Below are 49434 nucleotides of genomic sequence, written 5' to 3' on the forward strand. Positions count from 1 at the left end.
GGATACGACACCCGCACCCCGGCCTCCCTGCCCCCGGCCAACCGCCGGGGAACCGAAGGCTATGTCAGCCTGTCCATGGAATTCTGATCCCGCCATGCCCGCAGCGGCTCACCTCCCAACCCCAGAACCCCGCGGGTGCCCACCGCGGCCCCCAAGGTCCCCTGTGCAGGAAGCGGTTTCCAGGGCATGATCGGCGGACACGGACCGCCCCTTCACCCACCCCGGGAAGCCCGACACGGATAGAGATGACGCAGACACGGAAAGCCTGGTTCGCCCTGTTCCTTACGGCGGCCTTCTGCCTCTTCAGCCCACCCACCCGGGCCGGGGAAGCCATTGCCCCCTGCGAGGCATTCCAGCGGATCCTCTTTTTGGCCAGCGACGACACGCGCCTGCACCAGGAGGTCTTCCAGGGACTGCGCAGCCGTCTGCCCCAGGACATCCCCCTGGTCTACACCGCCCTGGGCGGTCCCGATGCCGCCCCCTGGGTGCAGAGCACCGACTGCCCCTGCTGCCTGGTGGTGACCTCCGGCACCCGCGCCCTGCAACACGCCGCGGAACGGGTCTCCCGGGCCCGGGTCCTGAGCATCACCATCCCCCGGGAGGCCTACGACCGGATCATGGCGCAGGTCCCGGACCCCCAGCGTTACGCCGCCGTCTACATGGACATCCCCCTGGAGCAGCGCATCGCCCTCACCCGTCGCCACCTGGCCGGCATGGAGCGCTTCGCCATCGTGCAAAGCGCCCAGGGCCCCTTCGCCGCACAGGGGGCGGATGATCCCGCCGAGGTGGTGCGCCTGGTCAGCCACGGGGAGGCCGATCTGGTGGACACCTTCACCCGCGCCGCACGCCAGGCCGATGCCATCCTCACCCTCCCCGACCGCCACATCTACAACCCGCGCACCATCGTCAGCATCATGATGACCACCTACCGACAGGGGACCCCCCTCATCGGCCATTCCGAGGCCCTGCTGCGGGCCGGTGCCCTTTTGTCCATCCACGCCCCGCCGCAGCGCCTGGGGACCGAGGCCGCGCACCTCATCCGCCACCCCCCGGCGGACTGGGGCGGCACCCGCCAACACACCCAAGAGCAGGTGGTGGCCGTCAACGAGCAGGTGGCCCGGGCCCTGCGCATCCACGTGGAGCGGCCCTGATGCAGGGGCGCATCCGCTATCGCATCCTGGCCCTGGCCCTCCTGCCCACCCTGGCGGTGGCGATGGCCCTGACGATCTACTGGACGGGGGTCAAGGTGCGGGAACTGGAGGCACAGATGATGGAGCGGGGCCACATGCTCGTGGCCTTCCTCGCCCCGGCCGCCGAATACGGCGTCATCTCCGGCAACCGCCAGTATCTGGAGGCGGTCACCTCCAAGGCTCGGGCCCAGCCCGATGTGGTGGAGGTGATCATCCGCGACCGGGGTGGGCGCCCCGTCTATACCCACCGCCAGGAGCTGCAGGAGCCGGATGGGGAAAACGCGCTCCTGCCCTGGGTGGCGACCCATCTGTTCGATGCCGAGGTACGCCATTTCCGGGAGCGCATCACCCTGACGGCCCTGGACGAATACGACCTGCCCCTGCCCGAGCCCATGGAAGGGGTCCTGGCGGAAGACCCCAGGCTGCTGGGCAGCGTGTCCGTGAGCCTCACCAGCCAGCCCACCCTGGTGCATCAGATCCGCTGGGTGCTGCAGAGCCTGGCCCTGATCCTGGTCATCGTGCTGCTGACCTGGCTGCTGGTGCTGCGTTGGAGCCTGCACCTGTCCCGGCCCCTGGAGGGGATCGCCGCCACCGTACGCCATATCGGCCGCGGCGACCTGTCGGCCCGCAGCCGGGTGCGGGTCAGCGGGGAACTGGGCCTGCTGCAGCGGGGCATCAACGCCATGGCCGAGAGCATCGAACGCTCCCAGCGCTCCATGGCGGAGCGGGTGAACCAGGCCACCCGCAGCCTGCAGGAGAAACTGGCGGAGATCGACGAGAAGAACCGCGCCCTCACCCGGGCCCGGGCCGAGGCGGACCTGGCCAACCGGCGCAAGTCCCAGTTCCTGGCCAGCATCAGCCACGAACTGCGCACCCCCCTGACGGCGATCCGAGGCTATATCGAACTGCTGCGGCAGCGCAGCGATCTGGACGAACAGGTCCGCACCTGGATCGCGGTCATCGATGAATCCAGCCAGGACACCCTCAAGCTGGTGAACGACCTGCTGGACATCTCCCGCATCGAATCCGGCAATCTGCCCCTGGAGAAGGCCGCATTCGACCTGGAACAACTGGTGGCGGAAGTGGCTCGCCTGTGCCGCCAGGGGGGGGCGCATCAGGCCGTGGACGTGATCGTGTACATGGATCCGGACATCCCGCAGCGATTGGTCTCCGATGCCATGCGCATCAAGCAGGTGCTCACCAACCTGCTCAGCAACGCGGTCAAGTTCACCCGCAATGGCCGGGTGATCGTACGCATCGGCATCCGGCCCTTCGCCCCCGCCCTGCTGCTGGAGATGGAGGTGCAGGACTTCGGCCCCGGCATCCCCGAGGATCAGCGGGAATCCATCTTCGAACCCTTCTATCAGGTGAACCGGGAAGGCAGCCGCAGCGGCTCGGGCGCCGGCCTGGGTCTGAGCATCACCCGCGGACTGCTGCAGGCACTGCAGGGGGAGATCCATGTGGAAAGCCGGCCGGAGGAAGGCAGCACCTTCCACCTCAACCTGCCGGTGGCCCCCGACGACACCCCGCCCCGCCCGGTGTCGCCCCCCGCCGTGGCGATGGTGTACCTGCTGATGGACGATGCCGAGGCCCTGGAGGTCTGCAGCACCTGTCTGCGCTCCCTGGGCATACCCCACCGCGCCTGCGATTCCCTGGAGGGCCTGTTCCAGGCCCTGGATCAGGGCCCGGAGGGCGCCCTGGCCCTGCTATGGCCATGCCACAGCGCCCCGGGCCTGGAGACGCTGCTGCGCACCCAGGGCCACCGCATCCCGCGGCTCATGCTCGCCGCCTTCTCCCATCTGCCGGAGGACCTGACCACGGCCCTGCGCCGCCAGGGGGCCGTGCTCATGCCCCCCATGATCTCGTCGCGGACCCTGGAGGCGCAGCTGCACCAGACCCAGCAGCGCCTGGCAGGGACCCCCCCGGCAGTCGCGGAGGCACCCGCAGACGACCCGCCGGGCATCGACGGCTGGCGCATCCTCATCGCCGATGACAACGCGGTCAACCGCCACCTGCTCAAGACCTTCGTGCGCCGCGCCGGAGGCGTCGTGGAGGAGGCGGAGAACGGGCGCGAGGCGGTGATGCGCTACCTGGAGGAACCCTGCGACGCCGTGCTCATGGACGTGCACATGCCGGTGCAGAACGGACCCCAGGCCCTGCAGGCCATCCGGGAGGAGGATCCGGGGGCCTTCGTCATCGCCCTCACCGCCGATGCCCGGCCCGAATTCCGGGAATCCCTGCTGGCCATGGGGTTCGACCAGGTCCTGGCCAAGCCCATCACCCAGGTGCAGCTGCGATCGGCCATCCGCAGCACCCCCCACGCCAATGGGCCCGGGGCCCCCAAGGACGCGGCGGGAGGGCCCCTGCACGAGCCGCAGCAGGCGGTACAGGCCGCCGGGGGATGTCCTGAGCTGGCCGAGGAACTGCGCCGGCTGCTGCTGAAGGATCTGCGCGCGGCCCATGACCAGCTCCAGCGGCAGGACCTGCCGTTAGAGGAGCTGGTGGAATGGGCCCACCGCCTCAAGGGGGCGGCGCGCTATTGCGCCGTGCCGTCTCTGGAGCGCTCCGCTGCTGCCCTGGAACAGAGCCTGCGGGCGGGTGAGGAGGACGTGGAGGGGCTGCGGGCGGATCTGCACACCCAGGTGCAACGGCTGCTCCGGGCCTGGGATACCGAGGTCAGCCGCTCATGACCACGAAGGCCAGGGCGAATTCCCGCTCGTCCGAGAGGCTGAGCTCCATCTGCACCACCCCCAGGCGCCGGGCCGTTTCCTGACCCTTTCCAGACAAGCGCAGCAGGGGCTTGCCCCGGGGGTCGCTGCACACCCGGGCATCCTGCAGCCCCATATCCGCCCCCAGGCCCACCCCCAGGGCCTTGGCCGCCGCCTCCTTGGCGGCGAAGCGCCGCGCCAGGAGGGCCGCCGGGGCACTGCTGGCACAAAAGGCATCCCACTCCTCGGGATGCAGGATGCGGCGGGCGAAGGCCTCCCCCCGCCGTGCCAGGGCCGCCTCCACCCGGGGGATGGAGACGAGGTCCGTGCCCACCCCGATCAGCCGCATGCCCGGGCCGCATCCATGCGGGCGCGCATCTCGGCCACTGCCGCACCGATGCCGTCGAACAGGGCCCGGGCCACGATGGCGTGGCCGATATTGAGCTCATGCAGCTCCGGGATGGCCGCCACCGGCCCCACATTGTCGTAATCCAGGCCGTGACCGGCGTTGACCACCAGGCCCTGGGCCCGGCCATAACGGGCGGCGTCCCGGATCTTCTCCAGCAGGGCGTGGCGCGTCTTTGCATCGGTGGCGTTGGCGTAGGCCCCGGTATGCAGCTCCACCACCGGCGCCCCGATGCGCCGGGCGGCGTCCAGATGGGCGTGCTCCGGTTCCACGAACAGGGACACCTGGATCCCCGCCCGCACCAGTTCCGCGCAGAAGGCCTTGAGATGCGCCTCCTGACCCAGGACATCCAGGCCGCCCTCGGTGGTCAGTTCCTCGCGCCGCTCCGGCACCAGGCAGCAGGCCTCGGGCCGCACCTCCAGGGCGATGGCATGCATCTCCGCGGTGGGGGCCATCTCCAGGTTCATGCCGGTGCGCAGCAAAGGGCGCAGGCCATAGACATCGGCATCCTGGATATGGCGCCGATCCTCCCGCAGGTGCAGGGTGATCATGTCGGCCCCGGCGTCCTCCACCCGGCGTACCGCCTCGCGCAGGTCGGGATAGGGCGTGCCCCGGGCCTGGCGGATGGTGGCCAGATGGTCGATGTTGACCCCGAGTCGCAGTGGTGTCGATGCGGCATTCATGATGTTCGGTCCAATCGCCCGCGGGCGATGAGTTGGCGTGAGACGATGGGTTTTCCTTCCAGGTGGTATTCCAGCAGGCGGCGCAACAGGCGCTGCGCCTCCCGCCGCTGCCCGCGTCCCTCCAGGCGGTCCTGCAGCAGGGCGGCGAGGCTGTCGCCGCCGATGGCATAGGGGGATTCCTCGCCGGGGGCCGCCGGCCGCGGCAGGCCCTGGGGGGGCACCACGTAGGTGACCTGGGCCTCCAGGGCCGCCGGGTCGATGAAATCCAGCCCCTCCCCCAGCAGCCGCAGCAGGGCCAGCTCGTAGCGGCGCAGACCGGGCTCCGGGGGCATTGCGGGATCGGCCAGGCCGGCGAGGACCGCCTCGTAGGCGGCATAGAAACCGGGATCGGGCAGCTGCCGGGGCAGGAGCTTGATCGCCAGCTCGTTCACATAGAGTCCGCACACCGCCCGCGCCCCCGTCAGGCGCAGCACCGCGGCCTCGTCGCAGCGGTTCAGGGTATGCACCTCGCCCCGGCCGGACCAGGCCAGGTCCAGGCGCACGAAGGGACGGGCGGTGCTGCGGCCGCGGCCCCGCCCTCCCCGCAGCACCGCCGCGATGCGTCCCTCCCCCGGGGTGAGCAACTCCAGCAATTGGCTGCTCTCCCGGTAAGGGCGGGCGTGGAGTACATAGCCGGGGCTGCCCTGAATCCGGTTCACGGGTCCACGTCGATCCCCATGCGGCGGATACCCTCCAGGTCCCCCTGCCAGGACTCACGCACCTTCGTCCAGAGCCTGAGCATCACCCGGCGCTCCAGCAGGGCCTCCAGCTCGTGGCGCGCGCCCATGCCCACGGCCTTGATCATGCGCCCGCCCTTGCCCACCACGATGGCCTTCTGGTTCTCCCGCTCCACCCAGATGACGGCGTCGATGTGCACTACATCCCCCTTCTCCTCCCAGCGCTCCACGTCCACGGAGGTGGCATAGGGCACCTCCTGGCCCAGGCGCTCCAGGAGCTGTTCACGGATCACCTCGGCGACGCGGAAGCGCTGCGGCCGGTCGGTGATCTCATCCTCCGGGAACAGATGGGGCCCCGGCGGCAGCCGGGCCATGAGGGCCTCCACCAGCGGCTCCACGTTCATCCCCTTGAGGGCGGACAGGGGGACCACCTCGCTAAACTCCAGGCGCCGGCGCAGACGGTCGATGAAGGGCAGCAGGCGGCCCTTGTCCTTGAGCCGGTCCACCTTGTTCACCACCAGCACCAGGGGACGGCCGCAGTCCTCCAGGAGCTGCGCCATGGCCTCGTCCGCCGCCAGCCAGCGGTCCGCCTCCACCACGAAGATCACCGCATCCACATCGTGCAGCGCCGCCTCGGCGGTGCGGTTGAGCACCTTTCCCAACAGCTTCGGGGCGTCCGGGTCCATGCCGGGGGTGTCCACCAGCACCAGTTGGTCCGGACCGCGGGTGATCAGGCCGCGGATGCGGTGGCGGGTGGTCTGGGCCTTGCGGCTGGCAGCGGCGATCTTCTCCCCCACCAGGTGGTTGAGCAGGGTGGACTTGCCCACATTGGGGCGGCCGACGATGGCCACATAGCCGCAGCGGGTGCCCCCCTGCGGCTCGGGAGGGGTGCCTGCAGGCTGGTCCTGCATATTCATGCCTCCTCCTGATCTGCGGCCAGGGTCTCCAGGGCCTTCTGGGCGGCGGCCTGCTCCGCCCGGCGCCGGCTGCTGCCCTCGCCCACGCACTCCAGCCCGCGCCGGGGGATGCGGCAGGCCGAGCGGAAATGCTGATCATGGGGCTTGCCCGTCACCTCCAGGAGCCGGTATTCCGGCGTCTCCAGGCCCCGGCGCTGCAGCCATTCCTGCAGGCGGGTCTTGGGGTCCTTGAGGGATTCCGCGCTGGGCAGGTCCTGGAGGCGGCGGGCGTAGAGGTCCAGCACGAACCTTTGGGCCACCTCGAATCCCTCCTGGAGGTACACGGCGCCGATCACCGCCTCCAGGGCGTCCGCCAGGATGGAGTCGCGGCGGTGACCGCCGCTCTTGCGCTCCCCCTCCCCCAGGCTGAGGGCGGCCCCCATGTCCATCCCCCGGGCGATGGCCGCCAGACTGTCCTTGTTCACCAGGGCGGCCCGCAGACGGCTGAGTTCCCCCTCGGGGGCCTCGGGCCGCATCTCGTAGAGCCGCGCGGCGATGACGAAGTTGAGCACGCCGTCGCCCAGAAATTCCAGGCGCTCGTTGTGCCGCGGCGCCGCGCTGCGATGGGTCAGGGCCTGGCGCAGCTCGGTGGAATCCCGCACCGGGGCGGGGAGCAGATCAAACAACCGTCCTGCACTCATTGGGCAAGGTGATAGCTGCGGTCCACCACCACCACGGCATCCAGATTGCCCAACAGGTGGGTGCGCGTCTCGTACTGCAGGCGCAGGGTCTGGACACCCTCCTTCTCCTCCAGGGAGATGACCTCCGGCTCCAGCGAATCCACGGAGTTCACCTGGAAGCCCTTGGCCAGCTCGCTGCGCAACTGGCGGATGTTCTTGTCCCGGGCTCCGGGGCGTTCCACCAGGTCCTCGACGATGGAGACCACCGTCCAGTTCTCGGCATAGATGGGGATGAGCCGGAAGGCCACCGTCCCCACCAGGACGAGGACCGCGATGAGGAGAAACCATTGCGTGATGCCGCCGCCGCTCTGTCTGTGCATGACCGTCACCTCTTCAGGAAGGTTGCCACTGAATGCCGGAATCGATCCCGCCGCGCCTCATCGGATGCGATCCCCCAACCGCTCCAGGCGCACCTTATTCGCCACTGGATCCCAGTTCATCCAGATGAGCATGGCCCGGCCCACCAGGTTCTCTTCGGGGACGAATCCCCAGAACCGGCTGTCGTTGCTGTTGTCCCGGTTGTCTCCCAGGACGAAATACATCCCCTCGGGGACCTCCACCTCACCCTGGGGCGAGGGACGCTCGGGCCATTCCAGGATGCGATGATGCACCTCCCCGAGACGTTCCTCCAGCAACCGGGCCCCGGTCATGGCCGCTCCGGCACCATCGCCCTCGTAACGCCCCAGGATCTCCACGGGCACCTGCTTACCGTTGATGTACAGGCGCTTGTCGCGGAAGGCCACCCGATCCCCGGGGAGCCCCACGATGCGCTTGATGTAGTCCTCGCTGGGCCGGCGGGGGAAGCGGAACACCGCCACGTCGCCGCGTTCGGGCTGACCCGTGTCCAGGATCCGGGTGTGCACCACGGGCAGGCGCAGGCCGTAGGCGAACTTGTTCACCAGGATGAAATCCCCCACCAGAAGGGTGGGCATCATGGACCCGGAGGGGATGCGGAACGGTTCGGCCACGAAGCTGCGCAGCAGCAGCACCACCAGCAGCACCGGGAAGAAGGAGCGGGCATATTCCACGTACCAGGGCTCCTTCTTCCGCCCCGGTTCATCCACCCCATCCGCCCCCTGGGAGGGGGACCGCAGGCGGTGCCAAAGGGCATATGCCAGCCAGATGAGGCCGGTGACCGCCGTCCCCAGGACCAGTGCCAGTTCCAGATCCAATGTCTTCCCCTTCTCCAGACCGCCCGGGGCGGTGCTCAGTTCTTGTGATCCACCTGCAGCACCGCCAGGAAGGCCTCCTGGGGTACCTCCACGCGGCCGATGTTCTTCATGCGCTTCTTGCCGGCCTTCTGCTTCTCCAGCAGCTTGCGCTTGCGCGTGGCGTCGCCGCCGTAGCACTTGGCGGTGACGTTCTTGCGCAGGGCCTTGACCGTGGAGCGGGCGATGATCTTGGAACCGATGGCCGCCTGGATGGCCACCTCGAACATCTGCCGCGGAATCAGTTCCGCCATGCGCTCGATCAGATCCCGCCCCCGAGCCTGGGACTGGTCGCGGTGCACGATGATGGACAGGGCATCCACCCGGTCGCCGTTGATGAGGATGTCCACCTTCACCAGGGGCGAGGCCTCGAAGCGCTTGAATTCGTAATCGAAGGAGGCGTAGCCGCGGCTCACCGACTTGAGGCGGTCGAAGAAGTCCATCACCACCTCGGACATGGGCATGTCATACCCCAGGGCGATCTGCTGACCCACATAGTGCATCTTGGTCTGCACGCCACGCTTTTCCGTGCACAGACCGATCACCGCCCCCACGTACTCCTGGGGCACGAGGATGCTGGCACTGATGATGGGTTCGCGGATCTCCGCCACCTGGTTCACCGGCGGCAGCTGCGACGGGTTGTGGATGGAGATCACCTCGCCGTCGGTGGTCTCCACCTCGTAGATGACCGTGGGCGCCGTGGTGATCAGATCCAGGCCGTATTCCCGTTCCAGGCGTTCCTGGATGATCTCCATGTGGAGCATGCCGAGGAAGCCGCAGCGGAAACCGAAGCCCAGGGCCTGGGAGGTCTCCGGTTCGTACTGCAGGGAGGCATCGTTGAGCCGCAACTTGTCCAGGGCGTCGCGCAGGTCGTTGAAATCGTCGGCGCTCACCGGGAAGATGCCGGCAAAGACCCGGGGCTGCACCTCCTTGAACCCGGGGATGGGGGCATCGGCCGGGTGATCGGCGCTGGTGATGGTGTCCCCCACCTTGGCCCCGCTGATGTCCTTGATGGTGGCCACCACGAACCCCACCTGCCCCGTGGACAGCTCCTCGCAGGGGGTGGGCTTGGGGGTGAAGATGCCCACCTTGTCCACCAGGTGGGTGCGGCCGGTGGCCATGGCAACGATCTTCTGCTTGGGGCGCAGGCAGCCCTGCTTCACCCGCACCAGGGCCACCACCCCCAGGTAATTGTCGAACCAGGAGTCGATGATCAGCGCCTTCAGGGGTCCGTCGGGATCCCCCTCCGGGGGCGGGATGCGCTGCACCAGGGCCTCCAGCAGCTCCGGCACCCCCTCGCCGGTCTTGGCGCTCACCCGCAGGGCGTCATGGGCCTCGATGCCAATGATCTCCTCGATCTCCTGGCAGACCCGGTCGGGATCGGCGGCGGGCAGGTCGATCTTGTTCAGCACCGGCACCACCTCCAGGCCCTGGTCGATGGCGGTGTAGCAGTTGGCCACGCTCTGCGCCTCCACCCCCTGGGAGGCGTCCACCACCAGAAGGGCCCCCTCGCAGGCATAGAGGGAGCGGGAGACCTCGTAGGAGAAGTCCACGTGCCCGGGGGTGTCGATGAAATTGAGCTGATAGACCTGGCCGTCCGGCGCGGTGTAGGGGAGCGAGACGCTCTGGGCCTTGATGGTGATGCCCCGCTCCCGCTCCAGATCCATGGAATCCAGAACCTGCTCCGCCATCTCCCGGTCCGTGAGGCCGCCGCACACCTGGATGAAGCGATCCGCCAGGGTGGACTTGCCGTGGTCGATATGGGCGATGATCGAGAAGTTCCGGATGTGTTTCTGCTTGACGTCGGTCAGATCACTGCTCATGAAAGCGGCTCGCAATGACGCACCCCCGCCGCGGCCCGAATCGGACGGCACGCGGCGGGGGTGCGCGGTGGGTTGCGGGCATTGTACAGGGCCGGCGCAGGCAGGAACAGCGGCCCTCCGGGGCCAGGGGCCCAGGGGCCGGGTGCGTCCTTCGGGGCGGTGGCCTCCAGGGGCTCGCCGCGCAATGGCTCAAAGGAGATCCAAACGCCCCAACAGATGACGGGCGTGGTCCAGGGTGGCCTCCCGCTCCGACGCATCCATGCGGCGCCAGGCGCGGTAGGGCATGGCCATGCGCGGGTGGGCAGCAAACTCCGCCTCGTGACGGAGCATGAAATCCCAGTAGAGGGCATTGAACGGGCAGGCATCGGCACCATGGCGGCGGCCGGGGTCGTACCGGCAGCCCTTGCAGTAGTCGGATTGGCGTTTGATGTAGCCGGCCGAGGCCGCATAGGGCTTGCTCGCCACCACCCCACCGTCGGCGTACTGGCTCATGCCGCGGGTATTGGGCAGCTCCACCCATTGGAAGGCATCGATGTAGATCCCCAGATACCAGGCATCCACCGCGTCGGGATCACATCCCGCCAGCAGGGCGAAATTTCCGATGACCATCAAGCGCTGGATGTGGTGGGCATAGGCCCTGCGCAGGGACTGGCCGATGGCGTGGCGCAGACAGGCCATGTGGGTCTCGCCGGTCCAGTACCAGCGGGGCAAGGGCCGGCGGGCCTGCAGGGCATTGGTCTCGGCATACCCGGGCATACGCCCCCAATAGACCCCGCGCACGTATTCGCGCCAGCCGAGGATCTGGCGCACGAACCCCTCGCAGGCGGCGATATCCACCGCACCCGTCTCAAAGGCCCCCAGCGCCGCATCCATGACCTCCCGGGGATGCAGCATCTTCGTGTTCAGGGCAAACGACAGGGCCGAATGGAACAGCAACGGCTCCCGGTGGCTCATCGCATCCTGAAAACGCCCAAAATACGGCAAGGCCCGGGTCACGAACGCCTCAAGCCCTGCGCGGGCCTGGGATCGGCTCAACGGCCAGGCCAGCGCGCCAGCACCGGGCTCCCCCAGGGTGCGCACCCCGGCGGCGACCACCTCCCCCCACAGCGCCGAGACATCCGTGGGCGCCCAGGGCCAGTCCGGGGCGGGCGGGTCTCCCGGCCAGCGGGCGCGGTTATCGGTATCGAAGTTCCAGCGCCCACCCACCGGTTTGGAGTGCTCGTCCAATAACAGGCCATGGCGGCGGCGCATGTCCCGATAGAAATATTCCAGACGCGGCACCCGTTCATTGAAAACCCGGGCCAATTCATCCCGGCCGACCAGGAAATGGGCCGAATCCACCACCGTGGTCGGCAGGCCGATGCGGGCAGCGGCCTCGTCCAGCACCCTTTCCACACGCCACTCATCGGCCTCCATGCGCTCGAATCGGGTCGCCTCATAGTGGGCGGCCAACCACTGGAGATTGGCGGCGAAATCCTGCCGGTTATCCGGATCACCGATGGTCAGATAGTGCACACGGTGACCTGCGTCCCGCAGGGCCCTGGCGAACCGTCGCATGGCCGCGAAGAGGGCCAGCACCTTTTGTGCATGATGGTGCACGTAATCGGTCTCGCTGCGGATCTCCATCATCACCACCACACAACCGGGATCCGGCTGGCGAAACCAGGGGTGTGAGGCGTTGAGCTGGTCCCCCAGCACCAGACGCAATGCCGTCATGCCATCCCCCTGCCCTTCCCGCCCGAACCGCGCTGGCGACGACAACGCTCGGAACAATAACGCACCTCATCCCACACGCGGGCCCACTTGCGCCGCCAGGTGAACGGCCGCCCGCAGACCGGGCAGATCTTGGTGGGCAGGTTGGGTTTCATGTGGCGCATCGGGGGTCCATGCTTGCGAGCGGGTAAACGCGCTAAGCCAATCAGCATCTGCGTTATGCCGCGATGCCCTCCACGACAAGATGACTCACATCGGTGCGTTCGCTTGCATGTTCGAAGGTGATTGCGCAGACATTGCCCCCGGAATCCACATCAAGAATGGTATTTTCATCCAGGTCTTTGGTCTCCGCTATATCACGATCACGGAACTCAATATACAGTGTATCTGTATCACTAAAATAGCTGACTTTCATTATTTGAATCCTCTACCCCTGAATTCAGGGGGCAAGTATCCGATTGCGCTTCAAGGCATCCATCAGGGGACGCCAGAGGGGTGCACCTCGGTGGACGCTCCTACCGCACCTTGTGCGGTGGGGTTTTCATTTTGCTATCTTATGGATACACAAAGGAGGTGCTCATGAGCGACATGAGCTGGGCCATCATCGCCGGCACGCTGTTCGCGTTGGTCCTGATCTTTCTCATGAAGAAGGTCGGGGGTTGGGCGGATAGGAAATACCATGAAATGAAGCTAAAGCGAAGACACTGAAGGCCCACGAAGCGAAATTATCCGGTTGCCCCCTCAAAAGCTGACCGGTCTTCCGTAAGCGTACCCGTTCACAGGGGATCCACCCCTCCCCTCTGAGATAAGACGATTCAGCGGTACCTTCTCGGCTTTGTTTAGCCTCACGTCAGGCTAGCTGCCAGGAGACCCATCCGGCCCCGCCATGCCCATGGGAGTCATGGGTTCAGGACATCTTCCAGGGCCTCGGCATCCAGGTGGTGACAGCACACCACTTCATCCTCCACCGCTACCACCGGGATCTTGAGGCCGAAGCGTTGCACCAGGGTGGGGTCGTCGTCGATGTCCACGACCCGCAATGTAAACCCCAGGCGCCCCCGCAGGGGGCGCAGCTCGTCCAGGAGGCGGTCGCACAGGTGGCAGCCCTCGCGGTGATACACCGTCACCACGAGGGGGGCACCACTCACTCAGGGATCTCCAGGGGCAGCCAGATGGGGCCGCGCTCGCGCTGTACCAGTACCCGGGCCACCCGGCCCCGAGGCAGTTCTTCCAGCATCGCTTCCAGCTGATCGGGGGATTCCAGGGCGGTGTGGTTGATCATCAGCAGCACGTCCCCGGGAAAGATCCCGGCCCGGGCGGCGGGTCCCGCGGTCACGTCCGTGACCAGTACCCCGCCCTCGGGCAGTTCCAGGCGCTCCCGCACCTCAGCGGGGATCGGGGCCACCTCCATGCCCAGCAACTCGCCGGCAAGTCCACGGTCTTCCTCGGCCGGTTCGGATCCCTGCGCCGGCCCCCGGGCCATCTTTTCCTCCTCGGGCAGTTCCTCGATGGTCACCTCCAGGGTCATGGGTTCCCCGTCCCGCAGGATCTCCACCTCGGCCCCCTCGCCCACCGGGGCCGCGCCCACCACCGGCGGCAGGGCGGCGGAGCGGGGGATCTCGTGGCCGTTAAAGGAGATGATCACGTCCCCGGCCTGCAATCCGGCGGCCTTGGCCGGGCTGTCCGGGAGCACCTGAGCCACCAGGGCCCCTGTGGGCCGGTCCATCCCCAGGGAATCGGCCAGTTCGCGGGTGACCTCCTGGATCAGGACCCCCAGCCAGCCGCGGGTGACGTGGCCCTTCTCCCGGATCTGGTCCACCACATCCCGGGCCACCTCGGCGGGGATGGCAAAGGAAAGGCCCATGAACCCACCGGTGCGGCTGTAGATCTGGGAGTTGATGCCGATCACCTCGCCGTCCAGGTTGAACAGGGGCCCGCCGGAGTTGCCGGGGTTGATGGCCACGTCGGTCTGGATGAAGGGGACATAGCTCTCACTGGGCAGGCTGCGTCCCTTGGCGCTGACGATGCCGGCGGTGACGGAGTGATCGAAGCCGAAGGGGGAGCCGATGGCCAGCACCCATTCCCCCACCTTCACATCCCGGGAATCTCCCAGTTCCAGGATGGGCAGGTCGCGGGCATCGATGCGCAACAGGGCGATGTCGGTCTTGGGATCGGAGCCCACCACCTCCGCCTCGAAGGTGCGCCGGTCGCTCAGGCGCACCTCGATGGCCTCGGCATCCTTGACCACGTGGTGGTTGGTGACCACATAGCCATCCCGGGAGAGGATAAAGCCGGAACCCAGGGACTCGCTGTCGAATTCGCGCCGGGGCACCCCGGGACCGCCCTCCCCAAAGAAATGGCGGAACAGATCCCCGAAGGGGCTGTCCTCCGGCAGGCCTTCCGGGAGTTCCAGCGGGGGATGCCCGAAACCTTCGGGTCCGGAGACCTTGCGGGAGGTGCTGATGTTTACCACCGCCGGGCTGTGTTTCTCCACCAGGGGGACGAAGTCCGGCAGGTCCCGGGCCTGGAGCGGCGCGGCAGCCAGGGCCACCGCCCCCAGCAGACAGAGGATGGCGGTTCTGCGCATCAGGGTCTTGATCATGGTTCGATGCTCGCGATTGGATTCAGTGGGGGGCGGGGGTCAGGGGGCCAGGATGCCTTCCGGCCCCTGCACGGGGATCTCCAGGCGCCGCAATACCACGGGCTGATAGCGCGGGTCGCGGGCGATGCGCCGGGTGAACAGGGCCAGCAGCCCGAGACCGGCCCCCAGCCCCAGGACCCCGCCGGCGACCACGGGTCCCTCACCTGCCTGGGGCCAGAGGGCACTGGCCAGCAGGGCGCCCCCCAGGAGGGTCAGCAGGGGCAGGAGATAGACGGCGAGGGATCCCTGCACCAGGGTGGATTCCTCGATCCCCACCACCACCCGCTCCCCCGGGCGCACCCCCACCGGGTCCAGGACCCGTACCTGGGTGTGGCGGTCCCCGAAGAACCGGGCCAGGGCACCGGTGCCGCAGGTGCCGGAGGCGGAACAGCCGCCGCATGCGCTCCTGCGCTGGGTGTCCACCCAGGCAAAACCGGGCTCGTCCACGGCGATGACCCGTGCGTCTTCCTCGATCATGGGCTCTCCTCCTGGGAGAAACGCAGTGCGCGGGCGATGCGTTGCACCGTCTCTCCGGGCACCTCCCCCAGCACCGTCACCTGGCGGCCGTCCCGGGTGAGGGAGGCCGCATGCAGGGGGCCTGAGCGCAGCAGACGCACCTGCTCCGACTCCGGGCCCTCGGCGGGGGCGATGAAGACCGATACGGTGGCCAGCCCGTCGCTGAGCATCAGATGGTGTACCGGTTCGGGGCTCACGTCCATGCGCCGCAGCCCCGCCGCCTGCAACCGGAATCCCGGCGGCAACGTGTCCAGGTGCCAATCCTGGCCTTCCCCGGACGGGGTCTTCGGGGTGACGGCGGAGAGTCGCTGCACCGACCGCCCGTCCTCTTCGGGGGGCTCGAAGCGCTCCCCCGGCAAGCTCTCGGGGAAGGCGATGCGGGTGAACAGGAACTGCTCCAACACCTTTCCCTCCCCGTCCAGCAGCGCACCGCGCAGGGGCAGATTGGTCTTTTCGTGGATGCACAGGTCGTAGCCGTAACGCAGCTGATCCAGGGGTTGGATCCGCACCTGGTGGCAGGGAAGCCCGGCGACGCGATCCGTACCGTCGAGCAGGAAGCGGTACGATGCCTCCTGCTCGTCGGATTCCTGATGCAACGGCAGCACCCCGGGCAGGCCCAGCATGGCATCACCGGGCCGCAGGCAGTGATTCACCCCCCGCGGGGCCAGGCAGGTGACGGCATCGCGGCTCCTGAACACCTCCCGGGGAACGCCGGTGAGGGCCATGAGGTGCTCCCGGGGACCATGGACGTCGTCATGGGTATGGGCCACGTGCAGGGTCTCCATGGCCCCGTCCCGGCCCACCACCAGCACCCCTTCGTAGGTGAGCCGCTCCACCGCCGCCCCCATGCCTTCCACCAGGGCGCGGGCTCCCGTCTCACCGGAGGCGGCGGAGGCCACCCCGTGGATCAGTACTGCGGCACCGAGTCCGAGACGGAGGGCTTGGGTGATGCTTTCATTCACTCGCGAACCCGTTCCCGCTGGCCGGGGTGTAGGGCGAGAGGTTCCGCGCCATGGCGGATTCGGTGTGATTGAGGAGATAACTGTCCATGCGGGCATCCACCCGCTCGATGGGAGAGGACCGGAAACGTTCCGCATCATTGGGGGAGGCGGTCAGCAGGCGGTCTGTGGACAGCCCCTCGGCCACCGGCCGGAAACCACCCCCATCCACCGCATCCAGGGAGGGGGTTGCCCCTTCCCCGGCGGCCATGGGGGCACCTCCGACCCCCGGGCGCTCGGAGAGGGACTGCACCCCCAGCAGGACCGCAGCGGCCACCACGGCCGCCATGGCCACGCCGGCCGCGGGCCGCGCCAGGCGCCCATGGCGCACCCACCACCCGGCCCGGGGCACGTCCTCCTCCTCGATGGCCTGCATAATGCGTCGGGAGAAGTCCGGCGGCGCCAGGGGACCGCTTCGTTCCCGCAAGAGATCCCCCATCAGGTGGTAGCGGGACCATCGCGCCAGCAACTCCGGGTCCCGTTCCAGTTCATCCACCAGGCGGCGGACCTCGAAGGCCTGGGCCTCGTCATCGGTCAGCGCGGAGAGTCGTTCCTCTTTCGTGGCATTCATGGGACTTCTCGCGTCTTTTGGAATCCGGTTTATTCCAGCAGGGGCCGCAGGGTCCGGTCGATGGCCTCGCGGGCGCGGAAGATCCGCGAACGCACGGTCCCGATGGGACAGCCCATGGCCTGTGCAATCTCTTCGTAGCTCATGCCTTCCAGCTCGCGAAGGGTGATGGCAGTCCTCAGATCCTCCGGCAAGGCCCCGATGGCCTCCTGCACGGCAATGCGTATCTCGTCGGACAGCAGTTCCCCTTCCGGGGTTGCATATTCCTTGAGCGCGGATTCGCCACCCATCTGCTCCGCGTCCTGGGCGTCCACCTCGAAGTCCGGCGTACGCCGGCCCTGGGAGACCAGGTGATTCTTCGCGGTGTTGATGGCGATCCGGTACAGCCAGGTATAGAACGCGCTCTCCCCACGGAAGTTCGCCAGGCCGCGGTAGGCCTTCACGAAGGCCTCCTGCGTCACATCCAGCGCGGTGGAGGGATCGTGCACATAGCGGGAGACCAGATGCACGATCTTGTGCTGGTATTTCTGCGCCAACACATCGAACGCCTTCCTGTCCCCGGACTGGACGCGCCTGACCAACTCCTCGTCGGTGATGTTATTGCCCATACGGGCATTCCCCCCCTGGGGGCACGTCCTGTACCCTACCTGCGATGGACATGAAAACCCTCGTGAAGTTCGTGCATATTGGACGGAGCCAAGGGCCCGCACGGGGATTTCCCTCCGAGACCTGTCGTGGATCATTCTTTTCCCGGTCCCTCCAGGACCCGTTTGGAGCGGTCCCGGAGTGCAGCCCCGCGCTGCATGGATGCCCTGCTAAGTGGTGACAAAATAACCCAGATCCCGAAGGCGCCTCAAGCAAGTCCCTGACCCCCCGGGATTTCGCGTACCCATTGATTCTTGCGGCACGGACGGCATCCCGGCCCTCCCGCGGACCGGCGCCCCCGGCCTGACCCAAGAAGGAGAATCCACACCCATGCAAGAGCGTGCACAGATGTCCCACCACCACGGCGGGGATGTCCTGATCATCGGCAGCGGTGCGGCCGGACTGAGCCTCGCCCTGCATCTGGCCCGTGAGCAGCGGGTCATGGTCCTGAGCAAGGGGCCCATCACCGAGGGCAGCACCCTCTATGCCCAGGGCGGCGTCTCCGCGGTGCTGGACCAGCAGGACTCGGTGCAGGCCCATGTGCGCGATACCCTGGAGGCCGGGGCCGGCCTGTGCGAGGAGGCGGCGGTGCAACAGACCGTATCCCACGGCCCCGAGAGCATCCAGTGGCTGCTGGACCTGGGCGTACCCTTCACCCGCGAACCCACGCCCGACGGCCGCGTGCAGCTGCATCTGACCCGGGAAGGGGGGCACAGCCACCGCCGCGTGGTGCACGCCGCCGATGCCACCGGCCGCGCCATCGAGATGACCCTGGTGGAGCAGGTGCGCCGGCACCCCAACATCCAGCTGTTCGAGAACCACATCGCGGTGGACCTGATCACCACCCGCAAGCTGGGCCTGCCCGAGCCCCGCTGCCTGGGGGCCTATGTGCTCAACCTGGACTCCCAGGAGGTGGAGATCTTCCAGGCCCCCGCCGTGGTCCTGGCCAGCGGCGGGGCCAGCCGGGTCTATCTCTATAGCAGCAACCCCAACGGCGCCACCGGCGACGGCATCGCCATGGCCTGGCGGGCGGGCTGCCGCGTGGCCAACATGGAATTCATGCAGTTCCATCCCACCTGCCTGTATCACCCCAAGGCCAAGTCCTTCCTCATCTCCGAGGCCGTGCGCGGTGAGGGGGGGCGCCTGCTGCTGCCGGACGGGACCCCCTTCATGCACCGTTTCCATCCCCGCGCCGAGCTGGCCCCCCGGGACGTGGTGGCGCGGGCCATCGACCACGAGATGAAGCGCCTGGGTGTGGAATGCGTCTACCTGGACATCTCCCACCAACCGGCCGATTTCGTGAAGGGGCATTTCCCCACCATCTACGAGCGCTGCCTGGAATACGGCTTCGACCTCACCCGGGATCCCCTGCCGGTGGTGCCCGCCGCCCACTACACCTGCGGCGGGGTGATGACCGACCTGAAGGCCCGCACCGACCTGCCGGGGCTCTATGCCGTGGGCGAGGTGGCCTACACCGGCCTGCACGGGGCCAACCGCATGGCCAGCAACTCCCTGCTGGAATGTCTGGTCTTCGCCCGCGAGGCCGCCCGGGACATCCAAGCCCGCGCGCACCAGACCGAGCCGGCGCCCCGGATCCCTCCCTGGGACGAGAGCCGCGTCACCGATTCCGACGAGGAGGTGGTGGTCTCCCACAACTGGGACGAGCTGCGCCGCTTCATGTGGGACTACGTGGGCATCGTGCGCTCCGACAAACGCCTGCAACGGGCCCTGCGCCGCATCGAGCTGCTGCAGGGGGAGATCCACGAGTACTACAGCAACTTCCGCGTCAGCAACGACCTGATCGAGCTGCGCAACCTGGCGCTGGTGGCGGAGATCATCATCCGCAGCGCCCTGAGCCGCCGCGAGAGCCGGGGACTGCACTACACCATCGACTACCCGCAACGGGACCCGGCCCTGGACGGACGGCCCACGGTGATGGATCCCGCAGGGACCGGGTGATCCGCCGCACGGCCATGGCCGCCCCGGATCCTTCCGCACCCGCCGGCAGGGGCCCGAAGGGCCCCGTCACCGGGGCCGGAACAGGTGCTCCCGGTAGTGGCGCAGTTCGGCGATGGAATCGCGGATGTCCTCCAGGGCCTGATGCGAGGCCCCCTTGGAGAGTTGGTTCAGCACCTCCGGCGCCCAGCGGCGGGCCAGCTCCTTGAGGGTGCTTACGTCCAGGTTGCGGTAATGGAAGAAGGCCTCCAGGTCGGGCATGCAGCGGTAGAGGAAGCGCCGGTCCTGGCAGATGCTGTTGCCGCACATGGGGGAGGTGCGCGGCGGCACGTACTCCTTGAGGAAACGCAGCGTGGCCTGTTCCGCGTCCACCTCGTTGTAGATGCTCTCGCGCACGCGTGCGATGAGCCCGGATCTTCCGTGGGTGCTGTGGTTCCAGTCGTCCATGCGGCCGAGGATCTCCTCGCTCTGGTGGATCGCGATCACCGGCCCTTCCGCCAGGACATTCAGGTCCTTGTCCGTAACGATGGTGGCGATCTCCAGGATGTAATCCGCCTGCGGATCCAGACCGGTCATCTCCAGGTCGATCCAGACCAGGTTCTCCGGATTCGGGTTCATGGGGGTCCTTATCTGTCGGTTGGGGGAGACGGCCCGGTTGCGGCGAACGCCAGGGCCGGTGAACAGTCTACATGCACAGGGCGATCCGTTTCGAGGCGCCCTCCGGTCCGGGACCGGACACCCACCTCGATGCGCGCAGCGCAGGAGGTTCCCCGATGCATACCGATCTGCACACCCGCCATTGCACCCCCTGCGAGGGGGGCACCCAAGCGCTGGAACCGGAAGCGGCCCGGGAACGGCTGCAGGCCCTGGACCCCGAATGGTCGCTGGACGATGCGGGCCGCGTCCTCCGCCGCACCCTGCGCTTTGAGGACTTCCACCACACCATGGCCTTCGTCAACGCCGTGGCCTGGATCGCCCACCGCCAGGACCATCACCCGGACCTGGAGGTGGGGTACAATACCTGTCGGGTGCATTTCAGCACCCACGCCATCGGCGGACTGTCGGACAACGACTTCATCTGCGCCGCCCGGGTGGACCGCCTGTTGCAGGACTGAAACGGCCGGGCCCCGGGCGCGATGGCCGCATCCCATCCATCGGCCCGGGAGCCCCATGACCGACCCCCAAAATGGCCGGGTGGTGACCCGCTTCGGATCGCAGATGCTGGTGCGGGACGAGGCGGGAGAGATCCACCGCTGCACCGCCCGCCGCCGCCTGGAGCACGCGGTGTGCAACGACCATGTGCACTGGCACCGGGACCCCCAGGGCCACGGGGTGGTCACGCGCATCCTGCCCCGGCACAACCTGCTGGAGCGCATGGACCCCCGCAGCCGCAAACGCAAGCGCGTGGCCGCCAACCTGGACCAGGTGGCGGTGGTGGTCGCCCCGGAGCCGGAACCCAACTGGTCCCTGGTGGACCGCTGCCTGGTGGCCATCGAGCAGTTGCCCGCCCGGGGGGTCATCGTCCTCAACAAGCGCGACCTGCTGCAGGATGGCCTCCCCCCGGAGCCGCTGCGGGAATACCGGGACCTGGGCTATGCCGTGCTGGCGATGAGCACCCAAGATGGCACGGGCCTGGAGGCCCTGCGGGAGACCCTCTCCCGGGGCACGGGCATCCTCCTGGGGCAGTCGGGGGTGGGCAAATCCTCCCTGGTGAAGGCCCTGCTGCCGGACCTGGAGATCCGCATCGGGGCCCTGTCGGCCATGGGCGGCGAAGGCGGCCGCCACACCACCACCAACGCCACCCTCTACCGCCTGGATACCGGGGGGGATCTCATCGACTCCCCCGGGGTGCGGGACTTCACCCCGCCCCCGGCCTCCCCACGGGAGGTACTGCAGGGGTTCGTGGAACTGCGGGAGCTGGCCGCCGGCTGCCGCTTCCACGACTGCAGCCACACGGTGGAACCGGGCTGCGCCGTGCGCGCCGCGCTGGAATCGGGCCGGGTAAGTCCGCGGCGCTTCGCCAGCTACCGTGCGCTCGTCGAAGAGACGGGATAAGGCACCGCGGGCCTCAGCCGGCGGGCCAGGCCATCTGCCGCCCGCCCAGCAGGTGCAGGTGCAGGTGATACACCGACTGCCCGCCGGCGGGGTTGCAGTTGATGACGGTGCGGTACCCGTCCTCGGCGATCCCCTCCTGCCGCGCCAGCTGTGCGGCCACCCAGTGCAGGCGTCCCACGAGCCCGGCATCCTCGGCGGAGAGGTCGTTGAGGGTGGCAATGTGGCGCTTCGGGATCACCAGGATATGCACCGGCGCCTGGGGATTGAGGTCGCGGAAGGCCAGGACCTCGTCGTCCTCGAAGACCGTGTCCGAGGGGATCTCGCCCTGGGCGATGCGGCAGAAGATACAGTCCGTCATGGGGTTCCTCTGAAGAACGCTGCCTGCGGCACATGCCGTGCCGCGTTGTCAGTACTCCCGGCGACCCTCGAAGGCATGGGAGAGGGTCCCCCGGTCCACGTATTCCAGGCCGCCCCCCAGGGGCACACCGTGGGCGATGCGAGTGGTGCGCACGCCCCGCTCGCGGGCCATCTCGCCGATGTAGTGGGCGGTCACCTCCCCCTCCACCGTGGTGCCGGTGGCGAGGATCAGTTCGCCGACCCCCTCCTGGGCGAGACGGGCCTCCAGGCGGTCCAGCCCCAGTTCCTCCGGGCCGATCCCGTCCAGGGGCGAGAGCTGCCCCAAAAGGACGTGATAGCGGCCGCGGAAGCCCGTGGCCTGCTCGATGGCCAGTACGTCCGCGGGGGTCTCCACCACGCAGATGACCCGCCCGTCGCGCCCGGGATCGGCGCAGATGGGGCAGACCTCGGCCTCCGTCAGGGTGCGGCAGACCCGGCAATGTCCGATGCGCTGCGCCGCTTCCTGCAGCACACCGGCCAGGCGCAGGGCACCCGGCCGGTCCCGCTCCAGGACATGGAGGGCCATGCGCTGCGCCGACTTGGGGCCCACCCCGGGCAGGCAGCGCAGGGCCTCCACCAGCTGATCCAGCAGCGGCGCCGCGGCCATGGGATCAGAACGGCATCTTGAAGCCCGGGGGCAGGCCCATGCCCTGGGTGACATTGGAGAGATGCTCGCGGCTCATCTCCTCCACCTTCTGCACGGCGTCGTTCATGGCCGCCGTCATCAGGTCTTCCAGCATGTCCCGGTCTTCCTCCAGCAGGCTGGGATCGATGCTCACCTTGCGCACCGCGTGCTTGCCCGTCATGGTGACGCTCACCATGCCGCCACCCGCGGAACCGGTCACCTCCATGCCGGCCAGTTCCTCCTGGGCCTTGGCCATGTCCTCCTGCATCTTCTGGGCCTGCTTCATCAAGTTGCCAAGTCCGCCTTTCAACATGTCGCTACCCTTGTATTCTCACTCGTGTAAAAAAGCCGTAGTTTAACAGGTCGTCCGGGGCGGGGGGGCTAGTCCTCCTCCCGCGGGCGCACCGATCCGGGCACCAGTTCCGCATCGAAGGTCTCCATCACCCCGCGCACCACCGGATCCTCGCGGATGGCGCGCTCCGCCGCCTGCTGGCGTTCCGCCCGCTGGCGGGCCTGGCGCGCCGCGGGGGTCTCCCCTTGGGTCTTCCCCACCTGGATGCGCACCCGCAACGCCTCCCCAAGGACGGAGCGCACCGCCGCCTCCAGCTTCTCCCGGGAGCGTTCGGTGTTCAGGTGCCCATGGGCGGCGTCCAGGCCCAGGACCAGTTCCCCCGCCTGCCGATCCATCAGGGCGCAGTGCCGGGCCAACTCCCCGGCCAGCCCCGTGAGCCCCAGGCGGCCGGCCAGATGCCCCCAGTCCAGGGGACCGCCATGGGGATCCTCCGGCTGCGCCCCTCCCTGCCCGGTGTCCCCGTCCCTGGGTGCCGTGGCGGGGGCGTCCGCCGCCGGGGCGGCGGGGGGCGGTGCCGTAGCCGAGGCGGTGGACTCGGATCTCGGCCCGGGGGTCTGCGGGGGGGCGCCCCGGCCCGCGCCCTGCCCCGCCGGCCCTGCCGCTACCGCCTGCCCGTCCGGGGACCGGGACTGAGAGGTGGGTTCGGTATCCGCCGGGCGGAAGGCCAGCATGCGCAGCAGGACCATCTCCAGGCCGAGCCGGGGATCCGGGGCCAGGGGCAGGTCCCGCCCCCCCACCAGGGCGATCTGATAGAAGAGCTGGACCGTGCCGGGATCCAGGGTGTCGGCCAGGTCCCGCAACAGGTCCGTATCCCCTTCCAGGGTGTCCAGGGTACCGGGCACCTGCTGCACCACCGCCACGTGGTGCAGTAGCGCCACCAGTTCAGAGAGCACCGCGCCGTAATCCGGCGCCTGGGCCGAGAGGGCCGCCACGGCATCCATGAGGGCACGGGCGTCGGCGGCGGCCAGGGCCCGGAGGATCGCGGCCAGGTGCTCGCCGGAGATGACCCCCAGCATCTCCCCCACCTCCGCCTCGCGCAGGCTGCCGCCGCCGTAGCCGATGGCCTGGTCCAACAGGCTGAGGGCATCGCGCATGCTGCCCGCAGCGGCCCGGGCCAGTTGCCTCACCGCACCGGGCTCGGCGGAGAGCCCCTCCCGTTGCACCACCCCTTCCAGGTGCCGGGCGATCATCTCGGGGGGCATGGCCTTGAGGTTGAACTGCAGGCAGCGGGAGAGGACCGTCACCGGCAGCTTCTGGGGATCGGTGGTGGCCAGCAGGAACTTCACATGCTCCGGCGGCTCCTCCAGGGTCTTGAGCAGGGCGTTGAAGCTGTGGGTGGAGAGCATGTGCACCTCGTCCACCAGATAGACCTTGAAGCGCCCGCGGGTAGGGGCGTAGGGGACGTTCTCCAGGAGCTCGCGGGTGTCCTCCACCCGGGTGCGGGAGGCGGCATCCACCTCGATCAGGTCGACGAAGCGCCCCTCGTCGATCTCGCGGCAGGCGCTGCAGCGGCCGCAGGGCTCGGGGGTGATGCCGGTCTCGCAGTTGAGGCACTTGGCCAGGAGACGGGCGATGGTGGTCTTGCCCACACCCCGGGTGCCGGTAAAGAGGTAGGCATGGTGCAGGCGCTGCTCCCGCAGGGCGTTCACCAGGGCGCGGACCACATGGGGCTGCCCCACCAGCTCGTCGAAGGTGCGGGGGCGCCATTTGCGGGCCAGGACCTGATAGCTCATGGGCGTCTTCGGGGAATGGCGGAGGGAGGCGGCAGGCCCGTCACGGCCTCGAGAGGGCGGCAACCCGCACCAGCCACACCCCGGCGCCCAAGTCCACTGCTACCGTTGCTCCCTTCCGGGCCTGGCGGGGTTCGCAGCTTATTGTCGCGGGGGGACCGATGCGGGTCACCATCAACAAGGTCTTGCAGGCACACTTGCGCTGCAAGGGATCGGATTATGGGCGTGCGGCCAGAGGGGCGTCAAGCATGCCTCGGCTCATGCCCCAGTTCATGGATGCGCAGGCGGGCGCCGTCCACCGCCCCGCGGGCCACATCCAGCAGATGACGATGATGGGTGAAGAGCAGGACCTGCCCCCCTTCGGCAAACGCCGCCAGGGCCCGCAGGACACGGGCGGCGCGGTGGTCGTCCGTGGTCACCAGGACATCGTCCAGTACCAGGGGCATCGCCCCTCGCCCCGCCCCGTGCAGCTCCAGGGCCGCCAGGCGCAGGGCCAGGTAGAGCTGGTCGCGGGTGCCCTCGCTCAGGGCCTCCACCTCCACCCGCCGGTCGTCCCGGCGCACCGCCCGCAGCACCGGCGGTTCCCGGGTGTCGTCGGTCTCCAGGCGCAGGTAACGGCCGTGGGTCATGAGATGGAAATGGCGGGAGGCGGCCTCCACCATGGGTCCCTGGGAGCGTTCCCGGAAGCGTTCCAGGGCGCGTTGCAGCAGGGTGTGGGCGAGGCGCAGGCGGATCCAGGGATGCACGGCGGCGGCCATGCCCGCCGCCGCCGACTCCATGGCCTCGCGGGCGCGGGCGGCCTCGCCGGAGGTGTCCACCTCTTCCAGGGCACGTCGCGCCGCCTCCTCCCGCTGCCGGGCCGTCTTCACATCCGCCTCCAGGGCCTCGATGTCGGCGCGGCAACGGGCCTGTTCCGATTCGATGGCCGCCAGGTCCAGGCCCTCCAGGCTCTTTCTGAGATCCGCCTCGGGGCGCGCCGAACTGCGCGAGAGCTGGGCCTGCATCCGGCGCAGTTCCTCGCGGGCGGCACGCTTCTGGGCGGCGCGGGCCTCCATCTCCGGCAGCTGCGCAAGGGGGACCCCGGCGGCGGCCGCCAGGGACTCCAGCACCGCCTCCTGGCGCTGGCGGGTCTCCTGGGCGCGGGCCTCATCCGCCCGCGCCCGGACCTGCTCCTGCTCCAGGGTGCGGCGCTGCTGCTCCCGCTCCTGGGCGGCGCGCAACCGGTCCCGGAGCCGGGCCGCCAGGTCTTCAGGGTCCTCGGGTTCGGGCTCCTGCAGCAGCCGGGCCAGGTCCCGGGCCCGGTCCGCAAAGGCATCCACCTGGGCCTGCTGGAGGTCCCGTCCCTCCCGCAGGGCCTCCAGATCCGCCTGCAGCCGCCCCAGTTCGTCCAGCTCCTCCAGACGGGCCCGAACCGCCGCCGGGGCGGCATCCTGCGGCAGGCGCAGGCGGCCGTGCCAGGCGGCCAGGGTACGGGCATGGCCGTCCCGGCAGGCCTGCAGTTCGTCCATCTCCGCCTGCAGGGATTCCCGTTCCCGCTGCCGTTGCCGGGCGGCGCGGCGGCGTTCCTCGCGGCGGGCCTCCCGGGCAGTGGCCTGCTGCTCCCAGGCCGCCGCCGCCTCGATCAGGACCCCCAGGTCCGTGGTGGCAGGGGTCTGCCCCAGGGCCCCCAGGGCGGCCTGGAGCTCCCGCACCGCCGCCTCCCGGGCGGCGGCCTCCCGGTCCCGCTGCGCGCGCTGGCGCTCCAGCCGATCCTGGGCCTCCAGCACCGTCTCCCGGCGCTGTTGCCACTGGCGCAGGGCAGCGGGCTCCAGGGGGGGCAAACCGCGTGCGTTCAGGGTCGCCCCCCAACGCTCCCGGTGCGCCTCCCGGGCCGCCTGCAGTTGCCGGCGCTCCGCCTCGATCTCCCCGAGCCGGGCCTCCATACGGGCGATACGCGCCCCGCATTCCTCGATGGCGGCGGCGCGGGTGGCATCCACCCGCAACCGGTCCGCCTGGTGATCGGCCTGGTCCACGGCCTGTTCGAAGGCGCGCACCGGATCGCTGCCGGTCTCCTGTCCCTGGAAGGCCTCTTCGGGAGCCGCCGAGCGCTCCACCCAGACCCGCCGGATGCCCGCCCAGAGGGCATCGCGCCGGGCACGGGCGGTGCGCAGGGTCTGGGCCGTCACCACCTCCTCCCCGGCGGTCAATTGTTGTCGGCGCAGGCGCTGTTCCTCCAGCTCGCCCTGCAACGACCGCGCCTCCCGCTGCAGGCGTTCCTGCTCTGCATCATGGCCGTCCACGCTGCGCTCGGCGGCGTCCACCTCGGCCGCAAGCAAGGGGCGCGCCCCGCGCAGGGCCCCGCAATCCCCCGCGCCCAGCTCCCCCAGGGCCCGGCCCTGCGCCTGTGCGAGGGTGTCGATGGCCGCGTCCTGCTCCTGCAGGCGGGCATCCACGTCCCCCAGGGCCCGGGCCCGCTGCAGGGCCTGTACCAGGGCCTCCCGGGCCGCGGTGTCCGCCAGCGTTGCGTTGGTATCGGCGTCCCGCTGCTCCCGTTGCAGCTGATCCAGACGTTGGCGACGGTCCTGCAGCCGCTGCACCAACCCGGGCAGGGCCTCCAGGGCCGTGTCCAGGGTGACCCGGTCCGCCTCCGAGGGCCGCGCCTGGAGCAGGTCCGGGGCCCCGGACCCGGGGTTGATGCGGTCTGCCCGTTGTTCCAGACGCTGTTCCAGATCCCGGCTGCGCGCCCGCTGCCGGCGCAGTTCCGTGTGCGCCTCGGCCACGGTATCCAGGCGCGCCGCGAGCCGCTCGATGGCGTCCGCGTGCTGCAGCAGATGGGTCTCCACGCTCAGCCCGGCCAGGCGCCGGGCGCATTGGGCCGCCCGGTCCCGGGCCTCCTGCAGATCGGTGTCGGCCCGCTCCAGGGCCTGCTGCGCCGCCAGGCGCCGGTCCCGGGCATCCTCGGCCAGGTCGGGGACCCGGGCAAGCCCGTCCAGTTGGCGGCGCAGGCCGTCCAGGTCCTGCAACAGCGGGGCCACGGTGCGCAGTTCCGCCAGCTCCCGTTCCCGGCGGCGCCGGGCCTCCAGGCGCTCCTCCAGGGCCTGTAGCGCCTGCGCGGCGCTGCGGTGCCCCCGCTGCAGTTGCTGCCATTGGGCCGGGCGGGTCTGGGCCGAGCGCAGCAGGTGGCGCTGCGTCTCCATCTCGTTCCAGGCCTGGTTGATGACCGGTTGTGTGCTGCGCCCGTGGGGGTTGAAATAGGCCTTGGCATCCGTCTCCAGACGCGACAGCACCCCGGGGATGCCCCGGGTGCCGGCGCTAGCCTCGAACAGGGCCGCCCCCAGTTCCCCCCGGCCCTCCAGCAGTTGTTGCCCCCCCTCCCGCAGGCGGGCGTGATCCAGCCCGAACATCTGCTCGAACTCGCGCCGCCCAAGGCCGCCGGTGAGGGCCCGCTCCTGCTCCGGGGTGGCGGCTTCCGGGGTCTTGGGACAGACCAGATCCTGGGCCACCTGCTGCAGGGTGTTGCGGTTGCCCTTGCGCCGGGACAGGGCCACGGGACGGCCTTGCTCGTCCTGGAAGAGCGCGCTGATGCGCAGGCGGTCATAGGGATGCAGGAAGGCGTCCGGCGTCTTCGCCGGGATGCCGAAACGCAGGTCGGCCATGGCCCGCAGCAACGAGGACTTGCCCGCCTCGTTGGGGCCGTGGACCAGGTGCAGGCCGTCCACCTGCCCCGGCTCGCCGAACACCAGCTCCGTGTCCGTGAACGGGCCGAAGGCCTCCAGTCTCAGGCGGATCAGTTTCATCCCCTTCCTTCCTCCCCGTCCTCCAGGCGCGCCCGCACGGTGGCCTCCGCATCCAGCAGCAGGGCGCGCAGTCCTTCCGGATCCTGCAGGGTGTCCAGCAGACCGGGGTCCGCCTCGGCGGGCAGGCGCTGGTGCAGTTCGCGGAGCTGCGCCTCCACCAGGGCCCGGGCCGCCTCGGGATCCGCCAGCAGGGTATCCACCTGGCGCACCAACTCCCCCACGGCATCGTCCCGGGCCGCCGCCACGGCCCGGTCCACGGGGGATGCACGCAGCCAGTCCACCCGTTCGATCCAGACATCCATGCCGTTCAGGTCCTGGGCCGCGGCCCGCACCTGGGCCTCCAGGGTCCCCGGCACCCGGGCCTCCAGTTGGTGCAGTCCCTCCCCGGCCCCGGCCAGGGTCACGCGTACCGCGTGCAGGCGTTCATCCCCCGGGGGCAGGGCCGCCGCCAGGGCCCGGGTCACCGCCCGGCCCAGGGGGACGATGTCCTCCATCCCGTCCAGCTCCACCCGCAGGCGGTGCCAGCGCACCTCGTCCAGCTCCAGGGGCTCCACCTCCACCCCCGCGGGGGTCACCCGCACCCGCTCGCAGCCCTTGGGTCCGGTCTCGTTGGCGTGCCGCCCCTGCAGATTGCCCGGGAAGACGATCCAGGGGTCCCGGCGCACCACCTCCCGGGCATGGACATGCCCCAGGGCCCAGTAGTCATAGCCCCGGGCGGCCAGGGTCGCCGCGTCGGTGGGGGCGTAGCGGTCGTGTCCGGGGCGGCCGCCCAGGCTGGTGTGCAGCAGGCCGATGTTGAAATACCCCGGCACGGGATCCGGGTAGGTGGGCACCCAGTCCTCCTCCACCGCCCGGTCCGGGAAACTGCGGCCATGGATGGCCACCTGCAGAGGGTCCAGGCGGTGGGTCTGCGGCCGCCGGCTGGAGAAGACGGTGACATTCTCCGGCCAGGGCAGCTGGCGGGTGATGACCCCCTGGGCGTCGTGGTTGCCCAGGATCATGAAGACCGGGATCCCGCCCCGGTGCAGTCGCACCATCTGCTCCCGGAAGAAGAGGCCGGTGTGGAAATCCTGCCAGTCCCGGTCGAAGATGTCCCCGGCCAGGAGCACGAAATCCACGCCCTGGGCCAGGGCGGCGTCCACCAGCCGTTCCAGAGCCGCGCGGGTGGCGTTGCGCAGCCGTTCCACCGGCGCGCCCTCGTAGCGGTCCAGGCCCCGCAGGGGGCTGTCGATGTGCAGGTCCGCGGCATGCAGGAACTCCATGGCCTATACCCCTCCCATCCGGTCCTTGCGTCGTGTCATCGCCCTGCCCTCGCGGACCTGTGCCGCGTTTGCCGAACTGGTACCATAAACGCCTTCGAACAACCCGGTATCCCCCGCATCATGATTGCATCCCGTCCCGCTGATCGTCGCCATCCCACCGTCCCGGTCCGCATCGGCCACGTCGTGGTCGGCGGGGACGCCCCGGTGGTGATCCAGTCCATGACCAACACCGACACCGCCGACGTGGAGGCCACGGTGGCCCAGGTGGCGGAGCTGGCCCGTGCCGGCTCGGAGCTGGTGCGCCTCACGGTCAACACCGAGGAGGCGGCGGCGGCCGTCCCCCGCATCCGCGAGCGCCTGGATGCCATGGGGGTGGACGCACCCCTCATCGGCGACTTCCACTTCAACGGCCACCGCCTGCTGAGCCGCCATCCCGCCTGCGCCGAGGCCCTGGCCAAGCTGCGCATCAACCCGGGCAACGTGGGCCGCGGCGCCAAGCGGGACAGCCAGTACGCCGAGATGATCGAGATGGCCTGTCATTACGACAAGCCGGTGCGCATCGGCGTCAACTGGGGCAGCCTGGACCAGGAACTGCTGGCGCGCATGATGGACGAGAACAACCGCCGCGGGCAGCCCCTGGACCCGGACACCGTGCAGCGGGAGGCCCTCATCGAGTCGGCCCTGGGCAGCGCCGCCCGGGCCGAGGAGATCGGCCTGGGGCACGACCGCATCCTCCTCTCCTGCAAGGTGAGCGGCGTGCAGCCCCTGATCCGGGTCTACCGGGACCTGGCGGCCCGCTGCGACTACCCCCTGCACCTGGGCCTGACCGAGGCCGGCATGGGGATCAAGGGCATCGTCGCCTCCACGGCGGGCCTGGCGGTCCTGCTGCAGGAAGGCATCGGCGACACCATCCGGGTCTCCCTCACCCCCGAGCCCGGCGCCTCCCGCACCCAGGAGGTCCAGGTGGCCCAGGAGATCCTGCAGAGCCTGGAGCTGCGCCGCTTCGCCCCGGCGGTGGTGGCCTGCCCCGGCTGCGGCCGCACCGCCAGCGACTACTTCCAGCACCTGGCCCGGGACATCCAGGACTATATCCGCGAACGCATGCCCGAGTGGCGCAACCGCTATCCCGGCGTGGAGGACATGACCGTGGCCGTCATGGGCTGCGTGGTCAACGGCCCGGGGGAGAGCAAGCACGCCGACATCGGCATCAGCCTGCCGGGCACCGGCGAGACCCCCGTGGCCCCCGTCTACGAGGACGGCGAGAAGACCGTCACCCTAAAAGGCGAGGACATCGCCCGGGAATTCCAGCAACTGGTGGACCGCTACGTGCAGCGCCGCTACGGGCAGGGGGCCTGACCCCCTCCCCATTCACCCGCCGGCCCGCCCCGCGAGGCGGGTCAATTCCCGCGCCGCCAGGGCCACCAGGGCCTTGAACTCGCCTGCCGTAGGGGCATCCAGGACGCAGTGCTGGGAACGCCGGTCGGCATAGACCAGGCCCTCGGCACGCTCCCCGGCGAACACCGAGTGCATGAGAAAGGCCCGCACTCCGATGAGATGCCGCAGGGCCTCCGGAACCCGCGGCCAGATGTCCTCCCGGTTGCCGTCGTGCAGCCAGAAGGCGGAGGGCCGCTGCATCACCACCGTCACCAGATGGTCTCCCTTCAGGTCCACCTGGAACCGGCCGAACTCCGGTTCATGATCCGCCCCTTCCACCCGCTCCGCCTCCAGGCGCTCGCCGTTTTCATCGAGGCGGGCGAAGACCACCCGGTTCAGCCCCAACCCCCGGTGCAGACCGTCCATGAGGGCATCCAGGACTACCTCACGGTCCTCCACGGTGCCGGCGGCAAGCCGTTCCCGGGCCCGCCCCAGGCTGTCCCGCCTCGGCGCCAGGCAGAGGCCGGGGGGACGCACGGCGCAAATCGATGCCGGTGGCGATTCCGGATCCAGACCGTCCAGGGGGTCCATGGCGTAAAGCTCGGCATAGCGGTTGAAGTCTTCCGTGGCCACGTTGATCTGCCCGATCAGTTCCTCCGGACCGCATTCCAGATACTCCGCTGCCTGCTGCAGCCGCATCCCCGCCTCGGGACGGGTCCAGCCCTCCAGGGCATCCCGGGCCAGTTCCGCCGCCAGCATCACCCCCAGGGCCCGGGGATGGCGGGCATTGGCCGGGCAGGTGCACTCCTGCACCATGGCGGGCAAGCCCCAGCGCACCGCCAGGCGATGCCCCACCGCCTCCAGGCTCACGTCCAGGGCGACGTACTCCGCCTCGTGGGGGAGCACGTCCCCGCGGCGCATCAGCTCCTGGTAGCGGGCGATGCGGCGTTCGTCGTGCACCGCGAACAGGAGTTCCCCCAGGCCGTAGAGCAACCCGGCCAGACCCACCTCCGAGGGGATCATGTCATGGCGCAGTTCCCCCCAGGCCTCCGCCAGGAGACCGGCGAAGACGCAGCGGGCGGCGGTGGATCGGTAGCGTTCCGCCGCCGCCGGCGGCAGGACCTGATCCACCCGGGGCCGTTCCCGAACCCGTTCCAGCACGCACCGCAGCCCCAGCATTATGACCGCCTCGTCCAGGGACACCACCGAATTGCGAAAATGCCGATGGGGGATCTGGTTGGCCATGCGGATGAGCCCCAGGGCCAGCCCCGGATCCCGCTGCACCAGCCGCCCCACGGCGCGCATGCTCAAGGTCTCATCCTCCGCTACTGCGGCGAACAGGGACGGCGTGCCGGGCAGCAGGGGCAGATCCACCCCCTCCAGTTCCTGCACCCAGGCCTCCAGGCGATCATTGTCCATACAGGACGCTCCCCGCGGTCTGATGTGTGATGCAATTCATGATTCGGGTATTATGGCGGTGTCGGTTCATCTCAAGCCAGCCCGGACAACGGGCCCAATCGGGAAAATCCGCTCGTGAATCTGATTATCGGTGCCATCGTGGTCGTCGTCTCCGTCTTCGGAGGCTGGATGCTGCACGGCGGGCAGTTGATCCTCGTCTGGCAGCCCTACGAATTCATCATCATTATCGGGGCGGCGCTGGGGGCGTTCATCATCGCCAACCCCATGAAGACGGTGCTGGAGGCCTTCAAGACCGTCCCGAAGCTGCTGGGCGGCTCGCCCTACAAGAAGCAGGACTACCTGGACCTGCTCAGCCTGATGAACGACCTGTTCACCAAGGCCCGCAAGGAGGGCCTGATGGGGATCGAGGAGGACGTGGAGGAACCGGAGAACAGCCCCCTGTTCGAGAAATACCCCCGCATCCTCAAGAACCACCACGCGGTGGAATTCATCTCCGACTACATGCGCCTGGTGGTCAGCGGCGCGATGAACCCCTTCGAGCTGGACAACCTCATGGACATCGACCTGGAGACCCACCACGAGGAGGTGGCCGCTCCCGGCCATGCGGTGATGCGGGTGGCCGACGGGCTCCCCGCCTTCGGGATCGTCGCCGCCGTGCTGGGGATCGTGAACACCATGAAGGCCCTGGACGGCCCCATCGACCAGATCGGCGGCCTCGTGGCCGCGGCCCTCATCGGCACCTTCACGGGCATCCTGCTGGCCTATGGCTTTGTCGGCCCCGTGGCCTCGGCCATGGAACGCCGGGCCGAGGAACAGACCAAGTTCCTGTCCTGCCTCAAGGCCTGCATCCTCGCCAATGTCCAGGGTTACAGTCCCCAGGTGGCCGTGGAGTTCGGCCGCAAGGCCATGGCCTCCAACCTGCGCCCCAGTTTCACCGAACTGGAGGAATACCTGCGGAACAACAAGGGATGATGCGCCGTGGCGGGTGAGGAAAAGAAACAACCCATCGTCATCAAGCGCATCGTCAAGAAGGACGGGCACCATGGCGGCGCCTGGAAGATCGCCTTCGCCGACTTCGCCATCGCCATGATGGCCTTCTTCCTGCTGCTGTGGATCCTGGCCTTCACCGACGAGATCCAGAAGGCGGCCATCTCCGAATACTTCCAGAACCCCTCGGCCGCCATGGGCATCAGCCCCACCCCGCCCCATCCCACCGAGGGCAGCGGCACCTCCCCGTCCATCATCGATTTCGAGGGGGCCGTGGAACCGGAAGACCCCGAGTCCGCCCAGGAACGGCGGGACGAGGCACGCCTGGAATCCCTCATGGAAGTGCTGGAGGAGGCCCTGGAGAAGAGCCAGGCCCTGAAGCCCTTCAAGGACCAGTTGCTGCTGGACATCACCCCCGAGGGCCTGCGCATCCAGATCGTGGACCGGGAGAACCGGCCCATGTTCGACCTGGGCAGCGGACAGTTGAAGGACTACTCCCGGGACATCCTCGAGGAACTGGGGGGGATCATCAACCGTGTGCCCAACCGCATCAGCATCACCGGACATACGGATACCCGCCGCTTCCCGCAGGAGGACTACACCAACTGGGAGCTGTCCACGGACCGGGCCAACGCCGCCCGCCGCGCCCTCATCGCAGGCGGGATGGAGGAGGACAAGGTGGCCCGGGTGGTGGGTCTGGGCTCCACGGTGCTGTTCGACAAGGCCGACCCGCAAAACCCCATCAACCGCCGCATCAGCATCATCGTCCTGAACCGGCAGGCGGAGGAGGCGATGCGGGAACAGAGCAGCGTGGAGTACGGCGGATCCCAGACGCCCATGCCCTCGAGCCCATGAACTTCACCTTCCGGCAGCTCAAGGCCTTCGAGGCGGTGGCCCGCCACCTGAGCTACACCCGCGCCTCGGAGGAACTGCACCTCACCCAGCCCGCCGTCTCCATGCAGATCCGCCAGCTGGAGGAGCACGTGGGCCTGCCGCTGTTCGAGCAGATCGGCAAGCGCATCCACCTTACCGATGCCGGCCGGGAGCTCTACCACTACAGCTGCGCCATCGCCGCCCAGGTGTCGGAACTGGAGATGGTGCTGGAGGAGATGAAGGGCCTGCGGCGCGGCCATCTCACCATCGCCGTGGCCAGCACCGCCAACTACTTCGTCCCCCGGCTCATCGCCGCCTTCTGCCAGCGGCACCAGGGGGTATCGGTCACCCTGGAGGTGACCAACCGGGAGGCCCTGCTCAACCTCCTGGCCATCAATGCCATGGACCTGGCCATCATGGGCCAGCCCGCCAGTTCCGACCCGGTGGCCCATCCCTTCATGGAGAATCCCCTGGTCATCATCGCCCCCCCGGACCATCCCCTGGCGGGGGAGAAAGGCATCCCCCTGCAGCGCCTGGCCGGCGAGGGCTTCGTGGTGCGGGAGAAGGGCTCCGGCACCCGCGCCTCCACGGAACGCTTCTTCGCTGAACACGGCGTGGCCATCCGCGCCACCCAGCAGATGCACAGCAGCGAGGCCATCAAGCAGGCCGTGGAGGCGGGCCTGGGCCTGGGGGTGCTGTCCCTGCACACCCTGGAGATGGAACTGGCCCTGAACCGCCTGGTGATCCTGGACGTGGAGGGTTTCCCCATCCGCCGCCACTGGTACCTGGTGCACCCCCGGGGCAAGCGCTTCTCCAAGGTGGGCGAGGCCTTTTTGAACTTCACCCTGGAGGAGGCCCGTCACGTCCTGCACCTGCCCACCCTACCCCGCAGTTGACAACCCGGCCCGGGCCCCATAGAATGCGGCCTTCTTCGGTTGGGGCGGTTAGCTCAGCGGTAGAGCACTGCCTTCACACGGCAGGGGTCGCTGGTTCGATCCCAGCACCGCCCACCAAAAGAAATCCTAAAAAGCCCGCTACACGCGGGCTTTTTTTATTCCCAACCCCCCCCCGCAGACGGAACACCGGATATGGGAAGGCGGGGCCTACCTGAACGCATACCGGTCTCGGGGCCGGCACACCTGCGCCGGTACTGCTTGCGGATCGGACGGCATGGGTCCGGCAGCATCACGATACGAACGATACGAATCCCAGGGGGCCGCTATACTCGGATGGACACATTCCAGATCATACCCTGAAGGGTCAAAGAGGAAGCAATGTCCATCTCCCTGCAGAGGATCCTGATCCTGCTCCTCCTGGGGCTGGCACCGCTCACATCGGTCCAGGCGCAGGGGGAACCCGGGGGAGAGACCCATCCCTTCTCCCTGCCGGATCTGCCCTATGCCTATGACGCGCTGGCGCCGGTGATCGACGCCGAGACCATGGAGATCCACCACGCCCGCCATCACCAGGGCTATGTGGACAAGCTCAACGCCGCCCTGGAGGACCTCCCCGAGGCGCGGGAGATGTCCCTGGAGGCGCTGTTGGAACATGCCTCCACGCTGCCCGCGGCGGTGCGCAACAACGCCGGGGGGCACTGGAACCACAGCTTCTTCTGGCGCTCCATGACCGCCCCGGGGGAGGGCGGCGCACCCGATCGGGACCTGCACCGGGCCCTGGAGGAGGCCTTCGGCTCCCTGGAGGGCTTTCGCGATGCCTTCGAGACCGCGGGCCTGGACCGCTTCGGCTCGGGATGGGTGTGGCTCATCGTGGAGGAGGATGGCGACCTGGCGGTCACCACCACCCCCAATCAGGACAACCCGCGGATGGATGTGGCCGATCCCCGGGGCACGCCCCTGCTGGGCAATGATCTCTGGGAACACGCCTACTACCTGAACTACCGCAACGCCCGGGGTGCCTACCTGCAGGCCTGGTGGGAGGTGGTGGACTGGGAACGGGTCAGCCGGCGCTTCGCCGAGGCCACCGACCGCTGAACCCACGCGGCGTTCACCCTCCCTCCTGCGGCGGCCAGCGCATCACCTCCCCATCCAGGGCGGTGCGCTGGCGCACCCGCTGGGCCAGGGTCGCGGCCTCATCCTGTCCTGCGGCCGGTCCCAGCAGGACGTGGTAGAGATCCAGGTGCCCGTTCCCCGGGCACCCCCCACCACCCGGGAGGTGAAGCCGTCCGCCTCCAGGTGGGCACTGAGTACCAGGGCCCGTTCCTCGTCCTGGAAACGGCCCATGCGCACGAACCAATCCCTAGCCCCTTCCTCGGACGCATTCGGATCTGCCGGGTTCTCGGAGGGGTCCTGCGATGTACCGGCGGTGTCTGCTTCCGGTGCGGAGGCGGTGGCCCGCAACGGCACGGGGGCGTCGTGACCCGCCATCCAGCCCACCGCCCGGGGCACGCCACGGGCCTGCGCCACCGTCGCCCGCACCCGGTTCCAGTCGACGCGGGCCTCCCGCCCGGCCACGGCGGCCATCACCCGCTCCAGGGCGGTCTCCAGGGGGGCAGGCGCCTGCGTGGCCCGCTCCTCCAGGGGGGGATGCACCTCCAGGTAGAGCACGCCGTCGCGCCAGCCCACCTTCACCGGCTGGTGCACGATGTGCACGGGGGTGCCCAAGTCCACATGGGGGAAGAGCACGCCGATGTCGTCGTTGTCCATGCGGATGCAGCCGTGGGTGGAACGCAGGCCGATGCCCGTGGACCAGTTGGTGCCGTGGATCAGGTAGGTGGGCCGGCTCAGACGCAGGGCATAGGCCCCCAGGGGGTTGTCCGGCCCCGCGGGCACCACATCCGGCAGGGACTTGCCTTGGGCGGCATAGGCCTGGCGCACCGAGTCGGGCGGGGTCCAGGTGGGATCCTCCCGTTTCTGGATCACCTCCAGGGTCCCCTGGGGCGTGCCCCACTCCCGGCGGCCGATGCTCACCGGATAGGTGGCGACACGACGCCCCTCCCCGGAGGGGGTCTCCTGGAAGTGATACAGGCGCATCTCCGGCAGATTGATGACGATGCCCTGCCGCGGCGTGTCCGGCAGCACGAACATCAGCGGCAGCAGCACCCGCGCCCCCTCCCCCGGGATCCAGGTGTTGAGTTCCGGATTGGCCAGGCGGATGGCCTGGAACCCCACCCGGTGGCGGCGAGCCACGTCGATGAGGGTATCCTCGTGCCGGGCCTGCACATGGCGCAGTGCCCCCACCACCGCGGTGTCCTCCTGCAGGGGGAAGTCCACGCGGGTCTGTGCGGCGGCGCAGGCACACCATAATGCAGCCAGGATCCCCGTGAGCAGGGGCACGGGTCGGGGCAGCTTCTGCGGCACGATCATTCCTCCACCACCCCCAGCAGACCTTCCCGCAGCCGCTCGATCTCATCCCGCAGGCGCGCCGCCTCCTCGAACTCCAGGTTACGGGCACAGGTGTACATGCGGTCCTCCAGGCGCTGGATCTCCCGGGCCGTGTCCTTGGGGGAACGGCGGGCGTATTCGGCCTCCTGTTCCGCCACCTTGGCAAAGCGCCGGGGCTCGGCCATGGTGTCGCCGGCGTGGGCCCCCTCCATGATATCGGCGACGCGCCGCTGAATCCCCTTGGGGGTGATGCCGTGGGCCGCATTGTGGGCCTGCTGTTTCTCCCGGCGGCGCTGGGTCTCGTCCATGGCCCGCTGCATGGAGCCGGTGATGGTGTCGGCGTAGAGGATGGCCTTGCCGTGGAGGTTGCGGGCGGCCCGGCCGATGGTCTGGATGAGGGAGCGGTCGGAGCGCAGGAACCCCTCCTTGTCGGCGTCCAGCACCGCCACCAGGGACACCTCGGGCATGTCCAGGCCCTCGCGCAGCAGATTGATGCCCACCAGCACGTCGAAGGTCCCCAGGCGCAGGTCGCGGATGATCTCCACCCGCTCCACGGTGTCGATGTCCGAGTGCAGGTAACGCACGCGGATGTCGTGCTCGGAGAGGTATTCCGTCAGGTCCTCGGCCATGCGCTTGGTGAGGGTGGTCACCAGCACCCGCTCGTTGGCCTCCACCCGCAGGCGGATCTCCGAGAGCACGTCGTCCACCTGGGTGGTGGCCGGACGCACCTCCACCTCCGGGTCCACCAGTCCGGTGGGGCGCACCACCTGCTCCACCACCTGCCCGGCCCGCTCGGTCTCGTACGGGCCGGGGGTGGCGGAGACATAGACCGTCTGGGGCGCCAGGGCCTCGAACTCCTCGAAACGCAGCGGCCGGTTGTCCATGGCCGAGGGCAGACGGAAACCGTATTGCACCAGGGTCTCCTTGCGGGAACGGTCCCCCTTGTACATGGCCCCCAGCTGCGGCACGGTGACGTGGCTCTCGTCGATCACCAGCAGGGCGTCCTCGGGCAGGTAGTCCAGAAAGCACGGTGGCGGTTCCCCGGGCCCGCGGCCCGAGAGATAGCGGGAGTAGTTCTCGATGCCGGAGCAGTAGCCCAGTTCCAGCATCATCTCCAGGTCGAAGCGGGTGCGCTGCTCCAGCCGCTGGGCCTCCACCAGCCGATCCGCCTCCCGCAGCTCCTGCAGGCGCTGGGTCAGTTCCGCCTTGATCTGCTCGATGGCCTCCAGCAGGGTCTCCCGGGGCGTGGCGTAGTGGGTCTTGGGGTAGACGGTGAGGCGCGGCACCTTGCGCAGCACCTCACCGGTGAGGGGGTCAAAGTAGGACAGCTGCTCGATCTCGTCGTCGAAGAGTTCGATGCGCACCGCCTCCCGCTCGGACTCCGCCGGATGGATGTCGATCACCTCACCGCGCACCCGGTAGGTGCCGCGCTTGAGTTCCATGTCATTGCGGGTGTACTGCAGCTCCGCCAGGCGGCGCAGCACCGTGCGCTGGTCGATGACATCCCCCCGCTTCAGGTGCAGCACCATCTGCAAATAGGCCCGCGGATCCCCCAGGCCGTAGATGGCGGAGACACTGGCGACGATGATGGCGTCCCGCCGCTCCAGCAGGGCGCGGGTGGCGGACAGGCGCATCTGTTCGATGTGGTCATTGATGGAGGCATCCTTCTCGATGAAGGTGTCCGAGGAAGGGACATAGGCCTCCGGCTGGTAGTAGTCGTAGTAGGAGACGAAGTACTCCACGGCATTGTGCGGGAAGAAGGCCTTCATCTCGCCGTAGAGCTGGGCCGCCAGGGTCTTGTTGGGGGCCATGACCAGGGTGGGTCGCTGCACCCGCTGGATCAGATTGGCGATGGTGAAGGTCTTGCCCGAGCCGGTGACCCCCAGCAGGATCTGGTGGGCCAGACCCGACTCCAGACCCTCCTCCAGGGCCTGGATGGCCCCGGGCTGGTCCCCGGCGGGCTGGTAGTCGGTGACGAGTTGGAAAGGCTGTCCCATGGGCTTATCTTGTTCGGTCAGTTTCAGTATCATTTCGTATGAAAAGCATTCCCGCGCAGCGGGCGCCCGTGCGCCCGCTGCGGCGCACGACACCCCTTCCATTCACCACCACCCCCGGATACCGCCTTGGACATCAAGCTCTCCTCCCGCGTTCAGCGCATCAAGCCCTCCCCCACCCTGGCCGTGAGCGCCCTCGCCGCCCAGCTGAAGGCCCAGGGACGCGACGTCATCGGCCTGGGGGCGGGTGAGCCCGACTTCAACACCCCGGACGCCATCAAGGAGGCGGGCATCACCGCCATCCGCGAGGGCAAGACCAAGTATACCGCCGTGGACGGCACCCCGGGGCTGAAACAGGCCATCATCGAAAAGTTCAAGCGGGACAACGGCCACCACTTCGAACCGGACCAGATCCTGGTCTCCTGCGGCGGCAAGCAGAGCTTCTTCAACCTCTGCCAGGCCCTGCTGGACGCCGGGGACGAGGTGATCATCCCGGCCCCCTACTGGGTGTCCTATCCGGACATGGTGCTGCTGGCGGACGGCAACCCCGTGATCGTGCCCACCGGCAAGGACCAGGGCTTCAAGATGACCCCGGCGCAGCTGGAGGGGGCCATCACCCCGCGCACCCGCCTGGTGGTGCTCAACAGCCCCTCCAACCCCACGGGCGTGGCCTACAGCCGCGAGGAACTGGCGGCCCTGGGCCAGGTGCTGCTGCGCCATCCCCATGTCCTGGTGGCCACCGACGACATGTACGAACACATGATGTTCAGGGGCGCCCCCTTCTGCAACATCCTCATGGCCTGCCCGGACCTGGAGGACCGCACCATCGTCCTCAACGGCGTGTCCAAGGCCTATGCCATGACCGGTTGGCGCATCGGCTATGCCGGCGGCCCCAAGCCCCTGATCGCCGCCATGAAGAAGATCCAGTCCCAGAGCACCTCCAACCCCACCTCCGTATCCCAGGAGGCGGCCGAGGCCGCCCTGAACGGTGACCAGAGCTGCGTGGGCGAGATGTGCCGCGCCTTCCAGGAACGCCATGACTACCTGATGGAGGCCCTGAACGCCATCCCCGGCGTGGAGTGCCTGCCCTCCGACGGCACCTTCTACTCCTTCCCCAGCGTGCAGGGGGCCATGGACAAGCTGGGCATCGACAGCGACGTGAAGTTCGCCGAACACCTGCTGGATCAGGTGGGCGTGGCCCTGGTGCCCGGTTCCGCCTTCGGGGCGGACGGTTACGTGCGCATCTCCTTCGCCACCAGCATGGACAACCTCAAGCAGGCGGTGGAGCGCATCGGCCGCGCCGTGACGGGCTGACCCCCTTGACGAGGCCCGGTGATCGCCGTAATATCCCGGGCCTCAACACGAGATTCCCCGGTAGCTCAGTCGGTAGAGCGGGTGACTGTTAATCACTAGGTCGGCGGTTCGAGCCCGTCCCGGGGAGCCAAAAGCAAAGAGCCCAGATCGCGGATCTGGGCCCTTTTCGTTTTGGAGGCCAGGCGCACCGGATCCCCTACCGGATGGCCCGTGCGTTCCGCTGCATCAGAGCGATCTCAACGCATTCTGCAGGCGTCGGCGCGCGTAGTCCCAGTGGATCCGCTCCTGCTCCAGGCGCGGCGCGACGCCCCAGCGGTTGCCCCGCAAACCCTCGAACACGGCCCGTTCCTCCGGGTTCAGCCCCAGCATTTTCCCCTCGGCCGCCGGTGTCTTCTCGTGGACCCACAGGTCGCGGTGGGCCAGGAGCGTCTCTTCGTCCATCAGCAGCGAGCGCACGGCGGGCAGATACCCACGCAAGCGGTTGAGGATGGCGAAGCCGTGGGTGTCGAGATCGCCCCAATAGAAGCAGGGGATGCCTTGAAGCCAGGGGAGCTGGGCGAAGGGTTCGACCGTATAGCCCTGCCCCATAAAGACGACGGCACCATCCATGGGCTCGAAGGCGAGCCCGGTCTGAAGGTTCTCGACGATCAAGGCACAGCGCACCGGAAGCTGGAGCCGTGCCACATCTTCCACCGGCACCTGGATATCCGCCAGGCCACCCACATGCATTTGCAGCGCCGCATCGAGCAGCCGCAGGCGCAGACGAGGCGGCGGCCGGCGCAGTCCGGTCAGCGCATAGAGATCGTCCTCGGCCTCGCTGGGGATGATCGCCCGCAGCCAGTCGGTGACCGTCTTGCCCCGCCCCTCCAGCCACTTGCTGTCCAGCCCCGGGACCGGGAGCTGCCGGGGATAGCAGTTCGAATGCGGGTGCGCCTCCAGCCAGCCCAGGAGGGCCACCAGGCGCTCGACATCCACCGACGCCCACTCGAACAGCACCTCCCGGTCGCGGGATACCGTCTCGGCAAGCGCCGGCCAGCGGGCGGTGATCCCGCGATAGCGGTGGACCGCTTCTTTCCAGGCCGCCCCGGCGCCGATGAATTCGACCACCTCGAGGGCGGATTCGAAACGGATCGCCTCGGGCAAGCGCTGTGTGCCCAGATTGGACCAGCGGCGCTCGACCCACTGCACGTTACCCGGGCCATCCCAATCGGCCCAGCGACCCTGCCACTGCTGCACCGCCCGCAATTGCTGTGCGGCCTCGCGCTCTCTCGGTAGCCCGAGGGGCAGTTGCAGCGGCCACGCCCCCTCCCCGCGGAGCCAGTAACGGCGCTGGGATTGATACCGAGTGCGCAGCCGTTGGGCCACCCCATCCGGATCAAGCAGGTAGGTCTTCGCCATGGGCTTGCGCCGAGAGCTTGAGCCGTTGCTCGCTGTGATCGTATTCGATGGGCAGGGTGGCCGAACGCTTGCGCTCGGTGATGTCGACAAAACAGGCACCGCCGATGAACGGCTCCAGGGTCATCACCGATTTCAGCGGCGTGGCGACGATCATCTGGAAGCCAAACTTCTTGAAGATGCGCAGGGCCAACTCGGTGAATTCGTTATCCGCCTTGCCGAAGGCCTCGTCCAGCACCACCGCTGCATAGACCGGCAACCCGCCGTCAGAACCGCCGAGCTGATAGCGCAGCGCCGCCGCGAGGCAGGTGGTCGCCAGCTTCTCCCGCTGGCCGCCCGACTTGCCCTGACTTCCGCGGTAGATCTCCACCTCATAGTCATTCTTCTGATCCAATTCCCGGCCGATGAACTCCACATGCAACCGCACATCCAGCACCTGTTCACGCCAGCGTCGCTGCTCCGGCTCATCCCCGCCGAGGCGCCGGACCATATCCCGCAGCACCAGAAAGCGATCTTCGGCGCTCTCCCGATCCATCTGCCAGGCATGACCAAGCACCTGTTGCACCTGTTCACGAAAGGCCCGCACATCGGGCAGATGGCGGTCGTTGATATCGATCTGCAGATAGGTGCCGGAATTGAACTCGGCGTCGGCCAGTCCCTCGTTGACCAGCTCCATGCGGGCGTGGATCTCCTTGCGGGCCTGGGAGATCTGGGCGTTGAGGGCGGCCAGGTTCTCCGTGCTCTGTTCCCGGAGCATGTCGAAAAACCGTTGTTCATACTCGGGCAGACCGTCCCGCTCCAGCCGCTCCAGGATGCGCAGGAATTCCGGGGCCGATTCGACCGTCGCGTCCACATCCGCGCCCTCCTGGGGCCACTCCCGCTTGAACTCGGCAAAGGCAGTCTCCATCCGCTTGATGCAATTGGCCCGCTCCTCGCGCTGAACCTTCAGCTGGTCGTTGAGGGCCCGTTCCACCTGACGCCGCCGATCGTCCAGGTTCTTGCGCGTGACCTCCCCCCTGGCCGCAAACCGCTCCTCGAGGGTCTCGCGCTGGGTCGCATCGGGGCGGATCAGGGTGGCGAGCTGATGGTCGGTGGCCTCCCGCTCCTGGGTCAGATTCTTCACTTGATACCCGATATTCCCGCGCTCCACCTCCACATTGCGCAGGCCCTCCTTGGCCTTTTCCAGGCACGCCCGCTGCGCCTCCATCCGCTTGCCCAGTTCCCGCAGCTCACGATTGCCCTCGCGCATTTCGCGCAGCTGCTCATCGAGGGCGGCGATCCGGTCCAGGGCGCTGGCCACATCCACATTCGTCCAGACGAGGTTGCTGATCGACATGCACGCCTCCACCCGCTGGCGCTGCGCCTCGCGCTCCTGGCGAAGGGCTTCCAGTTCCTCGTTACATTGGGCGATGATCGCGCCCAGTTCCTGGGCCCGGGCCTTGAACATGGCGAGCTTTTCGCGATTGTCGAAGCCGAGCACCCAGCGGCGCCGGTCATCGATGCGATGGCGATCGTCCTTCTCGTGGCGGTCGGGCCCGTGACGGACCTGTCCCTGGCGGGTCAGGGCCCGCTTCTCCCGGCGAAAATCCTGCAGGGAATCGACACAGGCGTAATCGAATCGGCGCGCCAGCTCCGCCTCCAGCCAGGGCCGGAAGGTGGTCTCCTTCAATGCCAGCTTGTGCAGCAACGAAGCCGGCCGCGGCTCAGTGGCCGCTGGGGCGATCCCGTCGTCGATTCGGTAGTAGACCAGCCGCCCGCCAAGGTGGGTGTCGTTGATGTGGCTGGAGACGGCCGCGTAGTACCGCTGCTCCACCAGCAACGAGAGGGCGAAACCGTGGAGCAGCCGCTCGATGGCACCCTGCCATTCGGCCGCCTCTTCCTTGACCTGGATCAGTTCCCCGGCAAAGGGCAACTCCGCCTCACTGCAGCCAACTGCCGCGGCGACGCTGGCGCGTAGTTCCAGCATGTGGGCCGGGATATTGGAAGGCTGGCGCTCCATGGCGTCGATTTCCCGGCGCACGGCCGTGAACTCCTTCTCCGCCTCTCCCTTTTGGTCACGGATGGCGTCGCGGCGATCGTCCACCGCCTCCTGGCCGTGGCCCCAGGCCTCGACGATGTGGCGTGCCTCGGCCACCTGTTCGCCAAAGCGGTGGGCATGATCCGGTACGGCCCAACCCATCACCTGGCAGGCCTGCTCCAGCTGGCCACGGCGCTGAAGACGCTCATCGCGCAACGATTCGGTCCTCGCCCGCTCCCGCTCCAGCGCCTCGATCCGATCCCCGCCACGCTCCCGGTGCTGCATCTCCAGTTGACGTAGCCGCTCCTCTTCGGACTCCAGTTGCTCGCGCCGCTGCTGCTGTTCCCCCTCCAGGCCCCGGTCACGGGTATGGAGCGCCTCGATCTCCTGGTCAAGCAGTTGCAGGCGGCGCTGCTCGGTATAGCCATCGATGGCCTGGAGCAGCCGCTCCTGCTCCAGAATCGTCTCCTCCAGGGCCTCCTTGCGGGTGTGCTGCTCCCGCGCCGGCTTGAGCGTGTCCACCTGACGTCGTGTGGTAACCACCTCCTGATGGGCCGCATCCAGCTCGCCGAACTCGGCCACCATGCGGTCGGCCACTTCGAACGACTTCGGCTGGTCGAGCATGAACTCCCGCAGAAAGCCATTGAGATCGCCGAGGTTCTTGGCCGACTGGGTCTTGTGCAGCAGCTTCAGGGCCATCTCCGACTCGATCCCGAGCAATTGGCGGAAACGCTCGCCGTAGGCGCTGAAAGTGGAACCAAAATGGTCGACATCCTCAAGACGCTTCTTCAGGCCACGGATGTCCAGGTCGAAGCCCTCCAGCTCCCGCGCCACGTCGAAGCCCCGCCCGGCGATCATGTAATGACGACCAACGTCCTGATTGCCCGCGGCGTTCCCCCGGAGCCAGTAGAGCTGGATCAGCGTCACCTCGCGGTCATCGGCATTGGCGTAGGTGAGGGCCAGGGCCGACCACGTGGTGCCGGTGCGAAGAAAGCGGGTGGCGATCTCCCCCGAACCGAGGTCTTTTTGATCTCCCCAGGCACCACGCACGTAGGAAGCGAGATTCCGGTCGCGCCGTCCACGATCCCCCTCTCGGGCGGCGGCGTTGAAGGCAAGCCACTTCGGAGGCACCAACAGCGCCGCCAGGGCATCGAGCAAGGTGGACTTGCCTGAGCCGGAGCGGCCGACGAACAGAAAGCCGTCCTCGGCGATGGCGATATCGTGCAGGTTGGAGAAGGTGCCCCAATTGAACACCTGGAGCCGACGCATGCGAAATTGTTGCCGGCGCAGCTGCGCTTCGACGTCGACAAAGAAATCGGCCTGGATGTTCACGATGCCGCCCCCTGGTCTTCGGACTCGGCCCGGACAGCACTGTATTGCTGGATCAGGGCCGTTACCTCTTCGGCGCTGAACAGCAGCTTGAGCGTCGGCGAGATCTCGAAGCGCCCTTCGCTGCCGCGGATGGCGCTGATCAGGCTATTCTTCTTGACCTTCTCGATGGCGGCGTTGACCCGCCGCTCGAATCCCGCCTGATCGGTATTGAGGGCCCGTTCGTACAATCGCATCTGCTCGACCATCTCATCCATGGAGACCACCGCCCGTTCTCCGCGCACATCGGCCTCGGCCAGCAGTTGCCGCAGGTAGAGCAGCAGCACCGATTCCAGGAAGGTCAGACGGGTGCGGCGCAGCAGGATGGGCGCCTCCAGTTCGCCGGTATCGGCCTGGCGCACGAAGGCCACCTGGGCGTCGGTGTCCACCACCAGATCAAGAAACAGATCTGCCAGACGGGAGCGAATGAGGTCCTGATAGCGCAGCAAGTCCGGCCAGAGCCGGCTGTGGCGACGCCCGTCCAGGGACGGGCCGGTCAGCAGCTGCACCAGAAGCCGGCGGGCGTCGGCCGGCAGTTGACCGGTATCGCCGGGATAGAGCGGCTCATGGGTCTCCGCATCCATGGGGGCCTCCATGGGGTCTGCCTGCTCCGTTTCATCCGTCTCGTGCATGACTCTCCCTCGTGAAATAGATGCGCGGGATGCGGGCGCAGCGGTCCACGCCGTCGAGGCCGGTCCAGCAGACCCGGTCCCGCCGATCCGAGGTGATCCCCTGCTGGACCCCCAGGGCCAGCAGCCCCACCACCGAACCGAGTCCCTGCTCGGCCGGATAGGCCTCCAGCACCTCGGCCACCGATACCTGTTGCCGCTCCTGCAGCAGCGCCCGCAATTGCTCCCGCAGACGGCGAAAATCGATCTCCGAATGGGCCAACAGTTCACTCACCGAGTCCAGGGAGATATCGGCCTCATCCGCCCTGGCGATGGCACCCTCGGCCTGGTCGCGGCTGGGGTCATGGAGTTGCCACTGCGCCAGGGAGCGGATATTCGCGCTGGTCAGATACAGGTCACGTCCCACATCATCGGTGGGGCGATAGGACGCCCTGGCCTCCATTGCCCGACGCTGGGCCAGGCGCAACAGCTTGTTCAGGCGGCGCTGTTCCTGATACTCGCGGCTCTGGACAAACTGCTTCAGCCCGCGGGCGAACTGCTGGAACACCTTGTGGACCTCGCCGCCGTTATCCAGCAGCACCCGGGTCAACTGCAGCAGAAAACGCCGCTCCCGCCGATCCAGCCGGTGGGCAAATTCCCTTGAGAGCACCCGGTCCAGGGCCTCCTCGAAGGCCAGGGATTGTTCGGAGTCGGTCAACAGGCGCCAGAAGGCACGAAACGCCTTGCCGGCATCGCTCTCGGCGATGACATCCACCCCGGAAAAGACCTTCTCCAGCACCTCGCCCCGGCTGCCCTCGTTGTCGACGATCTGCTCGCGCAGATCCCGATTCAGGGTGTAAAACTCGTCGCGGACCCGGCGGAAGTCATTGACCAACTCCTGGGAAAGCAGGAGCACCTCGCGTACCCGCTCCAGGGCCCGCTCCTCTGGCAGCGGCTCCAGCTTTCCTGCGCGGGCCGCCTCGATCTCAGCATCGATACGGGCCCGCTCGCGCAGCAGCGCCTCGATGCGCGCCTGGGGATCGGTCTCGGTCTGCTCCGCCAGTTGGCGCAGCTGATCCATGACCAGGGACAGGCGGGTCTCGGTGGCGACGGCACGCTGCTCGGTAAGCCCCTGAATGAACTGGATGGCACGCACCGCCGACGCGCTGAGTTCGTATTCCTCCTCACTCGCTCCTGGCTGAAGCGAGCGAAACAGATAGCCGGCGCGCACCCAGTTGGCCAGATAGACCTCGGCCGTCTGCGGGAGATCCACCCCCTGGGCACGCAGCTGCTCCAGATCCTGGCGCAACCGTTCCAGAAGGACGGAGCTGGGCAAACGCCGCTCCCGCTCCAGCAGATGCACCTGGAGCAATCCCAGGACGATGGGCGCATTGTCCTGGGCAAGCAGACTCCAGGCCGATTCCCTGCGCAGGCGCTGGTTGGCCAGGGCGTGTCGAGCGGCTTTCACCATGGGATCTTGGGTGCGATGAGCCAGCAGAAGGGCGAATAAATGCCGAGCCGGAAAAGCGGGACAGCCCCCTTCCACATCACCCGGATGGGCCTATCTTCCGCCTTCCATTCATGGATGAAAAGGGGGATCTCGGCCAAGGGGAGCCAGCTGAAGCCATGGGGGTCGTGCACTTCCGCTGTCCATTTCAATCCAGGCCCCATCCGCCTGCCCTGTGCAGCAGGGCATTGACCCAGGCCTCCCCCTCGCGGCCGGGGCGGGGGTCCTGGGTGGTCCAGGTCTCCAGCCCGGCCAGGCCGGGCAGGTCCCGGGTCCAGGCGCGGATGCGGGCCGTGTCGGCATCGGTGAAGCGGCGCCCCCGGTGCCAGCGCTCCCCCCGACCCTGCTTGAAGCTGCAGTAGAGCACGCCGCCGGGCACCAGGGCCCGCCACAGGCGCTGGAATGCGCCAGGGAGCCGGGCCTCGGGCACGTGCAGCAGGCTGGCGCAGGCCCAGATGCCGTCGTAGCAAGCCTCCTCCTCCAGTTCCTCGAAGCGGCGCACGGGCACCTCCCGGCCCAACAGGGCCGCGGCATGGGCGGCCAGGGCCGCGCTGGCATCGAAGGCACTCACCCGGTAGCCCTGGCGGGCAAAGGCCAGGGCGTCCCGCCCCGACCCGCAACCGGCATCCAGGATCCGCCCTCCCGGCGGCAGATGCCGCAGGAAGCGCCCCCGCAGGGAGCCCATGTCCACCGCCAGGGTATCGGCGATGAACTGCTCGGCGTGTTGGTTGTAGTAGTCGAGGGTCTGCATGTGCTGTTCAGGCCCGTGGATCGAAACGCCGAAGGGAAGCGAAGGTCGAGTTAAAGTCAGATCTGGTGTATGGGGAGAGGAAGGGTGGCGTATCCTGTTGATTGATCACGACCAAGATCTCAATCAACAAAAACGGACACGCCATAACCAAGTCTACCCTTCAAGCTGTTTCACAACCAGAACCGCAGGCCACGGATCCGCTGCACGAGCTGCTGCGCCAGGGTGCCCGCGACCTGATCACCCAGGCGGTCGAGGCCGAGCTGGCCACCTTCCTGGCGCAGTATGCCGGGCAGCGTCTCGAGGACGGGCGTCAGGCCGTGGTTCGCAACGGTCACCTGCCGGAGCGCACGATTCAGACCGGGATCGGTGATGTCAGCGTCAAGGTGCCCAAGGTGCGTGATCGCAGCGGCGGTGGTGCCTGCTTCAACAGCAGTCTGCTGCCGCCCTACCTGAAGCGGGCTCGAAGCGTTGAGGAGTTGATCCCCTGGCTCTACCTGAAGGGGGTCTCCACCGGGGACTACGGTTCGCCTGCGGACCAAGCGCAGCCGGAACTGCGGGTCCCGGGCGACGACCCTGGCAATGGTCTTCAAACTGCTTCAGAGCGCCCAGAAGCGCTGGAGACGCATCAAGCACTTCCAAAAGCTGGAACTGGTCATCAACAACGTCAAGTTCCAGGACGGAGAGCAAGTAATCGATCAGTCAGACAGGAACGCCGCCTGACCGTCGTACACCAGATTTGATAATAATCTCCCCCCACCAATACCAAAAGCTCACAGTTCGCTGTTGGCCTTTTTTAATGGAATGGCCTGCTCCCACCCTATTACGCTGCTTGGTGAGATATCTACGCAGCGAGACGAGGAGGAAACAGACCATGTCCATTGCA

45 protein-coding genes, 2 tRNA genes, 1 other RNA gene and 1 pseudogene (1 of these 49 cut by a window edge) are annotated in these 49434 nt (G+C 68.3%); 16 read left to right on the plus strand and 33 right to left on the minus strand.

What is annotated here, in order from left to right:
- The 3 genes from BM214_RS08465 to BM214_RS08475 form a co-directional block, all read left to right on the plus strand.
- Positions 1–87, plus strand: partial view of a TonB-dependent receptor plug domain-containing protein gene (locus BM214_RS08465; RefSeq protein ID WP_177217630.1) — the 3' end only. Its footprint begins 1854 nt before the window's first position; 87 of the gene's 1941 nt are visible here — the last part of the coding sequence; its start codon lies beyond the left edge, outside the window; its stop codon occupies positions 85–87.
- 158 nt (positions 88–245) lie between these two features.
- Positions 246–1151, plus strand: coding sequence for a hypothetical protein (locus BM214_RS08470; RefSeq protein WP_090485638.1), 906 nt, complete (start codon positions 246–248; stop codon positions 1149–1151).
- On the plus strand, positions 1151–3880 hold the full coding sequence (locus BM214_RS08475; protein ID WP_090485641.1) for an ATP-binding protein: 2730 nt from the start codon (positions 1151–1153) through the stop codon (positions 3878–3880). The genes BM214_RS08470 and BM214_RS08475 overlap by 1 nt, the downstream gene beginning before the upstream one ends.
- Here the strand turns inward: BM214_RS08475 and acpS are convergent.
- The 11 genes from acpS to BM214_RS08530 form a co-directional block, all read right to left on the minus strand.
- Positions 3867–4247 carry a holo-ACP synthase gene (acpS, locus tag BM214_RS08480; RefSeq protein ID WP_090485645.1) on the minus strand — a complete coding sequence of 127 codons (381 nt, stop codon included), beginning with the start codon at positions 4245–4247 and terminating at the stop codon, positions 3867–3869. The genes BM214_RS08475 and acpS overlap by 14 nt on opposite strands.
- Complete coding sequence (gene pdxJ / locus BM214_RS08485; RefSeq protein WP_090485648.1) at positions 4238–4987, minus strand: pyridoxine 5'-phosphate synthase; 750 nt, start codon at positions 4985–4987, stop codon at positions 4238–4240. The genes acpS and pdxJ overlap by 10 nt, the downstream gene beginning before the upstream one ends.
- Positions 4984–5685 carry a DNA repair protein RecO gene (gene recO, locus BM214_RS08490; RefSeq protein WP_090485651.1) on the minus strand — a complete coding sequence of 234 codons (702 nt, stop codon included), beginning with the start codon at positions 5683–5685 and terminating at the stop codon, positions 4984–4986. Before recO ends, pdxJ begins: the two co-directional genes overlap by 4 nt.
- Entirely contained in the window at positions 5682–6620 is a 939-nt protein-coding gene (era, locus tag BM214_RS08495) for a GTPase Era (RefSeq protein WP_244887905.1), read from the minus strand. The genes recO and era overlap by 4 nt, the downstream gene beginning before the upstream one ends.
- On the minus strand, positions 6617–7300 hold the full coding sequence (rnc, locus tag BM214_RS08500) for a ribonuclease III (protein WP_090485657.1): 684 nt from the start codon (positions 7298–7300) through the stop codon (positions 6617–6619). Before rnc ends, era begins: the two co-directional genes overlap by 4 nt.
- The gene (locus BM214_RS08505; protein ID WP_090485660.1) at positions 7297–7659 is read right to left on the minus strand and encodes a DUF4845 domain-containing protein; all 363 of its coding nucleotides are present in this window, start codon (positions 7657–7659) and stop codon (positions 7297–7299) included. The genes rnc and BM214_RS08505 overlap by 4 nt, the downstream gene beginning before the upstream one ends.
- A 57-nt stretch (positions 7660–7716) precedes the next feature.
- The gene (lepB, locus tag BM214_RS08510; protein WP_090485662.1) at positions 7717–8511 is read right to left on the minus strand and encodes a signal peptidase I; all 795 of its coding nucleotides are present in this window, start codon (positions 8509–8511) and stop codon (positions 7717–7719) included.
- A gap of 35 nt (positions 8512–8546) precedes the next feature.
- Positions 8547–10370, minus strand: a complete 1824-nt coding sequence (gene lepA, locus BM214_RS08515) for a translation elongation factor 4 (RefSeq protein ID WP_090485665.1) — start codon at positions 10368–10370, stop codon at positions 8547–8549.
- Positions 10371–10559: 189 nt separating this feature from the next.
- Positions 10560–12086: a cryptochrome/photolyase family protein gene (locus BM214_RS08520; RefSeq protein WP_090485669.1), complete on the minus strand. Its 1527-nt coding sequence runs from the start codon at positions 12084–12086 to the stop codon at positions 10560–10562.
- Positions 12083–12295, minus strand: a complete 213-nt coding sequence (locus tag BM214_RS13000; protein ID WP_342351309.1) for a DUF2256 domain-containing protein — start codon at positions 12293–12295, stop codon at positions 12083–12085. Before BM214_RS13000 ends, BM214_RS08520 begins: the two co-directional genes overlap by 4 nt.
- Before the next feature lie 5 nt (positions 12296–12300).
- Positions 12301–12498 (minus strand): DUF2283 domain-containing protein, encoded by a 198-nt coding sequence (locus tag BM214_RS08530; RefSeq protein ID WP_090485675.1) that lies wholly within the window; start codon positions 12496–12498, stop codon positions 12301–12303.
- A 164-nt stretch (positions 12499–12662) separates the two neighbouring features.
- On the opposite strand from BM214_RS08530, the gene BM214_RS13005 reads away from it, so the two are divergent.
- Entirely contained in the window at positions 12663–12791 is a 129-nt protein-coding gene (locus BM214_RS13005; RefSeq protein WP_280521890.1) for a hypothetical protein, read from the plus strand.
- 191 nt (positions 12792–12982) lie between these two features.
- Here BM214_RS13005 and BM214_RS08535 read toward each other — a convergent pair whose 3' ends face one another.
- Genes BM214_RS08535 through rpoE form a run of 6 tightly spaced genes read right to left on the minus strand, consistent with a single transcriptional unit; the run spans position 12983 to position 17414 of the window.
- Positions 12983–13231, minus strand: coding sequence for a glutaredoxin family protein (locus tag BM214_RS08535; RefSeq protein ID WP_090485678.1), 249 nt, complete (start codon positions 13229–13231; stop codon positions 12983–12985).
- Positions 13228–14670 (minus strand): DegQ family serine endoprotease, encoded by a 1443-nt coding sequence (locus tag BM214_RS08540; protein WP_090485781.1) that lies wholly within the window; start codon positions 14668–14670, stop codon positions 13228–13230. Before BM214_RS08540 ends, BM214_RS08535 begins: the two co-directional genes overlap by 4 nt.
- 54 nt (positions 14671–14724) lie before the next feature.
- Positions 14725–15201, minus strand: coding sequence for a SoxR reducing system RseC family protein (locus tag BM214_RS08545; RefSeq protein ID WP_090485680.1), 477 nt, complete (start codon positions 15199–15201; stop codon positions 14725–14727).
- Complete coding sequence (locus tag BM214_RS08550) at positions 15198–16202, minus strand: MucB/RseB C-terminal domain-containing protein (protein WP_177217631.1); 1005 nt, start codon at positions 16200–16202, stop codon at positions 15198–15200. Before BM214_RS08550 ends, BM214_RS08545 begins: the two co-directional genes overlap by 4 nt.
- Positions 16195–16809, minus strand: a complete 615-nt coding sequence (locus tag BM214_RS08555) for a sigma-E factor negative regulatory protein (protein WP_090485686.1) — start codon at positions 16807–16809, stop codon at positions 16195–16197. The genes BM214_RS08550 and BM214_RS08555 overlap by 8 nt, the downstream gene beginning before the upstream one ends.
- Before the next feature lie 29 nt (positions 16810–16838).
- Positions 16839–17414 carry an RNA polymerase sigma factor RpoE gene (gene rpoE / locus BM214_RS08560; protein ID WP_090485689.1) on the minus strand — a complete coding sequence of 192 codons (576 nt, stop codon included), beginning with the start codon at positions 17412–17414 and terminating at the stop codon, positions 16839–16841.
- A gap of 367 nt (positions 17415–17781) precedes the next feature.
- On the opposite strand from rpoE, the gene nadB reads away from it, so the two are divergent.
- Positions 17782–19410, plus strand: a complete 1629-nt coding sequence (gene nadB / locus BM214_RS08565; protein ID WP_244887907.1) for an L-aspartate oxidase — start codon at positions 17782–17784, stop codon at positions 19408–19410.
- Positions 19411–19476: 66 nt separating this feature from the next.
- Here nadB and orn read toward each other — a convergent pair whose 3' ends face one another.
- On the minus strand, positions 19477–20025 hold the full coding sequence (orn, locus tag BM214_RS08570) for an oligoribonuclease (protein ID WP_090485695.1): 549 nt from the start codon (positions 20023–20025) through the stop codon (positions 19477–19479).
- Between the two features lie 155 nt (positions 20026–20180).
- Here orn and BM214_RS08575 point away from each other — a divergent pair, with 155 nt between their 5' ends.
- The gene (locus BM214_RS08575) at positions 20181–20522 is read left to right on the plus strand and encodes a 4a-hydroxytetrahydrobiopterin dehydratase (protein ID WP_090485697.1); all 342 of its coding nucleotides are present in this window, start codon (positions 20181–20183) and stop codon (positions 20520–20522) included.
- Positions 20523–20577: 55 nt separating this feature from the next.
- On the plus strand, positions 20578–21462 hold the full coding sequence (gene rsgA / locus BM214_RS08580; protein WP_090485700.1) for a ribosome small subunit-dependent GTPase A: 885 nt from the start codon (positions 20578–20580) through the stop codon (positions 21460–21462).
- A 13-nt stretch (positions 21463–21475) separates the two neighbouring features.
- Here rsgA and BM214_RS08585 read toward each other — a convergent pair whose 3' ends face one another.
- From BM214_RS08585 to BM214_RS08615, 7 genes are all read right to left on the minus strand, one after another.
- Positions 21476–21820, minus strand: coding sequence for a histidine triad nucleotide-binding protein (locus BM214_RS08585; protein ID WP_090485702.1), 345 nt, complete (start codon positions 21818–21820; stop codon positions 21476–21478).
- Between the two features lie 48 nt (positions 21821–21868).
- Positions 21869–22465, minus strand: a complete 597-nt coding sequence (gene recR, locus BM214_RS08590) for a recombination mediator RecR (RefSeq protein WP_090485705.1) — start codon at positions 22463–22465, stop codon at positions 21869–21871.
- Between the two features lie 4 nt (positions 22466–22469).
- On the minus strand, positions 22470–22796 hold the full coding sequence (locus BM214_RS08595; protein WP_090485708.1) for a YbaB/EbfC family nucleoid-associated protein: 327 nt from the start codon (positions 22794–22796) through the stop codon (positions 22470–22472).
- Positions 22797–22864: 68 nt separating this feature from the next.
- Positions 22865–24568, minus strand: a complete 1704-nt coding sequence (gene dnaX, locus BM214_RS08600) for a DNA polymerase III subunit gamma/tau (protein ID WP_090485711.1) — start codon at positions 24566–24568, stop codon at positions 22865–22867.
- Positions 24569–24632: 64 nt separating this feature from the next.
- An RNA gene (ffs, locus tag BM214_RS08605) (signal recognition particle sRNA small type) lies at positions 24633–24729 on the minus strand.
- 78 nt (positions 24730–24807) lie between these two features.
- On the minus strand, positions 24808–28341 hold the full coding sequence (locus tag BM214_RS08610; RefSeq protein ID WP_090485714.1) for a YhaN family protein: 3534 nt from the start codon (positions 28339–28341) through the stop codon (positions 24808–24810).
- Complete coding sequence (locus BM214_RS08615; RefSeq protein ID WP_090485717.1) at positions 28338–29603, minus strand: metallophosphoesterase family protein; 1266 nt, start codon at positions 29601–29603, stop codon at positions 28338–28340. Before BM214_RS08615 ends, BM214_RS08610 begins: the two co-directional genes overlap by 4 nt.
- A gap of 120 nt (positions 29604–29723) precedes the next feature.
- Between BM214_RS08615 and ispG the strand changes: the two genes are divergently transcribed.
- A complete protein-coding gene (ispG, locus tag BM214_RS08620) occupies positions 29724–30959 on the plus strand; it encodes a flavodoxin-dependent (E)-4-hydroxy-3-methylbut-2-enyl-diphosphate synthase (protein ID WP_090485720.1) in 1236 nt (411 codons plus the stop codon).
- Between the two features lie 12 nt (positions 30960–30971).
- On the opposite strand, the gene BM214_RS08625 is transcribed toward ispG, so the two are convergent.
- Positions 30972–32396: an HDOD domain-containing protein gene (locus tag BM214_RS08625; RefSeq protein WP_090485723.1), complete on the minus strand. Its 1425-nt coding sequence runs from the start codon at positions 32394–32396 to the stop codon at positions 30972–30974.
- Between the two features lie 114 nt (positions 32397–32510).
- Here BM214_RS08625 and motA point away from each other — a divergent pair, with 114 nt between their 5' ends.
- From motA to BM214_RS08650, 5 genes are all read left to right on the plus strand, one after another.
- Positions 32511–33368 (plus strand): flagellar motor stator protein MotA, encoded by an 858-nt coding sequence (motA, locus tag BM214_RS08630; protein ID WP_090485726.1) that lies wholly within the window; start codon positions 32511–32513, stop codon positions 33366–33368.
- Between the two features lie 6 nt (positions 33369–33374).
- Positions 33375–34238, plus strand: a complete 864-nt coding sequence (gene motB, locus BM214_RS08635; RefSeq protein ID WP_090485729.1) for a flagellar motor protein MotB — start codon at positions 33375–33377, stop codon at positions 34236–34238.
- Positions 34235–35152 (plus strand): LysR family transcriptional regulator, encoded by a 918-nt coding sequence (locus BM214_RS08640; RefSeq protein WP_090485732.1) that lies wholly within the window; start codon positions 34235–34237, stop codon positions 35150–35152. The genes motB and BM214_RS08640 overlap by 4 nt, the downstream gene beginning before the upstream one ends.
- A gap of 42 nt (positions 35153–35194) precedes the next feature.
- Positions 35195–35269 (plus strand) — tRNA-Val (locus tag BM214_RS08645).
- Between the two features lie 261 nt (positions 35270–35530).
- Entirely contained in the window at positions 35531–36247 is a 717-nt protein-coding gene (locus tag BM214_RS08650; RefSeq protein ID WP_090485735.1) for a superoxide dismutase, read from the plus strand.
- 42 nt (positions 36248–36289) lie between these two features.
- Here the strand turns inward: BM214_RS08650 and BM214_RS08655 are convergent, their stop codons facing one another.
- On the minus strand, positions 36290–37573 hold the full coding sequence (locus BM214_RS08655) for a L,D-transpeptidase family protein (RefSeq protein WP_244887908.1): 1284 nt from the start codon (positions 37571–37573) through the stop codon (positions 36290–36292).
- Between the two features lie 2 nt (positions 37574–37575).
- On the minus strand, positions 37576–39594 hold the full coding sequence (uvrB, locus tag BM214_RS08660) for an excinuclease ABC subunit UvrB (RefSeq protein WP_090485740.1): 2019 nt from the start codon (positions 39592–39594) through the stop codon (positions 37576–37578).
- 126 nt (positions 39595–39720) lie between these two features.
- Between uvrB and BM214_RS08665 the strand changes: the two genes are divergently transcribed.
- Positions 39721–40905, plus strand: a complete 1185-nt coding sequence (locus BM214_RS08665; RefSeq protein WP_090485743.1) for a pyridoxal phosphate-dependent aminotransferase — start codon at positions 39721–39723, stop codon at positions 40903–40905.
- Positions 40906–40959: 54 nt separating this feature from the next.
- Positions 40960–41035 (plus strand) — tRNA-Asn (locus tag BM214_RS08670).
- Positions 41036–41130: 95 nt separating this feature from the next.
- Here the strand turns inward: BM214_RS08670 and BM214_RS08675 are convergent.
- The 5 genes from BM214_RS08675 to BM214_RS08700 all read right to left on the minus strand — a co-directional run bounded on the left by BM214_RS08675 (position 41131) and on the right by BM214_RS08700 (position 48551).
- Positions 41131–42303 carry a Wadjet anti-phage system protein JetD domain-containing protein gene (locus BM214_RS08675; RefSeq protein WP_244887909.1) on the minus strand — a complete coding sequence of 391 codons (1173 nt, stop codon included), beginning with the start codon at positions 42301–42303 and terminating at the stop codon, positions 41131–41133.
- Entirely contained in the window at positions 42281–45649 is a 3369-nt protein-coding gene (locus tag BM214_RS08680; protein WP_244887910.1) for an ATP-binding protein, read from the minus strand. The genes BM214_RS08675 and BM214_RS08680 overlap by 23 nt, the downstream gene beginning before the upstream one ends.
- The gene (locus tag BM214_RS08685) at positions 45646–46317 is read right to left on the minus strand and encodes a DUF4194 domain-containing protein (RefSeq protein WP_090485746.1); all 672 of its coding nucleotides are present in this window, start codon (positions 46315–46317) and stop codon (positions 45646–45648) included. Before BM214_RS08685 ends, BM214_RS08680 begins: the two co-directional genes overlap by 4 nt.
- The gene (locus tag BM214_RS08690; protein WP_090485748.1) at positions 46301–47764 is read right to left on the minus strand and encodes a DUF3375 domain-containing protein; all 1464 of its coding nucleotides are present in this window, start codon (positions 47762–47764) and stop codon (positions 46301–46303) included. The genes BM214_RS08685 and BM214_RS08690 overlap by 17 nt, the downstream gene beginning before the upstream one ends.
- Positions 47765–47948: 184 nt before the next feature.
- On the minus strand, positions 47949–48551 hold the full coding sequence (locus tag BM214_RS08700) for a class I SAM-dependent methyltransferase (RefSeq protein ID WP_090485754.1): 603 nt from the start codon (positions 48549–48551) through the stop codon (positions 47949–47951).
- A 143-nt stretch (positions 48552–48694) separates the two neighbouring features.
- On the opposite strand from BM214_RS08700, the pseudogene BM214_RS08705 reads away from it, so the two are divergent.
- A pseudogene (locus BM214_RS08705) lies at positions 48695–49072 on the plus strand (transposase); the annotation flags it as partial.
- Between the last annotated feature and the right edge of the window lie 362 nt (positions 49073–49434).

The organism is Ectothiorhodospira mobilis, assembly GCF_900114895.1.
Classification (GTDB): Bacteria; Pseudomonadota; Gammaproteobacteria; order Ectothiorhodospirales; family Ectothiorhodospiraceae; genus Ectothiorhodospira; species Ectothiorhodospira mobilis_A.

Bases quoted from the DNA above. Each gene is read 5' to 3' on its own strand.
- BM214_RS08470 (WP_090485638.1), top strand. From the start codon at position 246: ATGACGCAGACACGGAAAGCCTGGTTCGCCCTGTTCCTTACGGCGGCC.
- BM214_RS08475 (WP_090485641.1), top strand. From the start codon at position 1,151: ATGCAGGGGCGCATCCGCTATCGCATCCTGGCCCTGGCCCTCCTGCCC.
- acpS (WP_090485645.1), bottom strand. From the start codon at position 4,247: ATGCGGCTGATCGGGGTGGGCACGGACCTCGTCTCCATCCCCCGGGTG.
- pdxJ (WP_090485648.1), bottom strand. From the start codon at position 4,987: ATGAATGCCGCATCGACACCACTGCGACTCGGGGTCAACATCGACCAT.
- era (WP_244887905.1), bottom strand. From the start codon at position 6,620: ATGAATATGCAGGACCAGCCTGCAGGCACCCCTCCCGAGCCGCAGGGG.
- rnc (WP_090485657.1), bottom strand. From the start codon at position 7,300: ATGAGTGCAGGACGGTTGTTTGATCTGCTCCCCGCCCCGGTGCGGGAT.
- BM214_RS08505 (WP_090485660.1), bottom strand. From the start codon at position 7,659: ATGCACAGACAGAGCGGCGGCGGCATCACGCAATGGTTTCTCCTCATC.
- lepA (WP_090485665.1), bottom strand. From the start codon at position 10,370: ATGAGCAGTGATCTGACCGACGTCAAGCAGAAACACATCCGGAACTTC.
- BM214_RS08520 (WP_090485669.1), bottom strand. From the start codon at position 12,086: ATGACGGCATTGCGTCTGGTGCTGGGGGACCAGCTCAACGCCTCACAC.
- BM214_RS13000 (WP_342351309.1), bottom strand. From the start codon at position 12,295: ATGCTGATTGGCTTAGCGCGTTTACCCGCTCGCAAGCATGGACCCCCG.
- BM214_RS08530 (WP_090485675.1), bottom strand. From the start codon at position 12,498: ATGAAAGTCAGCTATTTTAGTGATACAGATACACTGTATATTGAGTTC.
- BM214_RS13005 (WP_280521890.1), top strand. From the start codon at position 12,663: ATGAGCGACATGAGCTGGGCCATCATCGCCGGCACGCTGTTCGCGTTG.
- BM214_RS08540 (WP_090485781.1), bottom strand. From the start codon at position 14,670: ATGCGCAGAACCGCCATCCTCTGTCTGCTGGGGGCGGTGGCCCTGGCT.
- BM214_RS08545 (WP_090485680.1), bottom strand. From the start codon at position 15,201: ATGATCGAGGAAGACGCACGGGTCATCGCCGTGGACGAGCCCGGTTTT.
- BM214_RS08555 (WP_090485686.1), bottom strand. From the start codon at position 16,809: ATGAATGCCACGAAAGAGGAACGACTCTCCGCGCTGACCGATGACGAG.
- rpoE (WP_090485689.1), bottom strand. From the start codon at position 17,414: ATGGGCAATAACATCACCGACGAGGAGTTGGTCAGGCGCGTCCAGTCC.
- nadB (WP_244887907.1), top strand. From the start codon at position 17,782: ATGCAAGAGCGTGCACAGATGTCCCACCACCACGGCGGGGATGTCCTG.
- orn (WP_090485695.1), bottom strand. From the start codon at position 20,025: ATGAACCCGAATCCGGAGAACCTGGTCTGGATCGACCTGGAGATGACC.
- BM214_RS08575 (WP_090485697.1), top strand. From the start codon at position 20,181: ATGCATACCGATCTGCACACCCGCCATTGCACCCCCTGCGAGGGGGGC.
- rsgA (WP_090485700.1), top strand. From the start codon at position 20,578: ATGACCGACCCCCAAAATGGCCGGGTGGTGACCCGCTTCGGATCGCAG.
- BM214_RS08585 (WP_090485702.1), bottom strand. From the start codon at position 21,820: ATGACGGACTGTATCTTCTGCCGCATCGCCCAGGGCGAGATCCCCTCG.
- recR (WP_090485705.1), bottom strand. From the start codon at position 22,465: ATGGCCGCGGCGCCGCTGCTGGATCAGCTGGTGGAGGCCCTGCGCTGC.
- BM214_RS08595 (WP_090485708.1), bottom strand. From the start codon at position 22,796: ATGTTGAAAGGCGGACTTGGCAACTTGATGAAGCAGGCCCAGAAGATG.
- dnaX (WP_090485711.1), bottom strand. From the start codon at position 24,568: ATGAGCTATCAGGTCCTGGCCCGCAAATGGCGCCCCCGCACCTTCGAC.
- BM214_RS08610 (WP_090485714.1), bottom strand. From the start codon at position 28,341: ATGAAACTGATCCGCCTGAGACTGGAGGCCTTCGGCCCGTTCACGGAC.
- BM214_RS08615 (WP_090485717.1), bottom strand. From the start codon at position 29,603: ATGGAGTTCCTGCATGCCGCGGACCTGCACATCGACAGCCCCCTGCGG.
- ispG (WP_090485720.1), top strand. From the start codon at position 29,724: ATGATTGCATCCCGTCCCGCTGATCGTCGCCATCCCACCGTCCCGGTC.
- BM214_RS08625 (WP_090485723.1), bottom strand. From the start codon at position 32,396: ATGGACAATGATCGCCTGGAGGCCTGGGTGCAGGAACTGGAGGGGGTG.
- BM214_RS08640 (WP_090485732.1), top strand. From the start codon at position 34,235: ATGAACTTCACCTTCCGGCAGCTCAAGGCCTTCGAGGCGGTGGCCCGC.
- BM214_RS08650 (WP_090485735.1), top strand. From the start codon at position 35,531: ATGTCCATCTCCCTGCAGAGGATCCTGATCCTGCTCCTCCTGGGGCTG.
- uvrB (WP_090485740.1), bottom strand. From the start codon at position 39,594: ATGGGACAGCCTTTCCAACTCGTCACCGACTACCAGCCCGCCGGGGAC.
- BM214_RS08675 (WP_244887909.1), bottom strand. From the start codon at position 42,303: ATGGCGAAGACCTACCTGCTTGATCCGGATGGGGTGGCCCAACGGCTG.
- BM214_RS08685 (WP_090485746.1), bottom strand. From the start codon at position 46,317: ATGCACGAGACGGATGAAACGGAGCAGGCAGACCCCATGGAGGCCCCC.
- BM214_RS08690 (WP_090485748.1), bottom strand. From the start codon at position 47,764: ATGGTGAAAGCCGCTCGACACGCCCTGGCCAACCAGCGCCTGCGCAGG.
- BM214_RS08700 (WP_090485754.1), bottom strand. From the start codon at position 48,551: ATGCAGACCCTCGACTACTACAACCAACACGCCGAGCAGTTCATCGCC.